Origin of the sequence: Mesorhizobium tamadayense, from assembly GCF_003863365.1 — a bacterium.
In the GTDB taxonomy this organism is placed as follows: Bacteria; Pseudomonadota; Alphaproteobacteria; order Rhizobiales; family Rhizobiaceae; genus Mesorhizobium; species Mesorhizobium tamadayense.
The window spans coordinates 168,313-218,727 of the sequence record NZ_RQXT01000005.1 but is presented as its reverse complement, the minus strand read 5'-3'; the positions used below and the strand labels follow the sequence as shown (position 1 = coordinate 218,727).

The 50,415-nt window shown below is 64.6% G+C and carries 48 protein-coding genes (1 of these 48 only partly in view); 13 read left to right on the top strand and 35 right to left on the bottom strand.

The genetic code is table 11. The annotated features are described in order from the left end of the window. From EH240_RS06750 to EH240_RS06680, 15 genes are all read right to left on the bottom strand, one after another. On the bottom strand, positions 1–624 hold a 624-nt coding region (locus EH240_RS06750), incomplete at its 3' end, for a glutamate synthase-related protein (protein ID WP_245435848.1). Positions 625–630: 6 nt separating this feature from the next. Continuing rightward, positions 631–1,362, bottom strand: coding sequence for a GltB/FmdC/FwdC-like GXGXG domain-containing protein (locus tag EH240_RS06745; protein WP_425374774.1), 732 nt, complete (start codon positions 1,360–1,362; stop codon positions 631–633). 4 nt (positions 1,363–1,366) lie between these two features. Continuing rightward, positions 1,367–2,263 (bottom strand): class II glutamine amidotransferase, encoded by an 897-nt coding sequence (locus EH240_RS06740; protein ID WP_124996628.1) that lies wholly within the window; start codon positions 2,261–2,263, stop codon positions 1,367–1,369. An 84-nt stretch (positions 2,264–2,347) separates the two neighbouring features. Next, on the bottom strand, positions 2,348–2,680 hold the full coding sequence (locus EH240_RS06735; RefSeq protein WP_124996627.1) for a hypothetical protein: 333 nt from the start codon (positions 2,678–2,680) through the stop codon (positions 2,348–2,350). Next, the gene (locus EH240_RS06730; protein ID WP_124996626.1) at positions 2,677–3,366 is read right to left on the bottom strand and encodes a hypothetical protein; all 690 of its coding nucleotides are present in this window, start codon (positions 3,364–3,366) and stop codon (positions 2,677–2,679) included. Before EH240_RS06730 ends, EH240_RS06735 begins: the two co-directional genes overlap by 4 nt. Positions 3,367–3,411: 45 nt before the next feature. After that, positions 3,412–4,815, bottom strand: coding sequence for an APC family permease (locus EH240_RS06725; RefSeq protein ID WP_124996625.1), 1,404 nt, complete (start codon positions 4,813–4,815; stop codon positions 3,412–3,414). Between the two features lie 12 nt (positions 4,816–4,827). Beyond that, positions 4,828–4,989, bottom strand: coding sequence for a hypothetical protein (locus EH240_RS06720; RefSeq protein ID WP_124996624.1), 162 nt, complete (start codon positions 4,987–4,989; stop codon positions 4,828–4,830). A 16-nt stretch (positions 4,990–5,005) separates the two neighbouring features. Next, on the bottom strand, positions 5,006–5,383 hold the full coding sequence (locus EH240_RS06715) for a hypothetical protein (protein ID WP_124996623.1): 378 nt from the start codon (positions 5,381–5,383) through the stop codon (positions 5,006–5,008). Positions 5,384–5,394: 11 nt separating this feature from the next. Continuing rightward, the gene (locus tag EH240_RS06710) at positions 5,395–5,682 is read right to left on the bottom strand and encodes a hypothetical protein (protein ID WP_124996622.1); all 288 of its coding nucleotides are present in this window, start codon (positions 5,680–5,682) and stop codon (positions 5,395–5,397) included. A gap of 428 nt (positions 5,683–6,110) precedes the next feature. Next, positions 6,111–6,842, bottom strand: coding sequence for a helix-turn-helix domain-containing protein (locus tag EH240_RS06705; protein WP_124996621.1), 732 nt, complete (start codon positions 6,840–6,842; stop codon positions 6,111–6,113). 184 nt (positions 6,843–7,026) lie between these two features. After that, the gene (locus EH240_RS06700; RefSeq protein WP_124996620.1) at positions 7,027–7,812 is read right to left on the bottom strand and encodes a glucose 1-dehydrogenase; all 786 of its coding nucleotides are present in this window, start codon (positions 7,810–7,812) and stop codon (positions 7,027–7,029) included. Positions 7,813–7,821: 9 nt separating this feature from the next. After that, complete coding sequence (locus tag EH240_RS06695) at positions 7,822–8,586, bottom strand: SDR family oxidoreductase (RefSeq protein ID WP_124996619.1); 765 nt, start codon at positions 8,584–8,586, stop codon at positions 7,822–7,824. Positions 8,587–8,692: 106 nt separating this feature from the next. Beyond that, positions 8,693–10,201 carry a sugar ABC transporter ATP-binding protein gene (locus EH240_RS06690; RefSeq protein WP_124996618.1) on the bottom strand — a complete coding sequence of 503 codons (1,509 nt, stop codon included), beginning with the start codon at positions 10,199–10,201 and terminating at the stop codon, positions 8,693–8,695. Positions 10,202–10,234: 33 nt separating this feature from the next. After that, positions 10,235–11,173 (bottom strand): sugar ABC transporter substrate-binding protein, encoded by a 939-nt coding sequence (locus tag EH240_RS06685; protein ID WP_124996617.1) that lies wholly within the window; start codon positions 11,171–11,173, stop codon positions 10,235–10,237. A 114-nt stretch (positions 11,174–11,287) separates the two neighbouring features. Beyond that, the gene (locus EH240_RS06680; RefSeq protein WP_124996643.1) at positions 11,288–12,274 is read right to left on the bottom strand and encodes an ABC transporter permease; all 987 of its coding nucleotides are present in this window, start codon (positions 12,272–12,274) and stop codon (positions 11,288–11,290) included. 239 nt (positions 12,275–12,513) lie between these two features. Here EH240_RS06680 and EH240_RS06675 point away from each other — a divergent pair, with 239 nt between their 5' ends. Further along, complete coding sequence (locus EH240_RS06675; RefSeq protein WP_124996616.1) at positions 12,514–13,476, top strand: sugar-binding transcriptional regulator; 963 nt, start codon at positions 12,514–12,516, stop codon at positions 13,474–13,476. On the opposite strand, the gene EH240_RS06670 is transcribed toward EH240_RS06675, so the two are convergent. The 4 genes from EH240_RS06670 to EH240_RS06655 form a co-directional block, all read right to left on the bottom strand. Then, the gene (locus tag EH240_RS06670; RefSeq protein WP_124996615.1) at positions 13,466–14,968 is read right to left on the bottom strand and encodes a xylulokinase; all 1,503 of its coding nucleotides are present in this window, start codon (positions 14,966–14,968) and stop codon (positions 13,466–13,468) included. The genes EH240_RS06675 and EH240_RS06670 overlap by 11 nt on opposite strands. 19 nt (positions 14,969–14,987) lie before the next feature. Then, positions 14,988–16,310 (bottom strand): NAD(P)H-dependent oxidoreductase, encoded by a 1,323-nt coding sequence (locus EH240_RS06665; protein WP_124996614.1) that lies wholly within the window; start codon positions 16,308–16,310, stop codon positions 14,988–14,990. Positions 16,311–16,518: 208 nt separating this feature from the next. After that, positions 16,519–17,316, bottom strand: coding sequence for a DUF427 domain-containing protein (locus EH240_RS06660; protein ID WP_342634073.1), 798 nt, complete (start codon positions 17,314–17,316; stop codon positions 16,519–16,521). A 90-nt stretch (positions 17,317–17,406) separates the two neighbouring features. After that, positions 17,407–19,062: an ABC transporter substrate-binding protein gene (locus EH240_RS06655; RefSeq protein WP_124996612.1), complete on the bottom strand. Its 1,656-nt coding sequence runs from the start codon at positions 19,060–19,062 to the stop codon at positions 17,407–17,409. A 126-nt stretch (positions 19,063–19,188) separates the two neighbouring features. Here EH240_RS06655 and EH240_RS06650 point away from each other — a divergent pair, with 126 nt between their 5' ends. Continuing rightward, positions 19,189–20,097: a LysR family transcriptional regulator gene (locus tag EH240_RS06650; RefSeq protein ID WP_124996611.1), complete on the top strand. Its 909-nt coding sequence runs from the start codon at positions 19,189–19,191 to the stop codon at positions 20,095–20,097. Positions 20,098–20,103: 6 nt separating this feature from the next. Here EH240_RS06650 and EH240_RS06645 read toward each other — a convergent pair whose 3' ends face one another. From EH240_RS06645 to EH240_RS06600, 10 genes are all read right to left on the bottom strand, one after another. After that, the gene (locus EH240_RS06645) at positions 20,104–22,125 is read right to left on the bottom strand and encodes an ABC transporter ATP-binding protein (RefSeq protein ID WP_245435847.1); all 2,022 of its coding nucleotides are present in this window, start codon (positions 22,123–22,125) and stop codon (positions 20,104–20,106) included. Beyond that, positions 22,118–23,002, bottom strand: coding sequence for an ABC transporter permease (locus tag EH240_RS06640; protein ID WP_206075229.1), 885 nt, complete (start codon positions 23,000–23,002; stop codon positions 22,118–22,120). The genes EH240_RS06645 and EH240_RS06640 overlap by 8 nt, the downstream gene beginning before the upstream one ends. Further along, complete coding sequence (locus EH240_RS06635; RefSeq protein WP_124996609.1) at positions 22,999–23,952, bottom strand: ABC transporter permease; 954 nt, start codon at positions 23,950–23,952, stop codon at positions 22,999–23,001. Before EH240_RS06635 ends, EH240_RS06640 begins: the two co-directional genes overlap by 4 nt. A gap of 70 nt (positions 23,953–24,022) precedes the next feature. Further along, positions 24,023–25,687: an ABC transporter substrate-binding protein gene (locus EH240_RS06630; RefSeq protein ID WP_124996608.1), complete on the bottom strand. Its 1,665-nt coding sequence runs from the start codon at positions 25,685–25,687 to the stop codon at positions 24,023–24,025. Between the two features lie 325 nt (positions 25,688–26,012). Beyond that, the gene (locus tag EH240_RS06625) at positions 26,013–27,116 is read right to left on the bottom strand and encodes a mandelate racemase/muconate lactonizing enzyme family protein (protein ID WP_124996607.1); all 1,104 of its coding nucleotides are present in this window, start codon (positions 27,114–27,116) and stop codon (positions 26,013–26,015) included. 23 nt (positions 27,117–27,139) lie between these two features. Then, positions 27,140–27,835 (bottom strand): GntR family transcriptional regulator, encoded by a 696-nt coding sequence (locus EH240_RS06620; RefSeq protein ID WP_124996606.1) that lies wholly within the window; start codon positions 27,833–27,835, stop codon positions 27,140–27,142. A 428-nt stretch (positions 27,836–28,263) separates the two neighbouring features. After that, the gene (locus tag EH240_RS06615; protein WP_124996605.1) at positions 28,264–28,539 is read right to left on the bottom strand and encodes a hypothetical protein; all 276 of its coding nucleotides are present in this window, start codon (positions 28,537–28,539) and stop codon (positions 28,264–28,266) included. A gap of 358 nt (positions 28,540–28,897) precedes the next feature. Beyond that, positions 28,898–30,052 carry an efflux RND transporter periplasmic adaptor subunit gene (locus tag EH240_RS06610; protein WP_124996604.1) on the bottom strand — a complete coding sequence of 385 codons (1,155 nt, stop codon included), beginning with the start codon at positions 30,050–30,052 and terminating at the stop codon, positions 28,898–28,900. Positions 30,053–30,066: 14 nt separating this feature from the next. Next, complete coding sequence (locus tag EH240_RS06605) at positions 30,067–33,261, bottom strand: efflux RND transporter permease subunit (RefSeq protein ID WP_124996603.1); 3,195 nt, start codon at positions 33,259–33,261, stop codon at positions 30,067–30,069. Beyond that, positions 33,255–33,494: a hypothetical protein gene (locus tag EH240_RS06600; RefSeq protein ID WP_124996602.1), complete on the bottom strand. Its 240-nt coding sequence runs from the start codon at positions 33,492–33,494 to the stop codon at positions 33,255–33,257. The genes EH240_RS06605 and EH240_RS06600 overlap by 7 nt, the downstream gene beginning before the upstream one ends. Before the next feature lie 250 nt (positions 33,495–33,744). Between EH240_RS06600 and EH240_RS06595 the strand changes: the two genes are divergently transcribed. After that, entirely contained in the window at positions 33,745–34,326 is a 582-nt protein-coding gene (locus EH240_RS06595; protein ID WP_124996601.1) for a TetR/AcrR family transcriptional regulator, read from the top strand. Between the two features lie 400 nt (positions 34,327–34,726). Here the strand turns inward: EH240_RS06595 and EH240_RS06585 are convergent, their stop codons facing one another. The 5 genes from EH240_RS06585 to EH240_RS06565 all read right to left on the bottom strand — a co-directional run bounded on the left by EH240_RS06585 (position 34,727) and on the right by EH240_RS06565 (position 40,060). Beyond that, complete coding sequence (locus tag EH240_RS06585; protein WP_124996600.1) at positions 34,727–35,749, bottom strand: LacI family DNA-binding transcriptional regulator; 1,023 nt, start codon at positions 35,747–35,749, stop codon at positions 34,727–34,729. A 59-nt stretch (positions 35,750–35,808) separates the two neighbouring features. Then, positions 35,809–36,603: an ATP-binding cassette domain-containing protein gene (locus EH240_RS06580; protein WP_124996599.1), complete on the bottom strand. Its 795-nt coding sequence runs from the start codon at positions 36,601–36,603 to the stop codon at positions 35,809–35,811. A gap of 3 nt (positions 36,604–36,606) precedes the next feature. Continuing rightward, a complete protein-coding gene (locus EH240_RS06575) occupies positions 36,607–37,593 on the bottom strand; it encodes an ABC transporter permease (protein WP_124996598.1) in 987 nt (328 codons plus the stop codon). Between the two features lie 100 nt (positions 37,594–37,693). Beyond that, positions 37,694–38,626: a sugar ABC transporter substrate-binding protein gene (locus tag EH240_RS06570; protein ID WP_124996597.1), complete on the bottom strand. Its 933-nt coding sequence runs from the start codon at positions 38,624–38,626 to the stop codon at positions 37,694–37,696. A 276-nt stretch (positions 38,627–38,902) separates the two neighbouring features. Then, positions 38,903–40,060, bottom strand: a complete 1,158-nt coding sequence (locus EH240_RS06565; RefSeq protein WP_124996596.1) for a fumarylacetoacetate hydrolase family protein — start codon at positions 40,058–40,060, stop codon at positions 38,903–38,905. A 201-nt stretch (positions 40,061–40,261) separates the two neighbouring features. Between EH240_RS06565 and EH240_RS06560 the strand changes: the two genes are divergently transcribed. The 6 genes from EH240_RS06560 to EH240_RS06530 all read left to right on the top strand — a co-directional run bounded on the left by EH240_RS06560 (position 40,262) and on the right by EH240_RS06530 (position 46,327). After that, positions 40,262–41,545 carry an NAD(P)/FAD-dependent oxidoreductase gene (locus tag EH240_RS06560; RefSeq protein ID WP_124996595.1) on the top strand — a complete coding sequence of 428 codons (1,284 nt, stop codon included), beginning with the start codon at positions 40,262–40,264 and terminating at the stop codon, positions 41,543–41,545. Positions 41,546–41,659: 114 nt separating this feature from the next. Continuing rightward, complete coding sequence (locus EH240_RS06555; protein ID WP_124996594.1) at positions 41,660–42,547, top strand: ABC transporter permease; 888 nt, start codon at positions 41,660–41,662, stop codon at positions 42,545–42,547. Continuing rightward, positions 42,544–43,365, top strand: coding sequence for an ABC transporter permease (locus tag EH240_RS06550; protein WP_124996593.1), 822 nt, complete (start codon positions 42,544–42,546; stop codon positions 43,363–43,365). Before EH240_RS06555 ends, EH240_RS06550 begins: the two co-directional genes overlap by 4 nt. Before the next feature lie 29 nt (positions 43,366–43,394). Next, positions 43,395–44,465 (top strand): ABC transporter substrate-binding protein, encoded by a 1,071-nt coding sequence (locus EH240_RS06545; protein WP_124996592.1) that lies wholly within the window; start codon positions 43,395–43,397, stop codon positions 44,463–44,465. 178 nt (positions 44,466–44,643) lie between these two features. Then, entirely contained in the window at positions 44,644–45,252 is a 609-nt protein-coding gene (locus EH240_RS06535; RefSeq protein WP_124996590.1) for a cupin domain-containing protein, read from the top strand. Next, positions 45,242–46,327, top strand: a complete 1,086-nt coding sequence (locus tag EH240_RS06530) for an ABC transporter ATP-binding protein (protein ID WP_124996589.1) — start codon at positions 45,242–45,244, stop codon at positions 46,325–46,327. Before EH240_RS06535 ends, EH240_RS06530 begins: the two co-directional genes overlap by 11 nt. Before the next feature lie 13 nt (positions 46,328–46,340). Here the strand turns inward: EH240_RS06530 and EH240_RS06525 are convergent, their stop codons facing one another. Then, positions 46,341–47,042, bottom strand: a complete 702-nt coding sequence (locus tag EH240_RS06525) for a GntR family transcriptional regulator (protein WP_167483946.1) — start codon at positions 47,040–47,042, stop codon at positions 46,341–46,343. A 190-nt stretch (positions 47,043–47,232) separates the two neighbouring features. Here EH240_RS06525 and EH240_RS06520 point away from each other — a divergent pair, with 190 nt between their 5' ends. From EH240_RS06520 to EH240_RS06505, 4 genes are all read left to right on the top strand, one after another. After that, positions 47,233–48,273 (top strand): ABC transporter substrate-binding protein, encoded by a 1,041-nt coding sequence (locus EH240_RS06520; protein WP_124996587.1) that lies wholly within the window; start codon positions 47,233–47,235, stop codon positions 48,271–48,273. 126 nt (positions 48,274–48,399) lie between these two features. Next, positions 48,400–49,482 carry an ABC transporter ATP-binding protein gene (locus tag EH240_RS06515; RefSeq protein ID WP_124996641.1) on the top strand — a complete coding sequence of 361 codons (1,083 nt, stop codon included), beginning with the start codon at positions 48,400–48,402 and terminating at the stop codon, positions 49,480–49,482. Beyond that, complete coding sequence (locus EH240_RS06510) at positions 49,479–50,402, top strand: ABC transporter permease (protein ID WP_124996586.1); 924 nt, start codon at positions 49,479–49,481, stop codon at positions 50,400–50,402. Before EH240_RS06515 ends, EH240_RS06510 begins: the two co-directional genes overlap by 4 nt. Then, positions 50,399–50,415: the start of an ABC transporter permease gene (locus EH240_RS06505; RefSeq protein WP_124996585.1), read on the top strand. The gene runs 784 nt beyond the window's last position; the window shows 17 of its 801 coding nt (coding positions 1–17); its start codon is at positions 50,399–50,401; its stop codon lies beyond the right edge, outside the window. The genes EH240_RS06510 and EH240_RS06505 overlap by 4 nt, the downstream gene beginning before the upstream one ends.

The following is a 50,415-nucleotide window of genomic DNA, read 5'->3' as shown; positions in this document are numbered from 1 at the left end:
GGGACCGGTCCAGTCGGGATGGCGCGAGGCCGAGCGCTGGTCGATGCCCTTGGGCAGCGTGCGCATCTCGGCGACGCGGTCCGAGATCTTCTGGCCAAGCAGCATGCCGCCGCCGCCGGGCTTGGCGCCCTGGCCGACGACAACCTCGATGGCGTCGGCGCGGCGTAGGTCGCGCGGGTTCATGCCGTAGCGCGAGGGCAGGTACTGGTAGACCAGGGTCTTGGAATGGCCGCGCTCTTCCTCGGTCATGCCGCCGTCGCCGGTGGTGGTCGAGGTGCCGGAAAGCGAGGCGCCACGACCCAGCGCTTCCTTGGCCGGGCCGGAGAGCGACCCAAAGCTCATGCCGGCAATGGTGATCGGGATCTTCAGCTCGATCGGTTTCCGGGCGTGGCGCGCGCCAAGCACCACGCTGGTGTCGCAGCGCTCGCGATAGCCTTCCAGCGGATAGCGCGAGATCGAGGCGCCGAGGAAAAGCAGGTCGTCGAAATGCGGCAGCTTGCGCTTGGCGCCGGCGCCGCGGATGTCGTAGATGCCGGTCGCGGCGGCACGACGAATTTCGGAAAGCGTGTAGTCGTCGAAGATCGCGGACTTGCGCGGCGTCGTCGGCGGGTTGCGGTAGGTCATCTTGCCTCAATACGCATCGGCGTTGTCGATGTTGAAATTGTAGAGCGTGCGGGCCGAGCCGTAGCGCTTGAACTCCGACGGCTTGACGCCGGTGACGCCGGCGCGGTCGAGCAGGCCTTGCAGCAGTTCGATATGCTCGGGCCGCATCTCCTTGGCGATGCAGTCGGCGCCGAGGCTCTCGACCTTGCCGCGCACGAAGAGCCGCGCCTCGTAGATGGAGTCGCCCAGCGCATCGCCGGCATCGCCCAGCACGACCAGATTGCCGGACTGCGCCATGAAGGCCGACATGTGGCCGATATTGCCGTGCACGACGATGTCGATGCCCTTCATCGAGATGCCGCAGCGCGAGGAAGCGTTGCCTTCGATGACCAGCAGGCCGCCGCGGCCGGTGGCGCCGGCATACTGGCTGGCATCGCCTTTGACCACGATTTGGCCCGACATCATGTTCTCGCCGACGCCGGGGCCGGCCGAGCCATGCACGGTGATGGCGGCGCCATCATTCATGCCGGCGCAGTAATAGCCGACGCTGCCGCGCACATCGACGCTGATCGGCTGGTCGACGCCGACGGCGACCGAATGGCTGCCTTTCGGGTTGAGCACTTCCCAGGCGGTCTCGTTCGAGCCGGGGGTCAGCTGATGAAGCGCCTGGTTCAGCTCACGCAGGGACTGCTGGCCGAGATCGAAGACCCTTGCATGGCCTTGCTCGCGCTGCGCCTTCGGCATGGTTGTTGCGGGCATGAACTCAATGCTCCCAGAAATAGACGGTTGCGGGCTCCGGTTCCCAAACCCTCGCATTGTCTATGCCGGGCAGCTTGGTGAGCGCGCGATATTCCGAGCCGAAGGCGACATACTGGTCGGTCTCGGCCATCACGGCGGGCTTGCAGGCGATCGGATCGCGCACCACGCCGAAGCCGTTCTTGGTGCCGACGACGAAGGTGAAGAAGCCGTCGAGATCGGAGAGCGTGTCTTCGAGCGCCTCGCCGAGATTCTTGCCATGCGCCATCCTGTTGGAGAGATAGGCGGCCGCCACCTCGGTGTCGTTCTCGGTCTCGAAGGTCATGCCTTCGCGCACCAGCTCGCGCCGCACATTGTTGTGGTTGGAGAGCGAACCGTTGTGCACCAGGCACTGGTCGGCGCCGGTCGAGAAGGGATGCGCGCCCATCGTGGTGACCGCCGATTCCGTCGCCATGCGGGTATGACCGATACCGTGCGTGCCGGTCATCGAGCGCACGCCGAAGCGCTCGACGACGGCTTCCGGCAGGCCGACTTCCTTGTAGATCTCGACCGCTTCGCCGGCGCCCATGATGCGGATATCGGGCCGCAGCGATTGCAATGCCTCGCGTGCAGTGTCGACCTTCTCCGGCGTCGTCCTGATGACCGCGTGCGTCGATTTCACGGCGACGCTCACCGGCGCGCCCACCGCCTTGGCAAGGTCAACGTCGAGGCCGCGAAAATCGCGCTCGGGCTTCGGCGACTGCACGGTGATCTTGGCCTCGTTGCCGGTCGGCGCGCCATAGATGGCGATGCCGGCGCTGTCCGGACCGCGGTCGCTGAGCGAGACCAGCATCTCCGACAGCATCGCGCCGAGCTTCGGCTCCAGCGCCTTGTCCTTGAGGAAAAGTCCGACGATTCCGCACATGCCAGCCTCCGACGTTTATGGCTTCCTCAGATGTATCGAATGAGCCCGAGGAATTCAATTGGTATGAAAAAAATTTTCCTGTGATTATACATCAGCGTTTGCGCCGTTTCCGGCGCCGTCGCCATCCGGACGCGTCCTGTGAGCCCATGTCGCATGGCGGATGCGCGCTATCCTGTAGGCGTCGAGGATCGATAGCGCATAGATGAGGAAACCGCCGGCGTGGCGGCCGATGAAGCTGGCGTCCGGCGGCGCCACCTTGGTCGTCACCCAGCCGAGGATCACCATGAAGAACAGGAATTGCAGGCCGCGCGCCGGCAAGCCGAGCATGACATGTCCGCTGCCCGGCAGGACGACAGCGGAGGCCAGCACCAGGTAGGGGTTCGAAGGCCGGTCGGCGGGGGTGATGGTATCGCTCATGCGGCCTGCCTTTCGCGCTGGTTGATCGCCTGACGAAGCGAGGATGCGGCCGCGAGCAGTTCTTCGAGCAATGCCGGATCGAGCCTCGCGTCGCCGAACGCGGCTTGGCGGAACACGCCGTAACGCGCCCGGTCGGCCTGGGCGAGCAGCCACACGATGCGCACACCCTTCGGCGTGATCAGCAATTCCTTGGCACGCCCCTCGGCAAAGATCCCGGCATGCGCTGCGATCACGTCCTGCGGAAAGACCACGCCCTTGCGGTTTGTCCGCAGCACCGCATCGTCGGGGAACGCCGCCGTCTTCGGCAGCGTGTGCTCGAGATGGTCGAAATTGGAGAAGGTCGTCGGCGACCCGGGCCGCATCATCATGTCGAAAATGCCCGGCACCGCGACCGGCTCGGTGATCGACACGCTCAGCCAGCGTGTCGGCAGCTTTCGGGTCGCGAGCGTGTCGACGATGGTGCGCACCTGCGCGCGCTCGCCGTTCCACGAACCGGCCCAGGTATCGACTCCGGCCGTGCCGTCCGAGGCATCGATGGCGTCCGCGATGACCGCCCGGATAGCGGCCTCGTCGGCGGCGAACGCCGCCTTGGCCCGGTTGCGGCTGGCGCGCGCGAGCCAGGCAAGATGGAGGACGACCGCAAGCACGATCGCCCCGGTAAGCAAGACTGACGTCAACTCAGACATCTCGACACGCCAAGACCCGCCGCCTGGCGGCGGGTCTTTTTCCGTTCAATAGCCCTGCGGCTTCGGCCACGGCATCGTGAACTGATCGCCGCGGCGCACGAACTTGTAGCGGTAGAAGTGGAACCACAGCGAGATCAGGAAGTAGAAGGCGACCATCGCGATCAGCTGCGAGCCGAAGCCGAGGAAGATGGCGAAGAAGGTCACCACGCACAGGCAGAACAGAACGATCGCCGGCAGCGGGTGGAAGGGATGGGTGTAGCCGCGCCGGATCGAGCCCAGCGGCCACTTTTTGCGGAACATCATGATGTTGATGCTCATGAAGGTGTATTGCAGCACGCCCGACAGGATCGAGAAGGTGATCGCTTGGTTGAGGTCGGCGATGAAGGCGAAGGCGAGCGCGATCGGCAGCAGGAACAGGATCGAGCGGTAAGGCGTGCGGTACTTCGGATGCACCGCCGAGAACCAGCTCGGCAGGTAGCGGTCGCGGCCGAGCGAGAACCAGGCGCGTGCCGCATCGTTGATGCAGCCATTGGCGGAGGCCAGTGCCGCGAGAAGCGTCGCGATGAACAGCAGGTTCTCGAGCAGCGGGCTGCCGGTCAGCTTGCCGGCGTCCCACAGCGGATAATAGGTGATGCCGAGATATTCCCAGGGCATCAGCGAGGCGCAGACATACCAGGTCATGGCGGCGGCGATCAGAAGCGTGATCATGCCGGCCATCGTGCCGTAGGGCAGGGAGCGCGCCGGCGAGCGCACTTCCTCGGCCGCCTGCGTGGTGCCTTCGATGCCGAGATAATACCAGATGCCGAACTGGAAGGCGGCGATCACGCCGATCCAGCCATAGGGAAGCGCATTGCCGGGCGTCACCAGCTCGTTGAGCTTCAGCACCGCGCCTTGCGTCCACGGGCTCACCGAGAAGAACAGGATGATGATCGAGATATAGGCGACCGCGGTGATGACAAAGTTGACGTTGAGCGTCATCAGCACGCCGCGATAGTTGAGCCAAGCCAGCACCACGATGGTCGCGGCGATGAAGGAATTGTGCGTCAACCCTTCGACGCCGGCTTTGGCGACGATCGTGTCGCCGAGCAGAATGGCGTCGGAGACTTCCAGCATCGTGTAGGCGAAGACCAGGAACAGCGCCACGTTGAAGGCCATCAGCGGCCCGACGATGTGCTTTGCCTGCGCATATTGCCCGCCGGCGGCGGCGACGGTCGAGGTCACCTCGGAATCGATCATGGCGACCGATGTGTAGAGCAGGCCGACGATCCAGCAGACGATCAGCGCGGCGAGCGCGCCGCCCTTGTCGGCCGCGAAATTCCAGCCGGTGAACTCACCGACAAGCACGATGCCGACGCCGAGCGCCCAGACATGGGCGGGGCCGAGCACCCTGAGCAGCGAGACCCTGTCGCCGTGGATTACCGTTTGTCCCGTTTCAATCGCGACTGTCATTGTTGGCTCCACTCAGATCCGGTGCTTTTCGGAGACGGCTTCAAGCTCGCCTTCGCGCGAGGAGGTCAGCGTCTGCTCGGAATAGGTCGTATCGACCTTGAACCAGTCGTAGAGCATCCAGAGCGCGAGCAGGATCGAAATGCCCCAGCATGCGTAAGAGAGTGTCATCCACATGATCTTGTCCCCGCAATTACTTGTCGTCGAACTTCTCGTTGATCACCTCGCGATATTCGCGATCGGAGGCTCGGAACAGGAAGACGAAATAGCCGATCAGCACCACCGCCATGATGATCAGCGTCGGCCAGTCGATGATGTAGTGGAAGCGATTCTGGATGATGTCGTGGGCGGTCTCGGGCGTGTAGCCGAGCTTCTCCCAAATCGCGGCCATGGTCGCGTTCTGGCCGAGCGCGTCCCAGGTCTTGGCGTCGAGCGCATCGATCGATTTCGCAGCACCGGCAAGGCCGAGCTTCAGCGGCAGCCACAGCGCCACGAAAATGGCGACCACGACGACGGCGATGTCGAAGACCTGACCGGCCTTGTTCTGCTCCGGCGGGATGTAGCGGGACATGGTTTCTCCCTTCAGGACTGGCGGTTGCGGAACGCGTCGGCGTTCTTGATGTCGAGGCCGTAGATGAATTCCTTGTCTTCCTTGTAGTGATTGAGCATCGCCAGGATAGCGGCGGTGTTGAAGATCAGCACCGCGGCAGCCGCGATCACCACCACGACCTTGATCCCGCTATCGGGGATGTAGGCCCAGGTCATCACGAGGACGAAGAGGATCGTCGCCCAGAGGCAGGCGATCAGGAGCACGGATCCGCGCACGTCGGAGCGGTACAGCGCTTCGATGCGCTGATGCAGGTCGGACATCGGTTTTTTTCCCCTTTCTCGACGTCCGGCTCCGAAGCGGCCAGGCGTCCACTCTTTCAACAGAGTGAAATTTTTTTCATAAGTTCTGCCCGAACCGTGGAATTGTCAAGCCGGTTTTACGCTCGGCAAACCGTTTGGTCGGCCGTCCGAGGTTTGCCTGTGGATAAAACTACTTGCCTGCAGGAAATTGTCGCGGACGGCTTGGCGCCGGTGTGGGCGGGCAGAAAGAACGCCGACGGAAAAGGCAGCGCGATGTCGGGCCACCGACCCATGCTGGATAGGAGGATGGCAGCCGCGCATGTCCGGCGCGTGAGCGACTAAGGCAGGTGGCAGGTCGCGTTAAAAAGGATTCACGCGACCTGCTTTAGGTGTTTGATTTTAGGCATGTCTTTGTCCCGAAACCGCTGCACAATTTCGGGAGACATGCTTTAGCTCGTGCTGTTTTGCGGATAGCAGATGATCGAGAGATAGCGCATCGGTAGCTGTGTCAGCTCTTCCGGCCCGTGCGGCGCGTCCGCATCGAAGAACAGGCTGTCTCCCGGCTTCATCGGGTAGAGATGGCTGCCGTGCCGGTACACGACCTCGCCCTCGAGCATGTAGAGGAACTCCATGCCCGCGTGCTGGAAGGTCGGAAACACGTCCGAATCCTCGGTCAGCGTGATCAGATAGGGCTCGACGACGACGCCGCTTGTGTTTGCGCCAATATGGCCGAGCAGATTGTACTGGTGGCCGGCGCGAGTGCCGCGCCGCTCGACGTCGACGCCTTCGCCGGCCTTGACGAAGACGGCGGCGCGTTCCTCCTCGAAGCGGCGGAAGAAGGCGGTGACCGGAACACCGAGCGCCCGCGACAGCGCCTGCAGCGTGGTCAGCGACGGCGAGGTGATGCCGTTCTCGATCTTAGACAGCATGCCGAGCGAAATGTCGGTGGCGGCCGCGAGATCGGCAACGGTGATGCCGAGCTTCTTGCGGAAGGCGCGCACCTCATGGCCGATCGCCACCTCCAGCACTTTCTCGCGTGTGTCGCGGATTGCATGCGGGTCCTGCGTGAGCGGCGGGCGGATGGTTCGGACGGTTCTCCCGTCCGCCGAGACGCTCTTCGGCAATGCCTTTTCTTTGGCGATCGCGCCGGAAGGCTTGGTGTCGCTAGTCTTCTTCGCCATGGCGCCCCTCAACTTTCCGCCGATTTATTTCACTCATGGTGAACATAATTGTGGCGATACAAGAGCGCAATGATGGCGGCAAGCCTCTTATGTCGCAGGCCCGGCGACGAAATCGGCCGGCGCAGCCCTGATGCCGGTCGCAGGCGAGGTTGGCGCCGCCTTCGCCTCAACGCGTAGTGCCCCCTCACGACATGATCAGCCCGCCATCAACGTTGATGGTTTGTCCGGTGATGTAGGCGGCGTCGTCGCTGGCGAGGAAGCCGACCAGGCCTGAGACATCCTCGCCGCTGCCGGCGCGGCCCATGGGGATATTCTTCACCCATTCCGCCATCAGCTCGCCCGGCTTGTAGTCGCCGAGCAGCTTGCCCCAGGCAGTGTCATTATAGGCCCACATGTCGGTGTCGATGATGCCGGGGCAGATGGCGTTGACGGTGATTTTTTCCTTGGCCACTTCCTTGGCGAGGCTCTGGGTGATGCCGACCACGCCGAACTTCGAGGCGGCGTAATGCGGCGTGTAGATGAAACCCTGCCGCGCCTGGCCTGACGCCGTGTTGATGAGCCGGCCGCCTTCGCCATGCTTGCGCATGCGTCCGATCGCTTCCTGGCAGCACAGGAACACGCCCTTGGTGTTTACCGCCATCACCTTGTCCCATTCGGCTTCCGTCAGCGCCTCGATCTTGGCGATGGTGATGACGCCGGCGTTCTGGACGGAGATGTCGACGCGGCCGAATTCCTTCTCGGCGAGATCGTAGAGTGCCGCGACCTCGTCCTTCTTCGTAACATCCATGCGCATCGAGGCGACCTTCGCGCCCGCAGCCTTGAGGTTGGCCGCAACCTCGTCGACGCGCGGGTCGATGGCGCTGACCACGACCGCGGCACCTTCCGCCGCGAAGCGTTTTGCCATGGCTGCACCGATGCCGCCGCTGGCGCCCGTGACGACCGCCGTCTTTCCTTCAAAACGCTTCTGCACTTTTTTCTCCTACCAGCAGACGAAGCCGCCATCGACGATGAGGTCGATGCCGGTGACGAAACTCGCGGCCCGGCTCGCCAGGAACACGGTCGGTCCGACCATCTCCTCGGGCGTTGCCATGCGGCCCATCGGCGTGTCGCGCTCGAAGATTTTGACCTGCTCGGCGACCTCGGGCCGCTTGTTCATCGGCGTCAGCGTGTAGCCTGGGCTTACCACATTGACGCGCAGGCCGCGATCGGCCCACTCCATGGCGAGGCTCTTCGACATGTGGATCACCGCCGCCTTCGACGAATTGTAGTGCGCCTGGGTCAGGCCCCGGTTGACGATCGAGCCGGACATCGAGGCGATGTTGACGATCGAACCTTTGCGGCGCGGCAGCATGACGCGCGCCTCGGCCTGGCAGGACAGGAACACGCCGCCGACATTGACGTCGTAGAGCTTCTGCCATTTTTCCATCGGCAGCGTCTCGGCGGGTTCTGCCCCGGCGACGCCGGCATTGTTGACGGCAATCGTCAGCGCGCCGAGTTCCCTTTCGATACGTTCGACCGCCGCTGCGAGGTCGCTTTCGGAAGTCACGGTGCCCATCAGCACCAGCGCCTTGCGGCCGAGCGCCTCGATCCTGCCGGCCGTCTCCTCCAGCCCGCCCTTCGAGCTGTGGCCGAAGCAGGCGACGTCGGCGCCGGCCTCCGCGAGCCCTATGGCGATCGCTTGCCCGATGCCGCTGCCAGCGCCCGTCACAAGCGCCACGTCGCCATGAAGATCAAATAGTTTCATCTCTCTCCCTCTCTCTGAAAGAAGGGGCGCCAGTCCTGCTGGCGCCCCGCGCGGTCCGGTGCTTGGGAGGGTATCACCTGCTGCGCTTTGTTCCCATGTGTCGTCCTCAGCTTGTCGCCAGTTCCATCACTGCGATGTTGCTTGCCTCATCGCGATCGAGAATGCCGCGCTGGCGGCCGCGGCTTAGCACCAGCACGCGATGCGAAAGCCCCAGCACTTCCTCGAGGTCCGAGCTCACCACCACCACCGCCATGCCCGAGCGGGCGAGGTCGGCGATGACGTCGTAGATCGCCGCGCGGGCGCCGACGTCGATGCCTCGCGTCGGCTCGTCGAGGATGAACACCTTGGGGGGCCGCGACACCCATTTGGCGATTATCACCTTCTGCTGGTTGCCGCCGGAAAGTTTTGAGACCGCCTGGCTAGGCCGACCCTTGACGCCGAGCCTCGATATGCCGGCTTCGGCGAACCTCTGCACCGCTTTGGGGAACACCCAGCCCTTCGGCGCGACATGGTCGAAATTGCCGATCGCCAGGTTCTCGCCGATCGTCTGCTCCAACACCACGCCCTGCTCCTTGCGGTCCTCCGGGACCAGCACGACGCCGGCCCTGATCGCCGCCGCCGGGCCGCTGAGATGCACCGGCTGGCCTGCGACGCGCACCGCGCCGGATGAGATCGGGTCGGCGCCGGCGATCGCCCTGACCAGCTCCGTGCGGCCGGCACCGATCAGCCCGGCGATGCCGAGGATCTCGCCCGATCTCACCGCGAAGGAAACGTTGTTGAAGCTGCGCTCCGGCGAGGACAGGTTCTCGACTTCGAGCACGGTCTCCCTGCCTGGCGGCGACAGCTTCGGGAACATGCGCTCGACGCTGCGGCCGACCATCTGCTCGACCACGGTGCGCACCGGAATGTCGGCGCGCTCGTGCCGGGCGACAATGCGGCCGTCGCGCATTACCACCACGCGGTCGGCGATCTGCGCGATCTCGTCGAGGCGATGGCTGATATAGATGAAGGACATGCCTTCGGCCTTGAGCTTGCGGATCTGCCTAAAAAGCAGCTCCGTTTCCTCGCCGCCGAGCGCCGCCGTCGGCTCGTCGAGGATCAAAAGCTCCGCATTCAGCGTCAGAGCCTTGGCGATCTCGACCTGCTGCTGGGCGGCGACGCGCAACGTGCGCACCTTGCGCTCGGGCGAGACATCGAGGCCGAGGCGCTTCAACTGCGCCGAGGCCTTCGCGTTCATGGCCGCGCGGTCGATGCGGCCGCCGCGCATCGGCAGGCGCCCGACATAGACATTCTCCGCCACCGAAAGGTCCGGCAGCAGCTTCAATTCCTGGTGGATCATGCCGACGCCGGCCTCGATGGCCGCCGCGGGGTTGGCGGGGGAATAGGGCCTCCCCCGCCAGGTGATTGAGCCGGCATCGGGCTTGATCGACCCGGCTATGATGTTCGAGACGGTCGACTTGCCGGCGCCGTTCTCGCCGAGCAGCGCCACGACTTCGCCCGGCCGAACCTCGAAGCTCGCATCGGCCAGGACCTGCACCGGTCCATAGCTCTTGCAGAGGCCGTTGACGAAGAGCCCGTCATGCGGGCTTTCGCTAGGGCGGAGGTCAGGGGACATCGTGGCGCTCTTTGAGTCTCGGCTATTCCGCTCTTACGGATGCTTTTCGATGAACTGCGCGACATTGTCCTTGGTGGTCAGCGTCGCGTCCTGCAGCTGCTCGGCCGGCAGGCTCTCGCCGGCCACCAGCTTGATCGCCGCATCGACCGCGAGCCGGCCCATGCCTTGCGTCTGCTGGGTCGCGGTCACGTCGAACACGCCGTCCTTCAGCGCCTTGAGCGCCGCCACGTCGCCGTCAAAGCCGGCGACCCAGACCTTGTGGCCGGGATTGGCGACCTTGACCGCCTGGGCGGCACCCAGCGCCAGCGCGTCGGCCTGGCCGAAGATGATCGACACGTCCGGATGCGATTGCAAGAGGTCCTGCGTCAGCTTGAAGCCTTCGTCCTGGTGCCAGCCTTCGCTCCACAGCTCGCCGACCACCTTGACGTCCGGATAGGCCTTCAGCGCTTCGCCACAGCCCTTCGAGCGGTCGACTTCCGGCGTCGTGCCCTTCTGGCCGTGGATGATGATCATCTCGCCCTTGCCGCCGGCCTGCTTGGCGATGTAGTCGCACACCGCCTTGGCGGAAGCGACGCTGTTGGTGGCGATGAAGGTGTCGCCGGGCGCGCCGTCGGCGTTGCGGTCGACATTGACCACCGGAATGCTGGCGGCCTTGGCGGTCTTGGTCGGTACGGTGGCGGCGGTGGCGCCGGCCGGGATGTAGATCAGCGCGTCGATGTTCTGCGTGATCAGGTCCTGCACCTGGCTGACCTGCGTCGCCGAATCGCCCTTGGCGTCGACGGTGACCACCGCGATGCCCTTCTCCTTGGCATAGGCTTCGACGGACTGCTTGATCTGGTTGAAGAAGTCCGCCTGCAGATTGGCGACGGCCAGCCCGAGCTTCTTGGCGTCCTTGGCCGAGGCTGCATCCGACAGGCCGAGCAGCGGGACGATGGCCGCGGCTGCGAGCAGCAGTGAACGTTTGGTCAGCATGTGTTTCCTCCGTTGGTGTTCAATCTGTCCCGCCTGCGCATCGCGGCGCCCCGGCCGAACATTCCCAGTCTCGGATCGACCGATCCGTTTTCGCCCGGACATCCGGGCGAATTCTCATTGTCTGCGGCGCCGCCAGGTGTCGGTGGCGACCGCAAGCGCGATCACAACGCCGATCACCACCTGCTGGACGAAGGGCGAGACGCCGAGCAGGTTGAGCCCGTTGCGCAGCACGCCGATGATGAGCACGCCGATCGCCGTGCCGCCGATCGAACCGATACCGCCCGAAAGGCTGGCGCCGCCGATCACCACCGCCGCGATCGTGTCGAGCTCGTAGCCGAGGCCGGAGCTCGGCTGCACCGAATCGAGGCGCGCGGCGAGCACGATGCCGGCGAGGCCTGCGAGCACGCCGCAGGTCGCATAGACCCAGTTGGTCAGCGGCTTCACCGGAATGCCGGAGAGCCGGGCGACCTCGGCGCTGCCGCCGATCGCGTAGAGGCTGCGCCCGGTGGCGCGGTAGTTGAGGAAGACGGCGAAGACGATCGCCAGCACGATCATCAGCCCGACGGTGACCGACAGGAAGCCGAGATGGCGGATGATCGACAGGTTGGTGAACCAGTCGGGGAAACCGACGATCTGCGAGCCGTCGGTGATCATGTTGGCAAGGCCGCGCGCCACCGACATCATGGCCAGCGTCGCGATGAAGGGCGGCAGCTTCGTCACCGTCACCAGCAGGCCCGAAACGAGGCCGCAGAGGCCGGCGACGACGAGCGCCGCCGCGATGCCGGCAGGCATGCCGAGATTGAGATAGTCGGGGTGCGCTACGAAGCCCATTACCATGGAAGCCAGCGCCAGCACCGAGCCGACCGAAAGGTCGATGCCGCCGATCAGGATGACCAGCGTCATGCCGATCGCCATGATGCCGAGCACGGTCACCTGGTCGAGCACGTTCAGGATATTGCGAAAGGTCAGGAAGGTGTCGGTGGTCAGCGTCAGCGCCAGGCACAAGAGCGCCAGGCCGATCAGCGGTCCCATCGTTCCGGCAAACAGCGCCGAAAGCTTCGCGCCGGAAGCGGCCTGCGCCGCGCCGGTGCCAGCCTTCAACTCGCTCGTCTCGTTGCTCACGGCCACTTCGTCTCCTCCGTCAGCGAGCCGGCGATGACCCTGCCGGCTGCTCTTGTTCACCAGGTATCCTCCCTGTGAACAATTTATCTTTGATATGCAATTTTGTTCAGCTAAAACGTTCATCAGAAAATTGTCAAGTGCCGCGACGCATTGGGCGGCGGTTTGCGCGAACCGTCGGTTTGCCATAGGGAAGTTCAGCGCATTCGGGAGGCATAAGGATGGCGGTGATCGACAACGAGAAGGCCTCACGCTTTCCGGATGCCGAGCTCAAGGCCCGCGCGGCCTGGCACTACTATGTCGAAGGCCTGACGCAGGAGCGAATCTCCGAGATCCTCGGTGTCGGCCGCATCAAGGTGCACCGGATTCTGTCCGCCGCGCGCGAGGAGGGCGTCGTCCAGTTCCGCATCCGAGACAGCGTCGTCGAATGCGTGCAGCTGGAGGACAGCCTGAAAAAGCGCTTCGGTCTCAGCCAGGCCGTGGTCGTGCCGTCAGCCGCCGACAGGAGCAACGCCCCGCTGATGATCGGCCATGCCGCGGCCGCCTATCTCGCAGACAACGTCAATCCAGGCGACGTCATTGCGCTCGGCTGGGGCCGCACGCTGAAATTCGCCATCAACGAATTGCCGCGCCGGCCGATCGCCAGGACCACGGTGGTCTCGATGCTTGGCGGCCTCACTCACGCGCAGCCGCTCAACCCGACCGAGAGCGCCTGGGAATTCGCCGAGAAGATCGGCGCCGAATGCTATCTGCTGCCCGTGCCCGTCTACGCCGACAGGCCGGAGCAGCGCGACGCCTTCATGAGCCAGCGCAGCGTCCAGGACGTCGTCTTCCGGGCACGGCGCGCCAGCATCGCCGTGCTCAGCGTCGGTTCCTTCTCAAACGACAGCCCGATCGCCAATTACGGCTTCATCAAGCCGAGCGAGCTGGAGGAATTGCAGGCGGCGGGCGCGGTCGGCGACATCCTCTGCCATTTCATCGACGCCGAAGGCCGCATCGTGGACCATGAGGTCAACCGCCGCGTCTGCGCCTATCCGCTGCAGGATCTCTCCGACATCCCGACCACTATCCTGGTTTCGGGCGGGCAGGAGAAGATCGCCGTCATGCGCGCCGCCCTCGCCAATACGAAGGTTTCCGTGCTGATCACCGACGAGGATGGCGCCGAGGGGCTGCTTAGCCGGTAGGGTCTGGACCTTCTGCGCCCAGCCGCGCGTGGATGTCTCGCGTCGCGTGATAGAGGTCGCGGTAGATTTCTTTGCGGGCGCGATAGGTCGGGACCAGCGCCTCGACGGGGTCGACCTGTCTTGACGGCGGCGCGGCCATTGCCTTTGCCGCGTCCTCCGGCGAGGCGAACCAGCCGACCGCCGAGGCCGCCAGCATGGCGGCGCCGAGCGCAGCCGCCTCGTTGACCGGCGAGACCAAGAGCGGTCGCTCGAGCACGCTCGCCATGATCTCCATCAAGAGCGTCGAATTGGTGCCGCCGCCGGCGGCGATCATCGCGCCGGCCTTGCCGGTCTGCTCCTCCATCGCATCGGTGGCGATCGCCTGCTCGAAAGCGATGCCTTCAAGCACCGCGCGGAACAGATGCTTCGGCTCGTGGTCGAGCGACAGGCCGACGATCGCGCCGCGCGCGGCGCCGTCCCAGTAAGGGCTCATGACACCGGCCCAATAGGGCATGACGAGCAGGCCGTCGCTGCCCGGGGCGACATCCTTCGCAGCCTTCTCCAGCACCTCGGCCGAAGCCGAGCCGGTGGTGCGCACGATCCAGTCGACCAGTTGCATGCCGGAGCGCAGCACCGTCTCCAGCATGAAGCCGGAGCCGGTCGGCGAGACCAGCGTGCGGAACGCATCCGATGTCGTGACCGTGCCGGAATAATTTCCGCTGACGACGCCCGAGCCCAGCGACAGATAGCTCTTGCCGGGACCGCAGACGCCCATGCCGAGGCCCATCGCCTGACCGTCGCCGGCGCCGGCCACGACCGGCGTGCCGGCCTTCAGGCCGGTCGCCGATGCGATGCTTTCGCAAAGCGTGCCGCAGATCGCGCCGGGCGCTGCCAACTCCGGCAGTTGCTCCGACTGCAAGCCCGCCGCCTCGACCAGCTTTGGGTGCCAGGTGCCATGGGCGATATCGAGCAGGCCGAGCGGATCGGCGCTCGCCGTGCTGGTGACAAGCCGGCCCGTGAGCCGGTGGACGAAGAAAGCATGCACGTCGACCAGCGCTGCCGAGTTGGCGAGCGCCTGCGGCTTATGCTCCTTCAGCCAGGCCAAGGCATAAAGCGCCGGCGTCGGATCCGGCGGCTTACCGCTCCAGTCGCGGATCGCCTCGCGGCCGAGCTCGGCCGAAAGCCGCGCCACCTGGCGGCGCGCACGCTCGTCCAGCCACAGGATAGCAGGGATGAGCGGCTCGCCGGCGGCGTCGATCAGCGTGAAGCTCTCGCGCTGGTGGGCGATGGAGATCGCCTTCACGCGCGACGCGCCGACCTTGTCGGCAACCTGCTTCAGCGCCGACAGCAGCGCTGTCCACCAATGCTCGGCGTCCTGCTCGAAATGGCCGGGCGCCGGATTGGAAAGCGGGTAGGTCTCGCGTGCCTGGAAAAGCTCCGTGCCGTCGCGCGCGAAAGCGATTGCCTTCACGGCCGTCGTCGAGGCGTCGATCCCGATTACGACATCGTCCATCAGGCGGGTATCCGGAAGGTCAGGCCGCGTTGGTTACGAACCGCCCGTCCGACTGGTCGAGACGACGGCGGATCTGGGTTATCACCATCGAATCGTCGGGTACACAATTTTCATAGGTGAGGAAATCGCCGGCCTTGACCGGCTTCACCACCTTGGCGCGCTCGGCGAGACCGAGCGGCAGGGCACCCTTGGCGCGCGCGCCCTCCCAGGTCATGGCGAAGCCGCGATAGTCATTCTCGCCGATCATGCCGAGCGACTGTCCAGTGCCGAGATTGGTCTTGGCGACCGCCACGGCTTCCGCCACCGGATGGTCGAGCGGCTCCATGTCGGCGCGCTTGTAGACGACGGCGCGCGCCGCCGACAGCGGCACTTCCAGGCTGGTCAGGTGATACGGGCGGAAGATCGTGAAATAGGGGCCCTTGCCGACCTTGAGGTCGATCATGCGCTCCAAGACGCGCGGATGCTTCGTCTCGATGATGCAGAACACGCCGGGCGCCACACCTTTGCCGATCGAATAATCGACCACGCCCTTGCGATGCAGCACGCCGCCATCCTCGCGCGGGCAAAGCACGCTGGCGAGCTCCTCGAGCGTCGCCGTCGGGCCGTGCATGCCGGGCACGTCGGGCACCAGGCCGGTGGCATTGGCGATCGCCACCATCTCGATCGCCGTCTTCGAGCCGTCGACGAACTCGACCAGCATGCGCGCGTTCATGTTGCGCTCGGCGGCCTCCTTCTCGTAGTCGGCCGGCACCGCGTCGAACTTCAGCGGATTGTTCTTGCCCTTGCCGGCGGCGACTATTGTGAAGCCGAGGCTTTTGGCGAAGCCGATGATCTCCAGCGTGCAGGCAGGCTCGTCGCCGGCCGCTCCGGTGTAGACGACTCCGGCCTTGCGCGCCTCTTCCTTCAGGAAGCGGCCGATGGTGATGTCGGCCTCGACATTGAGCATGACGATGTGCTTGCCGTTCTTCATCACTTCGAGCGCGAACAGCGTGCCGATGTTGGGATTGCCCGTGGCGTCGATGATGACGTCGATGCGGCCGGCCGCGGCCAGCGCATGCAGATCCTCGGTGACGGCGATCTTGCCGGCCTCGATGGCGCGGTCGATGGCGGCGGCGTTGGGCGCCTGCACGATGTCGGAACGGTCGTGGCCGGCAAGAAGCGCTGCGTCGATCGCCGCCTGCGGCCGCACTTCCGAAATAGCGCCGATGCGCATGCCCGGCATCAACGCGACCTGCACGACGATATCCGTCCCCATCTGCCCGGCGCCGGCGAGACCGATGGTGATCGGCCCCTTTTTCTCAGCGCGCTGCAGGAGTTCCGCTGCGAATTGCGGATGGGACATGTCGCTTCCTCCAGTTCCGGGCGCGCCGCCGCGCCAAGGCAATCATTTTGAACATTCCTATTTCTATTTGAAAAATATTTCAACCGGCATTTGGGCGGTTGTGGCGAGAACCTGTTGAATGCCGGCAGGACAGAGGGGCGCGAAGGAACGAGACGGCTGTTATCTCACACCGCCGCGCTGCTTGGTTTCCGGATGATGAGAGAGCCGCTCAGAAATACCCATCCGAAGCCGCCGTCGCTTCCTTCGGGAGCTCCACCCCGTCGACCAGGATCTTGTCGACCAGCTCGTGGTGGAAGCACACCAGGCCCTTGATGCGCTCGGCCTCGTGCACCGGCTCGAGATAATACCAGACGAGGTTCTCGTGCCGCTTCTTGGGCGTCGTCACATGGTAGTAGTTGGAGATGCCCTTGTAGGGACAGCGCGAGATGTAGCGGCTGGGCGAGAACATATCGAGCCTGGTGTCGGAGATCGGCAGGTAGTGGCGCACCGGATGGCCGGTCTCGAACAGGAACACGCCGCGCCGTGAATCCGCCACCTGCTCGCCGTCGAGGATCACCTGGACGCGCCGCGAGGACGGCAGGCAGTCGACGCGGCGGAACGGATCGCGGGCATGGACGAAGATCTCTTCGTCCTCCTCCCACCAATGCGTCATCTTCGGCCAGTAGAAGGATATGTAGTCCGCTATCGGCGGACAGCCCTTGACCGGATCGAGATAGCGCCAGGCGCCATCCTCAACCAGCGTGATGCCGGTGTTCAGCGAATAATGCGTGGCTGTGCCCTTGAACGGATCTTCCGTCGTCGTCTTGCTCGGCAGCAGGAACTCCTCGCGCACGTCGCTCATCGGAAAGTAATAGACCGGCAGGTGATCGCTCTCATAGAACACCAGCGCCTTGGTGGTGTCGGCGACGATCATCGGCCCGACCTGCACCCGCAGCCGCTTGGGCGACGGCATGGTGAAAGCCACGTAGCCCGGCTCGAACTCGTACTGTACGATTGCGTCGAGCAGGGGGAAATGCGGCCCGCGGCCGCGCAGATGAGGCTTGCGAATGGTAGTCTCCCGTCTTCTTGTCTTTGCGGCCGTGCGGTTGGACACGGATCAGCCTATCGATACCCGGTCGAGCAGCAGCCCGGCGGCGATCGGCGACAGGCCGCTGACGGTCTTGCGCACCGGCACCAAAAGATCCGGGAAATAGCTGAAGATCACCGGAGTCTCGTCGAGCAGCAGTTTCTGGATGTCGGAAGCGGCCTTGCGCTGCGTGTCGAGGTCAAGCGCCTTCAGATAGCCGGCGACCAGCCCGTCATAGGTCGCGTTCTTGAAATGCGCCGCGTTCCACGGACCATCGCTGACCAGCGGGCTTTTCAGGAAAACGTTCGGCACGCTGCGATGCGCGTAGTCGGTGATGCCGAGCGGGCTGTCCAGCCAGTCCGACTGGCCGAAGACGGCCTTGCCGTAATATTTGTCCTGGTCCTCGATGTTGAGTGAGATGCGGGCGCCGATCTCCTTGGCGAAGTTCTGGAAGAGCTGCGCGTAGCCCGGGATGTCGGAGTAGCGCAGCGTCGTCAGCGTCATGTCGAAGCCGCCGGCGAGGCCGGCCGCCTCCATCAGCTGCTTGGCCTTGGCGATGTCCTGCGCGCGCTGCGGCAGCGACTTGTCGGTGGCAGGGAAGGCCGGCGCGAAGGGGCTGTCATTGCCGGTCGCCGCCATGCCGCGGCAGAGACCGTCGACCAGCTTGGAGCGGTCGATGCACAAGGCCAGCGCCTGGCGCACCCGCTTGTCGGTGAAGGGCGCCATGTCGCAGCGCATGTGGAGCTGTCGATGCGCGGTGGAGGCGACGCGCAGCACCGTGATGTCGGGATTGCCGAGCACCACCTGGCTGACGTCGAGCGGGATGGCGTCGAGCACGTCGACCTCGCCCGCTTGCAGCGCCAGGATGCGCGGCTGCACGTCGGCGTAGAACTTGAATTCGAGCCGGTCGGGCAGCGCCTTCTCGCCCCAATAGTCGGGGTTGCGCACGAAGCTCGCGCCGACCTTCGGCGTGTAGCTTTCGAGACGGAACGGGCCGGTTCCGTCGAAGGTCTCCTCGTAGTCGCCCTTGTAGCTCGCCGGCAGGATCACGGCGTTGTAATTGTCGATCGACACCGAGTAGGGAAAGCTGCCGTTCGGCGCGTCGAGGTGGAACTCGACCGTGTGGTCGTCGACCTTGCGCGTGCCGCCCTTCGACAGCAGGCCCTTGAACACCGACAGCGCGTTGGACGCGCCGTTCGGATCGGCGAGGCGGTCGAAAGTCGCCACCACGTCATCGGCCTTGAAGTCCTCGCCATTGTGGAATTTCACGCCCTTGCGCAGCTTGAAGGTCCAGACGCTGCCGTCCGCATTTGGCGACCAGTTTTCGGCCAGCACCGGCTTCAGCGTCAGGTCCGGTTGCGTCACGCACAGGAATTCGGCCGTCTGGAAGACAAGCTGATAGCTGCCGCTGTCGTAGAATGTGACCGGGTCGATGGCGCCGCCGGGCACGGCAATGCCCGCGCGCACCGTGCCGCCCGGCTTGCCTTCGGCGCGCGACTGCGGTGCGCCGAGCCCGACTGCCGAGGCGATGCCGCCGAGGAAGGGCAGCGATAGGCCGAGCACGCTGCCATGGCGCAGGAATTCGCGCCGGCCGATCCTCCCGGCCAGCAATTCATCGATAGCGGAATTTTCGATTGCGCTAAGATTTCTGCGAGCGGCGTCGATCGTCCTGAAATGCCTCGGCATGGCTGCATTCCTTGGCTGGCGTGGGGGCTCCAGCATCTAGTTCACTGTTGACCACGGTCGAAAAGCGATATTTTTTGATGAGAGTCATCGGAATCTTCGATTGCTGCTGAGCCGAAAGCGAAAGCCATGAATACCGAGAATCTTCGCAGTTTCCTCGAGGTCGCGGCGCATGGCAGCTTCACAATTGCCGCCCATCGGCTGAACCTTGCCCAGTCCACCGTCAGCGCGCGCATTCGCGGCCTGGAGGAACAATTGGGGCGCAAGCTGTTCGTTCGCGACAGCGACGGCGTCACGCTGACGCCGGCCGGTCGGCAGTTTCTGCCGCATGCCTCCACGATCACCCGGACCTGGGAGCAATCGCGGCAGGACATCGCCGTTCCCGATGGCTATGAGACGCTGCTCAGGCTCACCGCTCCCGCCTATCTCTGGGACAGCATCACCTCGCCCTGGATCAGCTGGATGCGGGCGAAGCGGCCGAACGTGGCGCTTCGCCTCGAAGGGAGTTTTCCCGATCTGGCGATCGAGCAGATGGCCGAAGGACTGCTCGACATCTGCATCCTCCATCTGCCCAAGCCGCATCCTGGCATCGTCTATGAGACCCTGGCCGTCGATCAGGTGGTCCTGGTCCAGCACGCGGCGCAGGTCGGGGCCTGGACGGAAAACTACATCCTGATGGACTGGGGGCTGGAGTTCCGCGTCGAGCACGATCGCGCCTTTGCCGGCAGGGTGAAACCGGCGATCTCGGCCGGGCTGGTGTTCATCGGGCTGCAGCACGTGCTGTCGCAACGGGCGGCCGCCTATCTGCCGCTGAGCGCCGTGAGCGCCCATATCGAGCGCGGCGAGCTGCGGCGCGTCGGGGACGCGCCGGCGTTCCAGCGCCCGATCTACCTTGCTTATCCGGAGAACCCGGCCTCTTCCGATGCCCTCGACATTGCGCTCACGGGCCTGCGCACGCTCGCCAGGAACCTGTCGAACGATCAAGCCTTCGCGGAGAGCGACCGCGCCTTCAGCATGGCGGGCGCGGCGGCATCCTGATCGCGATCACGCCGGCTGCATGGTCTTCGGCTTCTGCAGCCTCGCCAATTCCGCAAAAGGAATATGACAGCGGATCGTGTGTCCGGACTCGGCCTCGGCGAGCTCCGGTTCCTGCGTCTCGCAGATCGCGCCGATCTTGCGCGGGCAGCGCGTGTGGAAGACGCAGCCCTTCGGCGGATTGGCCGCGCTCGGGATTTCGCCGTCGAGGCGGATGCGGGAGGTCTCCGTGCGGTCGAGTTTTGGAACGGCCGACAACAACGCTTCCGTGTAGGGATGGTGCGGGCCGGAGAAGACCGCTTCCGACGGCCCGAACTCCATGATGCGTCCGAGGTAAAGCACCGCGATCTTGTCGGACAGATAACGCACCACCCCGAGGTCGTGCGAGATGAAGATGTAGCTGACATCCTGCTTCGACTGCAGGTCGGCGAGCAGGTTGAGGATCGCCGCCTGCACCGACACGTCGAGCGCCGAGGTCGGCTCGTCGCAGACGACGATGCGCGGATCGCCGGCGAAGGCGCGCGCGATCGCCACGCGCTGCTTCAGCCCGCCCGAGAGCTGGCGCGGCTTGACGCCGAGATGACGATCGGTGAGCCGCACCGAGCGGACAAGCTCATCGAGGCGTCTGTCCAGCGTCTTGCCGGTGAGCCCGCCCAGCCGTTTCAATGCGCGGCTGAGGATGTGCCGGATCGAATGCGAGCGATTGAGCGCCGAATCCGGATTCTGGAAGACGATCTGCACCGCCTTGACCTGGTCTTCCGAGCGGCTGGCGAGCCGCGGCGCCAATTGCTTGCCCTCGAGCTCGATGCTGCCGCCTTCGTCCGGCGGGACGAGGCCGAGCAAAAGCCTGGCGAAGGTGGTCTTGCCGCTGCCGGATTCGCCGACCAAGCCGAGCGTCTCGCCGGGCCGCAGGCTGACGGAAACGTCCTTCACGGCCCTCAGCGGGCGGCCGTGGCTGGCATAGGTCTTGTTCAGCCCTTCGACCTGCAGCACCGGTGGGGCCTGCTTTGGTGCGATGGCGGCAATCTCGGCGGGCGTCGCGCGCGGCAGCGACTGCGCCTTGTCGTGATAGTGGCAGCGCGACAGCCGGCCGCCCCCAAGCTCGTAGAGCGGCGGCGGCTCGCTGCGGCAGCGCTCCGTCGCCAGCGCGCAGCGGTCGGCGAAGGCGCAGCCAGCGATGTTGGTGCCGATGCCGGGCAGGAAGCCGGGGATGGTGTCGAGACGGCCCTGATCCTTGCGCTGGCCGCCGCGCGGCAGGCAGCGCAGCAGTGCCACCGTGTAAGGGTGGCGCGGATCGTTGAAGACGTCCTTGGTCGAGCCTTCCTCGACCAGCATGCCGGCGTAGAGCACGCCGACCCGGTCGCACATGTTGGAGACGACGGCCAGGTTGTGGCTGATGAACAGGATCGAGGCCGACAGCTCGCGCCGCAATTGGCCGATCAGGTCGAGCACTTCGGCTTCCACCGTCGCGTCGAGGCCGGTCGTCGGCTCGTCGAGGATCAGCATCGAGGGGTCGTTGGCCAAGGCCATGGCGATCGCCACGCGCTGCTGCATGCCGCCGGAAAGCTGGTGCGGGTAGCGCTGCATGACGCTTGCCGGATCCGAAATGCGCACAAGGTTCAGCATCGCGATCGCCTTGTCGCTAGCCGCTTGTCCCGAAACACCGGCCAGCTCGAAGATCTCGGTGAGCTGGCGGCCGATGCGCAGCGACGGGTTCAGCGCCTTGCCCGGGTCCTGATAGACCATGGAGACGCTTTCCGCGCGGGCGCGCCTGAGCGCCTCGGCGTCGAGCTTCATCACATCCTTGCCGTCGAGCGCGATCGAGCCGCCGGTGATCGAGCCGTTGCGTGGCAAATAGCGCACCACCGACAGCGCCACCGTGGACTTGCCGCAGCCGGACTCGCCGACCAGTCCGTAGGCCTCGCCCGGCTTTATCGTGAGGTTGACGTTGCGCAGCACCGCCCGGTTGCGGCCGCCAACGCGATAGGCGACCGACAGATCCTTGAGCTCGAGCGCGTTCTTGTCAGTCATTGAACGCTCCATGGACGCCGTCGGCCACCAGGTTGACGCCGATCACCAGCGAGGCGATCGACAAGGCATCGAACAGCACCGTCCACCAGAAGCCGCCACCGATCATGCCGTAATTGCTGGAGATCGAGAGGCCCCAGTCGGGCGAGGGCGGCTGGATGCCGAAGCCCATGAAGGACAGCGTTGCGACCGCGAAGATCGCATAGCCGAGCCGCACCGTCGTCTCGACCAGGATCGGCGGGACGACGTTGGGCAGGATCTCGACGAACATGGTGTGCAGCGCGCCTTCATGGCGCAGCTTGGCCGCCGCGACATAGTCGAGCTCGCGTTCGGCCAGCACTGCGGAGCGCACCGTGCGCGCGATGATCGGCGCGAAGCTCAAGCCGATGACGACGATGACGGTTATCTTCGAGGTGCCGAGCGCGACGATGGCGAGTAGCGCGATGATGACCACCGGGATCGCCATGAAGGCTTCCAGCACACGGCTGACGATGTCGTCGACGATGCCGCGGAAATAGCCGATCAGCAGGCCAAGCGCGGTGCCTGCAACGGTCGCCAGGATCGTGGCTAAAGGCGCGACCGTCAGGATGTCGCGCGAGCCGACGATGACGCGCGAGAAGACATCGCGGCCGATCTGGTCGGTGCCGAACCAATGCTCGGCCGACGGAGGCGCCAGCGCGTTGATGATGTCGTCGGCGAGCGCATCGTAAGGCACGAAATGCTCGCCTAACAGCGCGCAGATGACCCAGAACAGCACGATGCCGAAGCCGGTCAGAAAAGTGCCTGACCTGAGCAACGAATGCAGCACCTCGCCCCAGGGGCTGCGCCGCGTCTCGGCGTCGGGCGAGGGCATGCCGACAGGAGTATCTGCTGCGCTCATTGTTCTGCTCCCAGCCGGATGCGCGGATTGAGCACGGAATAAAGGAAGTCGGCGATCAATGTCGCCACTGCATAGACGATGCCGATGGTGAGGATGCCGGCCTCCAGCATCGGGAAATCCTTGCCGCGCGCGGCGGTGAAGATCAGTGAGCCGATGCCCTGGTAGCGGAACAGCGTCTCGATCACCACCAGGCCGCCGATCAGATAGCCGGTCTGCGTGGCGATGACGGTGATGGTCGGCAACAGCGCGTTGCGCAGCACGTGCCGCCAGACCACCGTGCGCCAGGGCAGGCCCTTGAGCACGGCGGTGCGCGTGTAGTCGGAATCGAGCGCCTCGATCATGCCGGAGCGCGCCATGCGCGCGATGTAGCCGAACAGTACCAAAAACAGCGGCAGCGACGGCAGGATGAGATAATAGAGCTGGGTGAAGAAGCCGGCGCCTTTCGGCCAGGTGGCCGCGATCGGCAGCCAGCGCAGCCAGACGCCGAAGATAAGGATCAGGATGATGCCGGTGACAAATTCCGGCAGCACTGTCACCGACAGGCCGCCGAGGCTGATGATGCGGTCGAGCGGCCGGTTGAGGTTGAGCGCGGCGATGACGCCGCCCAGGATGCCGATCGGCATCACCAGCACGAAGGCGACGAGCCCCAGCTTCATCGAATTGCCGAGCGCGTCGATGACGAAGGGCGCGACAGGCGCGCGGAAGATGTAGGACGTGCCCATGTCGCCATGGAGGAAATTCCAGATCCAGGTTCCGTATTGGACGAGCAGCGGACGGTCGACGCCAAGCGAATGGTTGAGCGCGTCGACGGCGCGCTGGTCGGCGAACGGTCCCAGTATGGCGCGCCCGACATTGCCGGGCAGCACCTGGCCGCCAAGGAACACCATGACGCTGAGCAGGAACAGCGTTACGAGCGACAGCGCCAGGCGCCGGACGAGGAAGGCGAGGATGGCGAATACTCCTATCGGAGCCGGCTCTCCGTGGAGAGCCGGTTGTCAGGGATAGACTTGCTCGCTCTCGTCAGGCCTTCGAGGCCTTTTCGAGGAACAGCTGCGACATGGCGGTGGGCTGCACGCCCGCCACGCCTTTCGCCGTCGCCGTCAGGTAGTCGTAGAAATAGCCGAAGATGATCGGCGTTTCCTCGAGCAGCAGCTTCTGGATCTTGCCGGCGGTGGCCTTTTGCGCCTCCAGGTCGAGGGCCGCGATATAGCTCGTCGCCAGCTGGTCATAGTCCTTGTTCTTGAAGTGCGCCGCATTCCAGGTGCCGTCGCTCTTCAGCGGTGCCGCGAGATAGACGTTGGGCACGCCGCGGTGGCCGTAGTCGGTGATGCCCATCACCGAATCCAGCCAGTTCGACTTGCCGAACACCGCATCGCCGTAATAGGCGCCCTGGTCGAGGATGTTGAGCTCGAGCTCGATGCCGATTTCCTTGACCCAGTTCTGGATGAGCTGCGCGTATTCGGGGATTTCCAGATAGCGCTCGGTGGTCAGCGTCACCTTGAAGCCCTTGCCGGCGCCGGCCGCTTCCATCAGCTGCTTGGCCTGCGCGATGTCCTGCTCGCGCTGCGGCACGCTGGTGTCGGTCGACGGATAGGCGTCCGCGAACGGGCTGTCGTTGCCTTCCTGGGCACGGCCCTTCATCAGCCCGGCGACCAGCTTCTTGCGGTCGATGCTGAGCGCGATCGCCCGGCGCACGCGCGGATCCTTGAACGGGTCAGAATCGCAACGCAGGTGCAACTGCTGGTGCGCCACCGACTTCAGGCTGATGATGTCGACGTTCGGATCGTTGAGCAGGCCGACGCCGGCCAGCACCGGCATCTGGTTGATGATGTCGATCTGGCCGCCCTGCAGCGCCAGGATCTGCGGCTGGATGTCGGTGAAGAAGGTGAACTCGGTGCGCTCGGGTAACGCCTTCTCGCCCCAATAGTCGTCATTGCGGACGAAAGAGGCGCCGACCTTAGCCGTGTATTTCTCCAGCTTGAACGGCCCGGTGCCGTCGAAGCTCTTTTCGTAGTCGCCCTTGTAGCTCGCCGGGATGATGACGGCGTTGTAGTTGTCCGACGAGACCATATAGGGGAAGTTGCCGTTCGGCGCGTCGAGGTGGAATTCGACCGTGTAGTCGTCGACCTTCTTGGTCGCCCCCTTCTGCAGGATGCCGGTGAACACCGACAGCGCGTTGGAGGAATTGGCGGGATCGGCGAGACGGTCGATGCTGGCCACCACGTCGTCGGCCTTCATCTCGCCGCTTGAGTGGAATTTCACGCCCTTGCGCAGCGTGAAGGTCCACACCGTACCATCGGCGTTCGGCTTCCAGCTTTCGGCGAGCGCCGGCTTCAGCACCAGGTCCGGGCCGTCGATGCAGAGGAATTCGGCGACCTGCTGCAGCACCAGAAGGCCGCCGGCGTCGGCGATGGTGACCGGGTCGATCGTGGCCGCCGGCACGCTGCTGCCGACGCGGATGGTGGCGCCGGGCGCGCCCTGGGCGCGGGCAAGCGAGGGCGCGGCGCCGAAGCCCGCTGCCATGCCGATGCGGCCGAGAAGCGGCAGCGACAGGCCGAGCAGGCTGCCGTGGCGAACGAAGTCGCGGCGGCTGACGCGGCCGTCGATAAGCCCGTCGATGAGGTGATTTTCGAGCGGCGTGCGGTTTCGCCGGATGAGATCGAGAATGCGATAGTTCTTGCTCATGGGTTTAAACCCTTTCCCCAGTTTTTGTGGTTGGCGAGTGCATTCCGGTTAACGACATTCCGTGGAGTTCTCCGGTCCCGGCCGTCGTCAAGAATTTCGGTCGAAAGACTGTAGCACGCAGTTTGGTCCGGTCCCATCCGCGCTTGAAAGCGGCAAGGTCAGATTTTCTTGATGCATGCCTTGTCCGGTCTTGCGGTCCGATCGAAATCGCGGCCGCTTCTTCTCTGCGTCTGTCGCCTCCTTTCCTTTGACGTCTTTTGGTTCAGCGGCAACCGACGATAGGTGCCGGGCTTTTCAGGATCGTGTGCGGTCGTTGATCTTCATCTCAGCCGATCTCGAAGAAAGGCTTGCCGAGCAGGCCAGGCTCAACATCGATGCCGAGGCCGGGCCCGTCCGGAATGCCTATGCGGCTGCCCCTCACCGGCGGCTTGTTGGAGGCGGTGCGCACCGTCACCCATTCGTGGAAGGCGATCGCATGCAGCCGGCGCTCTTCCGGCGTCGACAGCGACAGATGCGCCATGGCGGCCGTGTCGATCTCGGCGCCGCCGGTGTCCTCCACGGTGATCATGAAGCCGAGATCGGCGGCGACGTCACGGATCAGGCGGGTCTGCGTCACGCCGCCCAACCGCGAGATCTTCAGCGTCAGCCCGTCGGCCGCGCCGCGGCGATGGATTTCCAGCATCTCCTGCAGCGAGGTGACGGACTCGTCCAGCACCATCGGCTTGTCGAGCATGCGGCGCACCGACATGTTCTCCTCGATCGTCGTGCAAGGCTGCTCGAACGTGTAGTCGATGCGGCGCGTGGCGTCCGCGAACTGTCGCGCCTGATAGGGCGTCCAGCCGGCATTGGCGTCGCAGAAGATCACCGTGCCCTTCGGCACGGCGGCGGCGACAGCCGTCACCCGCTCGATGTCGTCGCGGACATTGCCGCCGACCTTGACCTGCAGCCGCTGGTAGCCTTCGGCGACGATCATCTTGGCAAGTGCGGCCATCTGGTCGACCTTGCCGTGGGTGACGACCCTGTAGAGCTCCGCCGTCTCGCTCTCGCGGCCGCCGAGCATCGTCACCAGCGGCACGTCGGCGGCGCGGGCGGCGAGATCCCAGCAGCCCATGTCGAGCGCCGACTTGATATAGGGATGGCCCTTGAACACCGTGTCCATCAGCCTGCCGATGCCGGCAAGGCCGCGCGGGTCGTGGCCGATGAGATGCGGTGCGATCTCCGGCACGCCCGCGCGCGTTCCCGCCGGGAAAGCGGCCGAGTAGAAATTGCCGAGCGGCGCCATCTCGCCCCAGCCGGTCACGCCTGTATCGGAGGTGATGGCGACGATCACCGCGTCGAAGCAGTCGGCGACCCGCCCCTTCGACATGCGGTAAGGGCCGTCCACGAAGGGCTGCACGACATGATAGGCCTTTATGCTCTTGATCTTCACGTTGTTGTCCGTAGTCGGTGAGGTCAGTCAGCACCTTTCGCCACGCGCTTTTCGAGACCGCGCGCGTAGGCAAGAAGCTCTTCAAAATCGTCGTCGATATGCTCGCGCGCGTGGCGTTGAGCGGCGCGCATGTCCGCGCCCTTGAGCAACGCCACATAGGTTTCGTGCAAATCCTCGGTCGGCACCGGTTCGTTGCGCGCCCGCTGATGCAGCGCGAAATACATCTGCAGGCGGCTCGTCAGCCGCTGCCAGGTCTCAAGCAGCACCGAATTGTCGGCCCATTCGTAGATCAACCCATGCAACTGCAGCGCCGTCTCGATCTGGCGCGTGGTGTCGAGCGCCCGGGTCGCCTGCTTCACTGCTTCGTGGCGGCGATCGAGCTCGTCGAAGAAGCGCTGGTCACGCTGCGGCCAGGTAAGCTCGATGGCGAAGTCGTCCAGCACCTTGTTCAACGAATAGGCATCGGCGATGTCCTTGGCCGTGACGTCGATGACGAAGGTGCCTGCATAGGGGATGCTGGTCAGGATGCCTTCCTGCACCAGCTCGCGCATCGCCTCGCGCAGCGGCGCGCGGCTCACCCGCATCTGCTCGGAAATCCTGAGCTCGTTGAGCTTCTGCCCCGGTTCCAACTGGCCGGTCAGGATCGCCCGTCTCAGCAGCGCCACGATCTCGGCCCTGCGCGTCGTGTCCGCGATCGGACCGAAATCCAGCTTCGCCATGCGTCCCACTCCGGATGAACCGAGTGCAAGACAAGCAGATTGTCGACAATCTAACAAGGGGCTATTTCTGACAGGATTGTCTTTTGAGCCTCGACGTTCCAGCACCGGTGCGTCGTCAGACGGCCCGGCCGTGGAAGCCGATCCGCTCCTCGTCGCCGAACGTCACAGGGGCTTCTCACAATAGGAAAACGCCGCGATCATTCGCTCGCGCTTGCGGACACGTTCAGCCTGCCGGGCTTCATGCGCAGGATCCGGCCTTGGCCTCCGGCGACGCCGGCATAAGTGGGATCGCCGTCCGATCCCGTCAGGGTTCCGACCGCCCTTGACAATTATGCAGTTGAACGCGAACGCCATATCGCCCCAGGCCACTGGAGCGTCGGCATATTGCTGGGCGGTTTTCATTCCGCCCCTATGGCCTGGAGCAAGTCTTAGAAGTTAGGCTCGACGTTATGCTGAGCGCAAATGAGCCGAGCCTTCATCGTCGTCACGTATGGATCGGTGCTGACCTGAAGTAGCCTTGATGCACCGTGGCTTTCCTTGGTCACGAGAGGAGATCCGCCCTGAATTAGGGCTTCCTTGGGAAACCGATAGAGATCGCCGCTGCCAATTTCGACATAGGCGCCCGCTTCGGTCAAATCTTCCCAATCCGTTTCGCGGAGTTTCGCGCGATGCGCGGATTCGATTGAGTTTTCCTGCTTAGCCATCTGTCTGTCTCCTGCGATGTGCCCAGCAGCCTTGCGTGGAGTCTACCCCCATTGATGGAAGAAGCAAATCAAAAAATGCAATCCGTAGGAAGGCATAGGGTCGAAACTTGTCAATCTGGTGGAAATGGTGTGACGCCATTTGTCGGATACACGAAGCGCGAAGACGCAGGAAATGTTGACCATTTTCGAGTCCTTCGCGACAAAGTAGTCGGGCAGACGGACCACATCCGGAACGACGCGAAACGGCTGCAAGCCGCCGCGTCGAACCGCTCGGCCTCTGGCCTGAGCCAGATACCAAAACGGCGCCCCCGACATGAGTCGAGGGCGCCGTGCTGGACCGGGCCTGATCGGGGGTTGATCAGCTGGCCGGTTTCGGTTGCGGCAAGGGAGAAACCGGCATTCCGGGTCCGATCTTCTGCAGATTGCCCGTGATCACCTGGTCGGTTTCGGAGATGCCAGACGTAACGGAAATCAGGTCGCCGTCGGTCGGCCCGAGCGAGACCAGCTTCTGGTCCACGGTATTGCCCTTGCCCAGCACATAGAGGTACTTGCCAAGCTGACTGGACCCCAGCGCCACCTGCGGCACCATCAGCGTGTTGGGCTGTTCCTTCACATGCAGCCGCACCCGGACATACTGGCCGGGAAGCAGCCTGAACTTGGCGTTGCCGATCGTGGCGCGGGCGGTGATGGTTCCCGTCGAATGGTCGATCGTGTTGTCGATGAAGGTGAGCTCACCTTTTTGGCTTGGCTGCGTCTCGCCGGGCAGCAGCACGTCGACCGCGATCGGTCCCGCCGCCCTGGCTTCTTCGATCTGGACGAGGTCGGTCTCGCTCGGATTGAAGGTGACGTAGATCGGGTCGAGCTGCACCAGCGTGTTGAGCACCGTGCCGGCGACGCTCACCAGCGTGCCGACGGACGCCTGATTGCGGCCGACCCGCCCGGAGAAAGGTGCCTTGATCTCGGCATAGCCGAGATTGAGCTCGGCCGTCCGCACCGCCGCCCGGTCGACCGCGAGCGCCGCCTCGGCCCCGCGCAGGGTGCTGGTGCGCTGGTCGAAGCTGTCCTTGGCGAGATAGCCGCTCTTGGCGAGTTCGCTGCCACGGCCGAGATTTGAGCGCGCGTAGTCGAGCGTCGCCGTGTCGCGCTCCACCTGCGCCTTCGCCTGGTCGAGTGCTGCCTGATAGTCCTCGGGCGCGATCCGGTAGAGCAGGTCGCCCTGCTTGACGTCGCTGCCGTCGGCCGCCGTCTGCTCCTGCAGATAGCCCGGCACCCGCGCCTGCAGGGTAATGCTGCGGATCGGCTCCACGCGCGCGGCGTAGTCGAGATAGATTGGCAGCGTCCTCTTGACGACGTTCACCACCGGCACCGGCATGACGAAAGCCTTGGGCGCAGGTGCTGCGCCCGCCGTGCTGGCGTTGAGGCTCAGATTGCCCATGTCGAGCAAATGCACACTTGCCACCGAGATCGCGCCCAGCGCGACGGCCGTTGCCAAAGCGATTTTCCATTTACGCATGTTGATCTCCAATCCTATTCGGCCGCATCGGCGAGCCGCACGGGCTCGGCGGTCAGTTCAATCTCTTGTTGGTGCGGGGCATACAGTTGCCCCGCGGCAGGTTCGTTCTCGCCGCCGCGCTCGCGCAGCTTCTCGATCACCGCGTAGAAGACGGGCACGAAGACCAGCGACAGGACAGTCGCCGCCACCATGCCGCCGAAGACGGTGGTGCCGATCGACTGCCGGCTGGCCGCACCTGCACCGGTCGCGAACATCAGCGGCAGCACGCCGAGGATGAAGGCGAAGGCCGTCATCAGGATCGGCCGCAGCCTGAGCCGCGCGGCTTCCATCGCCGCTTCGACGATGGTCAAGCCTTCCTCGCGCCGTCGCCTGGCGAACTCGACGATCAGGATGGCGTTCTTCGCCGCCAGGCCGATCAGCATGACGAAGCCGATCTGCGAGTAGACGTCGATCTGCATGCCGCGAAGCAACAGCACGACGAAGGCGCCGAACAAGGCCAGCGGCACCGCCAGCAGCACCATGAAGGGCATCGCCCAGCTTTCATACTGAGCCGCCAGGATCAGGAAGACGAAGACCATGGCGAGCCCGAACACGATCGAGGCGATCGATCCGGCCTTGAGCTCCTGATAGGTGATGCCGGTCCACTCATAGCCGAAGTCGCGCGGCAGCACGTTCGCCGCCGCCCGCTCCATCGCCGCAACCGCCTGTCCGGACGAGAAGCCCGGGGCGGCGCCGCCGTTGATCAGGGCCGAGGCATTGTTGTTGTAATGCGGCACGGTCTCGGGGCCGACGATCGGCACCAGCTTGCCCAGCGTGCTCAGCGGCACCATGCCGCCCGACGCGTTGCGCACATAGAGCCGTGAGATGTCGGTCGCATCGGCGCGCGCATCCTTGTCGGCCTGGATCGTCACCCGGAAGGTGCGGCCGAACAGGTTGAAGTCGTTGACGTAGAGCGAGCCAAGATAGATCTGCAGCGTGTTGAACACGTCGGGCAGGTTGAGGCCCAGAAGCTTCGCCTTGCTGCGGTCGAGGTCGTAGTTGAACTGCGGCGTCGAGGTCGAGAAGGACGAGAACAGCTGCTGCGGGTTGAGCTCCGGCTGCTTGCGCGCCTCGGCGATCAGCGCCTGCGTCACGTCGTTCAGCGCGGCGCTGCCGCGACCCGAGAGATCCTCCACCTGGAACTCGAAGCCGCCGGTGGTGCCGATGCCGGGGATCGAAGGCGGATCGAAGGAGAGCGCGAAGGCCTCCGGCATCTGTAGGAGCTTGCCGCGCACCTGCTCGACGAGTTTCGAGGCGCTCTGGTCAGGGCCGCGTTCGTCCCACGGCTTGAGGATCGCGAACTCCACCGCCGAGTTCGATTGCGCGGCGCTGGTCAGGAAGTTGAGGCCGCTGATCGAGCCGACGATGTCGACGCCGGGTGTGTTCTGCAGGATGTCGCGCGCCTTCTGCGCAACCGCGTCGGTGCGCTCGAGCGAGGCGCCGTCGGGCAGCTGGATGACGACGAAGAAATAGCCCTGGTCCTCGACCGGGAGGAAGGTCGAGGGCAGCTTCTGCCAGACGAAATAGGTGGCGACCAGGCCGGCCGCGAACAGGCCGAGCATGGCCCAGCGCAGCTTGATCAGGATGCGCACGCCATGGGCATAGGCGTGCGACAGCCAGTCGAAGCCGGCATTGAACCAGCGGAACAACACAAATTGCGTCTCGCCGCGATGGCGCAGGAACGCCGCGCTCAGCGCCGGGCTCAGCGTCAACGAGTTGAAGGCGGAGATGCCGACCGAGATCGCGACGGTCAGCGCGAACTGGTTGTAGAGCCGCCCCGAAACGCCGGGGATGAAGGCGACCGGGATGAACACCGCCATCAGCACCGCGGTGGTGGCGATGATCGGCCCCGTCACTTCGGCCATTGCCGCGCGCGTCGCGGCAAGCGGCTTGAGGCCGGCCTCCAGCTGTCGCTCGACATTCTCGACGACGACGATCGCATCGTCGACGACAAGGCCGATTGCCAGCACCATGCCGAGCAGCGACAGCATGTTGAGCGAGAAGCCCAGCATGTACATCACCGCCAGCGTCGCGACGAGCGACACCGGGATGGCGATGGTCGGAATGATCGTGGTGCGCCAGCTCTGCAGGAAGATGAACACCACCGCCACGACCAGCACCAGCGCCTCGCCAAGCGTGATCAGCACGTCATGCATCGAGGCCGACACGAAGCGCGTCGTGTCGTAATGCATGGCGTAGCTGACGCCCTTCGGGAAGCGCGCCGACAATTCCTGCATCTTGTCCTTGACCCGCTGCTGCAGGTCGAGGGCGTTGGAGCCGGGCATCTGGTAGACGGCGAGCACCACGGTCGGGTCCTTGCCGAAGAAGGCTGACGAGGAATATTGCAGCGCGCCGAGCTCGATGCGGGCGACGTCGCGCAGCCGCACCAGCGAGCCGTTGGCGGAATTGGCGCGCACGACGATGTCACCGAATTCCTTCGGGTCGCTGAGGCGGCCGACCGCGTTGACCTGCATTTCGAAGGAGGTGCCGGCCGGCGCCGGCGACTGGCCGATCTTGCCCGCCGCCACCTGCACGTTCTGTTCGGCAATGGCGTTCTGAACGTCGACGGCGGTGATGCCGAGATTGGCGAGCTTGTCCGGATCGAGCCAGACGCGCATCGAATAACGGCGCTCGCCGAAGATCTGCACGTCGCCGACGCCGGGCAGCCGCTTCAGCGGATCGACCACCTGCAGATAGGCGAGGTTGCTCAGCGCCACCGGATCGACCGAGCCGTCCGGCGAGGTGAGGTCGACGATCAGAACGAAATTGGGGTTCTGTTTCTTGATCGTCACGCCGCCCTGGTTGACGATGGCCGGCAGGGAGGATGCGGCCTGCGAGACGCGGTTCTGCACGTCGACGGCCGCTGTGCTGAGCGGATAGCCGACGTCGAAAGTGATGGTGATGGTCGAGGAGCCGTCATTCGAGCTCGTCGACGACATGTAGGTCATGCCTTGCACGCCGTTGATCTGCTGCTCGAGCGGCGTGGTGACCGTGTCGGCCACAACTTGCGCGCTGGCACCAGGATAATGGGCGCTGACCACGACCTGCGGGGGTGTGATGTCCGGAAACTGCGAGACCGGCAGCAGGAAATAGGCGATCGCGCCGGCGAGCACCATGATGATGGCGATCGCGGACGCGAAGATCGGGCGGTGGATGAAGAATTTTACCATGATGCGGATGCCTCGCCGAACGGCTTTGCGAAATGGCGCATGCGCCGGACCCGGCCGGAGCCGGCGTCCTCCAGGAAGGATGGCAGGCCTTCATCACCCGGCGCCTGTTGCGCCGCGCGCGAGCGCAACATCCGTTCGAAGGCTCCGGGATCGATCCCGTCAGCCTTCATCACCAGCCGGATCATCGGATCCCGGATGGCTTCGTCGATCGTCAGGTCTTTGCGCTTTTGCATAGGAGTAACTCCTTGCTTGCGGCCCGCATCGGATGATCACGGACCGTTTTTTTCTCTTTTCACCGGCCGAAGCCGCATGACAGGCAGGTTCTGGTCCTATCTCGCTCTGGCAGGGCCTATCGGTAGGGGCCTTGTCGTTGACGGCGAGCGACATAGGTGTTACCAGTAAGTAACATTCTGGAAGTTACAGACCGGTAACACCCTAGTCAAGAGGTGGCCGAGGGATTTTTGGAAACCAAAGGAGAGCATGATGACAGACGGCGTCGTGGAGCGTACTCGCCCCCGGGATCGGATCCTGGAGACGGCGCAGGACATGTTCCACAAGCACGGCATCAAGGGCGTGGGCGTCGACGCCATCACTGAAGCCGCCGGCACCAACAAGATGACGCTCTACCGTCACTTCGAATCCAAGGACGAATTGATCATCGAATGCCTGCGGGCCACTGCGGCGAAGGCCGCGCGGATATGGGACGAGTTCGAGGCTGCACATCCCGGCGACAAGCTCGCGCAACTGCATGCCTGGGTCCAGAAGGCCTCGGAAATGCTGAGCGCAGACTGCCGCGGCTGTGACATGGCCAATGCCGCCGTCGAGCTCAGCGAGACGGACCATCCGGCAAGGCGCGTGATCAAGGAATTGAAGGAAGCCCAGCGCGAGAAGCTCGTTGCGCTTTGCCGCGACGCCGGCGTCGGCCAGGCCGAATTGCTCGCCGACACGCTGTCGCTGCTGCTCGAAGGCGCGCGCGTCTCGATGCAGAGCGTCGGCGCCGAAGGCCCGAGCGCGCAGTTCGTGCGCATGGCCGAGGGCCTGATCGCCTCGTTCCGGGCGCGCTGATAGCGCGATCGAATTCGCGAGTCCCCCTCATCCGGCGGCTTCGCGGCCACCTTCTCCCCACCGGGGAGAGGTCGGATTGCCCCGATTTGCCCTTCGCAATTCGGGTGGCAATCCGGGTGAGGGGGATTCCGCGGTCGCCGCCTTCATGCAGGCAAAGAAAAGCCCGCTGCCGGGAGGAGGTGGCAGCGGGCTCGATTTCGAACACGGCGCGGGAGGAGGTGCGCCGCACTCATCGTCGGCATCACATCTGGGAGGAGGAGACGGCCGACACCTATACATGTACTAGTTGCTTAATGATTCGGCAACCTCGAAACTTGCATAGCTGGTGTGCAGATTTGTCGCACCGCCGGCTATTCCTCCTACAAATCCGGGTATAGCGGCGTCGCCCGAAGCGGCTAACTCACTGTACCGGAACGTTTTCCTTGAAGATCAGCCGCGGCTCGATGAATTTCTTCGTCAGGTACGGCGCCGATGAGGCGATCGAGCCGAGCAGTCGGATCACCGCTTGCTCGGCAATCAGCCGCGCATTCTGGTCGATGACGACGTCGGCGAGATCGTCGACGAGATAGCGGCGTGTTTCCTTCGTCAGGTCGTGGCAGATGAACACCGGTTTCTTGCGCGGCTTGGCTTCAAGCAGCGCCTTCGCCACGCCCGAGCGTCCCGCGCCGACGCAATAGATGCCGAGCAGTTCCGGTTCATTGTGCAAGGCCTTCATGGTCGCGCTGTAGCTGGCGTCGGGTTCGTCGTTGATCTCGACCGCGCTCGAAATGGTGAGATTGGGAAACTCTTCGGCGAGCACCGAACGGAAACCCATCTCGCGCTCCTCATGGCCGCGATAGGAGCGCGAGCCGACCACCATTGCCAGATGTCCGGTCCGACCGCCGAGGAAGCGGCCCATCAGCAGCGCAGCAGTGCGCCCCGCCACTCGGTTGTCGATACCGACATAGGCCGAGCGCGGTGCTGCCGGCACGTCGGAGACCAGCGTCACCAGCCGGATGCCAGCCTCGACCAGCTCGCGCAGGATGTTGCGCGTGCGCGGATGGTCGACGGCGATGACGCCGACGCCATTGGCTTTCAGCGACAGGTTCTCGACCGCGCCCTGCAGCGCGCCGGGCGAAATGCCGGCAAGGTTGTGGATGCGGCAGGAGGCGACCAGCGGCAGCCGCGCGGCATAATCTTCGATATGATGGGCGAGATCCGCCATGAAGGCGTTGCTGCCGATCGGCAGGAAAAACTCGAGATGCGCCGGCTTCGACGGCAGCACGACCTGGTCGAGCGTCGGCAGATAGCCGAGCTGCTTGGCCGCTTCCATGACCCGCTGCCGGTTGGCCGCGCTAGCGCCGGGCCGGTTGTTGAGCACCCGGTCGACCGTCGCGGTCGACAGGCCGCAGCTCCTGGCGATGTCCGCTACGGTGGCTTTCATGGGTCCAGTCATAGAATGGGATGCGAGCCCCTGTGAGGCCAAATCAACGTCAGGCCAAATCAGCCATGCGGCTGCGGGCCGTCGGCAATGGCGTCGCGGATCTCCTTGTCCGACATGCCGGTGATGATCCGCTCGACCTCGGCGACGGTTGTCTGCTTTGGGTCGATGTCGTCGGCCACCACCTTGCCGCGACGCATCACCACGATGCGGTCGACCACCTGGAACACGTGGTGGATGTTGTGGGCGATGAAGATGCAGGAGTGGCCGGAATCGCGGGCGCCGCGCACGAAGCTTAACACCCCTTGCGTCTCCGCGACGCCGAGATTGTTGGTCGGCTCGTCGAGGACGATGAGGTCGCTGTCGAAATGCATGGCGCGCGCGATCGCCACCGCCTGCCGCTCGCCGCCCGACAGCGAGCCGATCGGCGTCGTCGGCGGGATGTTTTTCGAGATACCGACCTGCTTGAGCAGGTCGCGCGCCACCGTGTTCATCGCCTCCTGGTCCATGCGGTTCAGGAAGCGCGGCGGCTTGATCGGCTCGCGCCCGAGGAACAGGTTGCGCGCTATCGACAGCTGCGTGACCAGCGCGGAGTCCTGATAGATCGTCTCGATGCCCTCGGCGATGGCGTCGCTGGTGCTGCGGAAGTTCACCTTCCTGCCGCGCACGAAGATGTCGCCGCTGGTCAGCGGCACCGCGCCCGACAGCACCTTGATCAGCGTCGACTTGCCGGCGCCGTTGTCGCCGAGCAGGCCGACGATCTCCCTTTCGTTGACATGGAAGTTGGCGTCCACCAGCGCCTGCACGCGCCCGTAGGACTTGCGGATGTTTACCATGCGGATCAGCGGTTCGGCCATCGGTCACGTCCCTGCCTGGTGCCGGCGTTCGAGCCATGAATGCAGCGCCATCATGCCGAGGATGATCGCGCCGATGAAGATGTTGTAGGCGAGTCCCGGCACGCCGATCAGCACAATGCCGTTGCGCATCACGCGCAGGATCAGGATGCCGAGTACGGTGCCGATGATGGTGCCGCGCCCGCCTGTCAGCGCCGTGCCGCCGATCACCACCATGGCGATGACCTCGAGCTCGTAGCCGGTGCCGCTGTTGGGGTTGGCGGCCGAGGTGCGCAGCGACGAGATGACGCCGGCGAGCGAGGCCATGATCGACGAAAGGACAAACAGGCCAATCTTGACGCCACTGACGTTGACGCCGCGCGCACGCGCCGCATTGGGGTTGCCTCCCGCCGCCTGGATCCAGTTGCCGGTTCGGCTCTGCGTCAGCACATAGCCCAGCGCGATCGCAGCACCTATGAACCAGAACAGTGAGGCGTAGATGCGGAACGGCCCGATATAGAAATCGCCGACCAGGATGTCCGCAAGCCAGCTGCCTTCGGCGCTCCAGGTCCGCTGCGGGAATCCGTTGGTGACAAACAGGGCGGTGCCGCGCACCACCAGAAGCATACCGAGCGTGACCAGGAAGGACGGGATCTTGAGCTGGGTTACGAACCAGCCGTTGACCAGCCCGATGAAGGCGGCGACCAGCAATGCGATGACGAAGCCGGCTTCCAAAGAAGTGACGCCGCTGTTGAACAGGGTCCACATCAAGACCGGCGAGAAACCGAACAGCGATCCGACCGAGAGGTCGAATTCGCCCGACGTCATCAACAGCGTCATCGCCAGCGCGATCAGGCCGAGCTCTACCGTGAAGGCCAGAATGTTGGAGATGTTCTGCGGCGACAGGAAATCGGGATTGATGCCCCAGAAGACGGCGAGCTCGATGACCAGCAGCACCAGCGGCCCGAACTCCGGCCTCGCGACAAAAAGTTGGATGAAGGATCGGTTTTCCATTGAGCCCGCGACGTAGTTGATTGGCTGAAGCCTGCGCGGCGGCAAGCTCGGGAAAGGAATGGCCGTGGCCGCAGAAGCGGCCACGGCCATGGGTCGCGGATTATTTGCCGGATAGGATCTTGTCGTAGACCCCGGCGGTGTCCTTCTCATAGAGCGCGCCGGTGATCACGTTGAAGCCCGGAGGAATGCCGCTGGCGGCCATGTTGGCGAGCGACAGCGCGACATAGCTGGTCGCCTGCGGGTCTTGCCACTGGCCCGCGTTGACGTAGCCGTTCAGCACTTCCTGCGTGGTGTCGAGCGAGTTGCCCCAGCCGACCACCGGGATTTCACCCGGCTTGACACCGACCTGGTCGAACACGCGCTTGATCGAACCGGTGACGAGGTCGCCGAGGCCGATGATCGCCTTCACCTTGCCCTTGTGCGCGGTGAGGTAGTCGACCATGCGGTTGATCACTTCGGCCTGATCGAGCGTCGCTTCAGTGACCTCATAGGTGATGCCGAGCGGCTCGAACACGCTCTTGATGCCTTCCTCTTCCTGCACCCCATAGGTGGCGCCGGGAACCTCGACCGGCATCCACACGAAATCGCCCTTCTTCACCAGACCCTTGTCGACCAGATATTGCGCCCAGTGCTTGCCGAAGGTGACGTTGTCGCCGCCGACATAAGCGTTGAAGTTGGCCTTCGGGTCCGGCGTGTTGAAGTTGATGATCGGGATGTTGGCCGCGCGCGCCTCCTTGACGATCTCGACAAGGCTGCCCGGATCGGGGCTGGTGGTCACGATGCCGTCGGCCTTGGCCGAGATGGCGGCGCGAACGGCCTCCTGCTGGGACGCCACATCGCCATTGTGGAAGGACGTGTTCACGCTGTTGCCGGTGTCCGTCGCCCATTGCTTGGCGCCGGCCAGGAAGTAGGTCCAGACCGGATCGGCCGGGCCTCCGTGTGAAATCCAGTAGAATGTCTTGGCCTCGGCCATCGCCGGAATGGCGATTGCCGCGATCAAGCCAAGCACGAGCAGTCTCAGCCTCGAAAGCATTCGATTTCCTCCCATGTTGAAATCCACCTCCACATCAAGCGCGATGCAACCCTCAAGGACAGCATCTCCTTTCAGCGCCGACCGGAACGTCTAGAGCATTCCCTTTTTCGGCCGCTGACAAGCCTCCGTCGCCAATGGATGTTGGCACAGGCGCGCACGCCATCAGCAATCCCATCAGATTGCATCAGTTGCGGTGATATTCTGCGGGCAAACTCCGCCGTTGCGCTCATCAGCCTGCGGCAATGAGCGCAAGCCTATTGCCGCTATGATCCGCTGCTAGATGAGGCCGGCCCGGGCGAGATCGCGCATGAGGTGGCTGGCGCCATAGGTCCAGTGCGGGCAATCGGGCGACAGGCGAACCCGATTGACCAGCGCGCCGAGCTTCTCCGACGAGATGGTGACGATGTCGCCGACCTTGTGGGTAAAACCCTTGCCCTTCTCGCCGCGGTCCTTCGACGGCACGAACATGGTGCCGAGATAGAGCGCCAGCCCGTCCGGATACTGGTGATGCGGGCCCATCGCGGCCTTGACCAGCTCTTCCGGCGAGCGGCTGATCTCGGCCATCGAGCTTGCGCCTTCCAGCGAGAACCCGTCCTCGCCCTCGACGCTGAGCCGCACCGTGGCGCGCTTCACGTCGGCGATGGAGAACGTGTCGTCGAACAGCCGGATGAACGGCCCGAGCGAGGCGGAAGCATTGTTGTCCTTGGCTTTGCCGAGCAGCAGCGCCGAGCGCCCCTCGACATCGCGCAGATTGACGTCGTTGCCGAGCGTGGCGCCGACGATCCGACCCGAACTGTCGGCGATCATGGCGATCTCCGGCTCCGGATTGTTCCAGGTGGAGACGGGATGCAGGCCGACATCGGCGCCGAAGCCGACGGAGGCCATCGGCTGGCATTTGGTGAAGATTTCGGCGTCCGGGCCGATGCCCACCTCCAGATATTGCGACCAGGCGCCGCGCGAAATCAGCTTGGCCTTGATCTCCATCGCTTCTGGCGAGCCGGGCTTGAGCTTCGACAGGTCATGGCCGATCAGCCCGGCAATGTCGGCGCGGATGGCGTCGGCCTTTTCCGCCGAGCCGCGCGCCTGCTCTTCGATGACGCGTTCCAGCAGGCTGACGACGAAGGTGACGCCGGAAGCCTTCACCGCCTGCAGGTCGACGGGCGAGAGCAGGATCGGCTTCTTGGCGTCGCGCCTGGCCTCGAAACTGTTGGCGGCGATCTCGTCGAGCGCGGCGATCGCCTTGCCCTCGGCTGAGCGCACATAGTCGGCCGGATCCCTCAGCTCGCAGAGATCGCGAACCGTGGGCGCCGCGCTCGAGGTGATTTCGATGACCTGGCCATCGCGCACCGTGACCACCAGCGGATGGGACGCTTCGCTGGTCCTGGCGCGGCCGACGAAAATGCCGTCGGCGGGCAGGCGGGTCGGGTCGGTCATGATGTCGTTTCCTCTCGTTTTTTCGCGCGGCACTTTCCCCGCATTTTGCCCAAACGTCTATCCCGTTGATGACATCTGTCGTGGGGCCAGGGCAGATGCCGTCTTTCACGGCCGTCGCCGTCTGGCCCAGTGAAACGCTCTTTCAAGTTCGTGAAATCACCAATAGGATTTTCACAAAGCGTCGAACGCCGTAGGTGATCCTTGCCCGCAGTCTTTTCCGATCCCGTCTGGCGGAAGCCCAACACCGCAGCGGCCTTCCAATCCGAACTCTCAGCCGGCGGCACGCTCGACGCGGTGATCGTCGGCGGCGGTATCATGGGGCTGTCGACCGCCTTGCATGCGGCACGCGCCGGTCTTTCGGTCCAGGTGCTGGATGCCGGCGCGATCGGGCAGGGCGCTTCCGGCCTCAATGGCGGCCAGGTCATCCCCGGGCTCAAATACGATCCGGAATGGCTGGTCAGGCATTTCGGCAAGGAGCGCGGCGAAGCCTTGGTCGACTTCGCCGCCTCGACTGCGGACGCCGTGTTCGACCTCATCCGCGACGAGAAACTCGAGGTGCCGTTCACGCGCAACGGCTGGATCCAGGCAGCGCACACCGAGACTGCCTTGAAGGCTGCCGCCAACCGCGACCGGCAATGGCGGACGCGCGGCGCCGACGTCGAGCTACTCGGCCGGACCGAGATCGCGGCGATGACCGGCGCGAGAGGTTATCTCGGTGGCTGGCTCGATCGGCGCGCCGGCGTCATCGATCCGCTTTCCTACACGGCGGAGCTGGCGCGCATCGCGGCGTCCGCCGGCGCGAAGATCGCCGAACGGCAGAAAGTTGTGAAACTCGGCAGGGAAGTCGGCCTGTGGCGGGTTTCGACGCAAGGCGGAGCCGAACTGCGCGCGAAGTCGGTCGTGCTCGCCACCAATGCCTACACGGACGGCCTGCTGCCCGGTCTCGCGCAGACGATCGTGCCGCTGCATTCTTTCCAGATCGCCACCGTGCCGCTGCCGGCTGAGCTTGCTTCCATGATCCTGCCCGGCGGCCAGGCGGTTTCTGACTCGCGCCGCATCCTCATCTACTACCGCAAGAGCGCCGACAGCCGGCTGGTGCTCGGCGGCCGCGGCCGCATGGCGCTGCCGTCCAGCGCCGCCGACTGGGCGCATCTCGAACGCGCGCTCCTTCGCCTCTATCCGGTGCTTGAAGGCATTACGATCGAGAAGCGCTGGTTCGGCCGCGTCGCGATGACGCCTGACCACCTGCCGCATTTGCATGAGCCGGAAAAAGGGCTGCTTGCCGTGGCCGGCTGCCAGGGCAGGGGCGTCGGCCTGATGAGCGCGCTCGGCAAGCGTGTGGCAAATTACCTGGCGAGCAGCGATGCCAGGCAATTGCCTTTCCCACTGACGCCGATCCGGCCGATCCCGTTCCACGCCTTCCGCCAGATCGGCGTTGCCGCCACCATCACCTGGTACCGGATGCTCGACGCATTCGAGCGCTGAGGTCGCCGCCGGCGCTGCAGCGCACAACCGATTCAACTTGACAGTTTCACGGATATGAAAAATCATTAGACGATTTCAAAAAATCCGATGGGCAGCCCCCACATAGGCAGTCAGATGTCGACCATCGTTGCAGCGCGGCCATTGCCGGAATCTCGCATCTCGCCGGTCTTCCGCTTCGCCATGCTACTGCCGGGCGGGCTGGTCACCTTCTTCCTGATCCTGTTCGCGTTGGGCCTCGTGCTGTTCCTCGCCTTCAGAGGCAATGACGGCTCGCTGCTCGGCGCCGGCTTGACGGTAGAAAACTTCGTCACCGTTGCCACCGATCCGCTCTACTGGACAGTGACGCTGCGCTCATTGGTCATCGCCGGCCTGGTGACGCTGGCGACCGTGGTCACGGCCTATCCGGTTGCCTATTACCTCGCCTTCCATGCCGGGCGGCGCCGCAACCTGCTGCTCTTCCTGGTCACGCTGCCGTTCTGGACCAGCTATCTACTGCGCGTCTTCGCCTGGAAGATCGTGCTTGCCTATAACGGTGTGCTGAATTCGGCTTTCATCGAAAGCGGCCTCTGGTCGGAGCCGACGCTTGCCTTCCTCAACACGCCGACGGCGGTGGTAGTCACGCTCGCCCACGCCTACGCGCCCTTCGCCATCCTGCCGATCTATGTGGCACTGGACACCATCCCGAAATCGCTGCTCGAAGCCGCCTCCGATCTCGGCGCCAGGCCGTTCACCGCGTTCCGCCGCGTTGTGCTGCCCAATTCCATGCCGGGCGTGCTGGCGGCCGCCCTCGTCGTCTTCGTGCCGACGGTCGGCGACTACGTGACGCCGGCCATGGTCGGCGGCCCGGCCAGCACCATGATCGGCTCGCTCATTCAGTCACAATTCGGCAAAGCCAACGACTGGCCGTTCGGCGCCGCGCTCTCGGTCTGCGTCATGCTTGTCATCCTGTGCGTGGTTCTTCTGGCGCGCGGCGCCGACCGCAGATTTGGCAGCCGCACATGAGCGCGACGCGTTCCGGAACCAACGCAGGCGGCCGCTGGCTCGGCCTCTATGTGCTTGCCTATCTCGTCTTCCTTTATCTGCCGATCCTATTGATCCCGCTGTTTTCCTTCAACGATTCCATCCAGGCGGCGTTTCCGCTGCAGGGTTTCACGCTTGAATGGTATGCGACGCTCTACGGCAATCCCGCGCTCTCCGGCGCTTTGGGCAACAGTCTTGTCATCGGTGTCGTCGCTGCATCCGGCGCCACGCTCTGCGGCATCACCGTCTCCTATATGGACCTCTACGGCCGCTCGCCGCTGGCGGCCACGATCAGCGCCGTCGCCCGCCTGCCGATCCTGATCCCCGGCGTCATCGTCGGCATATCGCTCTTGATCCTGGTCAACCTCGTCGGCCTCGGCCCGTCGCGCGTCGCCATCGTGCTCGGCCACATCCTGGTGGCGCTGCCGGCGACGGTGGTGGTGATGCGCAGCCGCTTCGCCGCCATTCCAAAAACCATCCGCGAGGCGGCGCTCGACCTCGGCGCCTCCGATTGGATGACGTTTAGGCGCGTCATGCTGCCGCTCAGCCTGCCGGCGGTGCTGTCGGCCTTCATGCTCGCCTTCCTCACCTCCTTCGACGAGTTCATCGTCGTCTTCTTCCTCGCCGGCACCGAGCCGACGCTGCCGCTCTACATCTGGAGCCAGCTGCGCTTCCCACGCTCGCTGCCGACCGTGATGGCGCTCGGCACCGTGATCCTCACCCTGTCCTTCGTCATCGCCGCCCTCGCCGAGATACTGCGCCATCGCGGTCTCGGCGCCGCGCGCCGCAATCCAGCCTGAACCACAACAAAGAAAAGAGGAGAACGAAAATGGCATTCCACCTGAAATCGATCGCCGGACACAAGGCCCGGGCCGGCCTTGCCGCACTGGCGCTTGCGCTGTCGTCGACCGTGGCGCTGGCCGCCGACAAGCTGCAATATTTCACCTGGTCGGGCTACGAGCTGCCCGACTTCAACAAGAGCTTCCTCACCGCCCATCCGGACGGCGTCGAGGCGACGATCTTCGGCGACGACGACGACGCCTTCACCAAGGTCAAGGCCGGCTTCCGCCCGGACATCGCGCATCCCTGCTACGACAAGCTGGCGCGCTGGAACAAGGAAGGCCTGCTGCAGCCGATCGACACCAAGCGCATCAAGAACTGGGATTCGATCTTTCCGGTGTTCAAGAACCTGCCCGACCTGCAGGCCGGCGACGGCAAGGTCTGGATGGTGCCGTGGGATTGGGGCAACACCTCGATCCTCTACCGCACCGACCTGGTGAAGAACCCCGAGGCGAGCTGGAACCTTCTTTGGGACAAGCAATATGCCGGCCGCATGGCGACCATCGACGCCGTGCACGACACGCCGATCGTCGCGGCGCTGCTGGCGGGCGTAAATCCCTTCGACATGACCCCGGACCAGATGGACAAGGTGGCCGAAAAGCTGCGTGAGCAGCGGCCGCTGCTGTCGAGCTACACCACCGACATGACCTCGGTCGAACAGGCGCTGGCGAGCGGCCAACTGGTCGCCGCCATGACCTGGAACGCGTCGGCCACCTCGCTCAAGAAGCAGGGCGTGCCGGTCGAGTTCATGAAGCCGAAGGAAGGCATGCTGACCTGGGCCTGCGGCTTCGTCATGCTGAAGGACGCCAAGAACGTCGATCTCGCCTATGACTTCATCAACAGCCGGCTCGATGCCGACTCCGGCAAATATCTGATCCAGTCCTACGGCTATGGCAGCTCGCTCGGCACCGCCTTCGCCGGCGTGTCGAAGGAGGAGCTGGACAAGCTGCAATTGCCGTCGGATCCGGAGGTGATGCTGAAGAGCACGATCTTCACCGGCCCGATGAAGCAGAATGACGACGTCGCCAAGATGTTCGAGAAGGTGAAGGCCGGCGGGTGAGCTGAGGCTCCCCCTTCTCCCCCTTGTGGAGAAGGTGTCGCCGAAGGCGACGGATGAGGGGTGCTCCAGCTTGGCAACGACGGCGTTCGGGCCAACACCCCTCATCCGTCTCGGCGCTTCGCGCCGATCCTCCTTCTCCCACAAGGGGAGAAGGAGAAAGCAAAACGAGGACCGACGCATGGACATACTGGACGAAGCGGCCGAAAGGTCGAAGGACGATGCCGACGTGCGGGTCGGTCGCCGCGTGCGGGCGCTGAGACTCGAGCGCAAGCTGTCGCTGGCCGAGCTTGCCGCCAAGGCCGGCATCTCCATCGGCGCTCTCAGCCAGATCGAGCGCGGCATGTCCTCGCTGCGCGTCAAGGTGATCTGGCCGCTGGCCGCGGCGCTCGACATCGAGCCCTCGGCGCTGATTGCCGACGGCAATGAAGCGGTCAACGACCTCTATTGCGTGCGGGCCGACAAGCGGCGACAGATCCCCGTGAAATCCGAAGGCATCGCCAAGGCGCTGCTCTCGCCCCCCGCCGCCACGCTCACCGGCATGCTGGTGACCGTCGAGGCCGGCGGCGGCACGGCGGAAGCCTACGCCCATGCCGGCCATGAGTTCGGCTTCGTGCTGACGGGCGAAGTCGAGCTGGTGGTGGATGCCACGACCTATGTGCTCAAGGCCGGCGACAGCTTTGCCTTCAAGAGCACGCTGCTGCATGCCTTCCGCAATCCCGGCGCCGAGCGCTGCCAGATCCTGTGGGTCAACACCACCAAGCCGTCCGAGGTGCGCGATGGCGCCTGATGCGCTCGTTCGGTTGGACAAAGTCTCCAAGATCTTTCCGGGCGGCATTGTTGGCCTCGACGCCGTCGATCTCGACATCGCGCCCGGCGAATTCCTCACGCTGCTCGGTCCGTCCGGTTGCGGCAAGACGACGAGCCTGCGCGTCATCGCCGGTTTTGAGAATCCGTCGAGCGGCAGGGTGCTGCTTGAAGGCCGCGACATCACTGGCCTGAGGCCCTTCGACCGTCCGGTCAACACCGTCTTCCAGGATTATGCGCTGTTCCCGCATATGGACGTCGCCGAGAACGTCGGCTTTGGCCTGTCGTTGCGAAAGCTGTCCGGCACCGAGCAGGCCAAGCGCGTCGGCGAGGCGCTTGAGATGGTCGGGCTCGCCGACAAGCTCGGCGCCCGCGTCCTGGAACTCTCCGGCGGCCAGCGCCAACGCGTCGCGCTCGCCCGCGCCATCGTTTGCGAGCCGCGCGTGCTGTTGCTCGACGAGCCGCTGTCGGCACTCGACGCGCATCTGCGCGAGCAGATGCAGGTCGAGCTGAAGCGGCTGCAATCAAGCCTCGGCACCACCTTCGTCATGGTCACTCACGACCAGACCGAGGCGCTGTCGATCTCCGACCGCATCGTCGTCATGAACAAGGGCCGCATCGAGCAGATCGCGCCGCCGGCCATACTCTACGATCGGCCCGCCACCAAATTCGTTGCCAGCTTCATCGGCACGATGAACCTGTTGCAGTCGCGCTTTGTCGGCCGCGCCGGCGAGCGCCTGCGCTTCGCCGCCGGCAAGCTGCCGTTGGAGGCGGTCTCCGAAACCGGCGAAACACCGGCCGCGGGCGAAACACGCACCATCGGCGTGCGTCCGGAGGATCTGCTCGTTGTCACCGAGGCCGCCGAGGGTACCGCGCCGGCGCGGGTGAGCGGCATCGTCTTCCACGGCCGCACGCTGCGCCTTCATGCCGAGCTCGGGCAGGGGACCTCGATCGTCATCGATGCCCCGCGCCGCGCCGACGGCTTTCAATTCAGCGTCGGCGACGTGGCGCATATCAGCCTGCGGCGCGGCGCCAACTGCCCTGTGCTCGCGAGCTGATGCGACAGAGCACTCACGACGCCTTGGCGAAAAACCCCTGGTAGTCGGATTTGGCCTGCAGAAGGCGAAGGATGTTCTCGCGCGATCCGCGCACATGCGCGCGGGCGCGCTCGCCGGCTAAAGCGACATCGCCGGCGCAGATCGCGTCGACGATCCCGGCATGCTCCTCGCGGGTGAGCTTCCACTCGTCAAGCCACAGAAGCTCCGTCCACACATATTGCTGGCACTTGTCGAGTATGCCGCAGAGCATGCCGTGCAGCATCTCGTTGCCGCTGATTTCGGCGATCACCCGATGCAGGTCGATGCCGACCTGCAACTCCTCGAATTTCTCCCTGGTGCTGCGGTCGGGGATTGCCGCCAGCCGCTCGCATTCGGCGAGCATCTCGCGCAGCCGAACCTTGTCGGCGGCGGTCGCGTTGGCCGCCGCCAGTTCGGTCGCGCGCCCGTCGAGCAGCTCGCGGATATCGAAGGCCTCGCGGAACATAGTCAGGTTGAACTCGGCGACCACATAGCCCTGGCGCGGACGCCCGATCACCAGACCGTCGCGCTCCAGCCGGTTGAAGGCTTCGCGAACCGGCGTGCGGCTCACTTTAAGGCGCTCGGCCATGTCGGCCTCCGTGACGCGGGAGCCGGGCGGGATCTGCCCGGTGATGATCATCGCCTTCAGCTTCTCGAACACCGAGTCGCGCAGCGTGTTTTTCCGTTCCTTGCTCAAGCGTCCCGCCTCCAACGGTGCCGTTCATGGATTCGCAGTCTAACTGACGCCTCCATTTCCCGCCGCGAAAAAACGTCTGCCCGGTCACGACCCATGTTGACATCGGCTTCCGGCGGATTACACTCAAAATTGTATACAAATTCGCATACCAAATCAAACGATAACGGGAACACCGGTTGGAGAAGCGAAAATGACGAAGGGATTTTGCATTCACGGCCCGGCCATTGCCGGCCTGCTGGCCTCGGTCGCTGTTCCGGCATCGGCCGCGGACACCATCACTGTCGCCTCATGGGGCGGCACCTATCAGGAGGCGCAGACCAAGGCCTTCTTCGATCCGACAGCCAAGGAGCTCGGCATCACCATCAAGCAGGACACCACCAACGGCCTCGACGACGTGCGCCTGCAGGTCACCGGCAATGCCGTCAAATGGGACATCACCGAGCTTGGCGCCGACGAATGCGCGCGGGGTTCCAAAGAAGGCCTGTTCGAGAAGCTCGACTACAACGTCATCGACAAGAGCGGCATCAACCCCAAGCTCGTTCATGACGACTGGGTGGGCATCTCCTATACCTCCGTCGTGCTGATCTACCGTACGGATGTTTTCGGCGACAAAGGTCCCAAGAGCTGGGCCGATTTCTGGGATGTCGAGAAGTTTCCGGGCCGCCGCGCGCTCTCCGGCAGCCAGGCGACGGAGACGCTGAGCGTCGCCGCGCTCGCCAAGGGCACTCCGATCGACAAGGTCTATCCGGTAGACATCGACGGCGCGCTGCAATCCGTCGACAAGGTTCGCGGTCACATCGACGCCTGGTGGACCTCCGGCGCGCAGGCCATGCAGCTCGTCAAGGACGGCGAGGTCGATATGGCCAGCATCTGGAACGGCCGCGCCGGCACTTTGAGGAAGGAAGGCGCGCCGGTGAGCTTCTCCTTCGACCAGGGCGTGCTGACCGCCGACTGCATGGTCATCCCGAAAGGCTCGAAGAACAAGGACCTCGCCATGAAGGCGCTGGCCAAGTTCGTCAGCCCTGATCTTCAGGCCAACCTGCCGCTCTATGTCGACAACGGCCCGGCCAACGAGAAGGCCTTCGAGACCGGCAAGATCCCGCAGGAGCGGATCAAGGACATCAATTCTGCGCCGGAGAACGTCAAGAAGCAGGTGCTGCAGGATCCCGAGTTCTGGCGCGACAACCTCGTCGAGGCGACCGAGAAGTTCAACAACCTGATCCAGCAGTAGGTTAAGCAATTCCAGGAAAAGCGCGCAGCGGTTTTCCGTCCGGAATTGCGTGACAACAGACTGTCGGAGCGGCGCGCCGAACGTCGCTCCGCTCCCGACAACGATCCGGAGTTGAAGGAGATGCTCTTGTCTCTTGCGCCGTCCGCGCTTCCCATCGGCATCCATGGCATCGAGAAGCGCTTCGGCGCTGTCTCCATCCTCAGCGATCTCTCGCTCGATGTCGCCGCGGGAGAGTTCCTGACGCTGCTCGGCCCGTCGGGGTCGGGCAAGACGACGCTGCTGATGATCCTCGCGGGCTTCGTGCGGGCCAATGCCGGCAGCGTCAAGGTCGGCGGCGAAGAGATCATCACCATGCCGCCGCACAAGCGCAACATCGGCATGGTGTTCCAGAACTATGCGCTCTTTCCCCACATGAACGTCTTCCACAACGTCGCCTTTCCGCTGAAGCAGCGGCGCGTTTCGGCGGCCGATACCAGAGAGCGTGTGGCGAAGGCGCTCGACCTCGTGCGCCTGCAGGGGTTGGGCGAACGCCGCGTCGACCAGCTTTCCGGCGGCCAGCGCCAGCGTGTGGCGCTCGCCCGCGCCATCGTCTTCGAGCCGCGTATCGTGCTGATGGACGAGCCGTTGTCGGCGCTCGACAAAGGCTTGCGCGAGCACATGCAGATCGAATTGCGCACCCTGCACCGCCGGCTCGGCATGACGACGGTTTACGTCACGCATGACCAGCGCGAGGCGATCACGATGTCCGACCGCATCGCGGTCATGAACGCCGGCCGCATCGAGCAGATCGACCAGCCGGAGGCTCTCTACGCCAGGCCGAAGACGAAGTTCGTCGCCGGCTTCATCGGCGAATCCAACTTCATCCCGGTCGAATGCCGCAATGGCAGCGTCTGGTATGAGGACAGGAAACTTCGCATGAACGATCCGGCGCCGTCCGCCGGCCGGCATCTGATGGTGGTGCGGCCGGAAACACTGCGGCTGGTCACCGACGCGGAACAGGCAGGCGCCCTCAACATGCTGCCGGCAATCGTCGGCGACGTCATCTACCAAGGCGACAGTTTCATCTGCTACGCAACACTCCAAGACGGCCGCCAGGTGACGCTGCGCGATTATTGCCGTTCCGACGTGCTGGCGAAGCTGCCGGCGCCGGGCGAGCCGATCACGCTCGGCATCGACGCGCAGGATATCGTGCTGGTGGCGGATCAATGAGCATAGGGTCCGTCAGCCTCGACCGTGCCGGCAGGCCGGACGCTGTCCTGAACGCCGATGCGCTGCGCGCCGATGCCAGGCGCCAGGCGTTGGGGCTGCTTGCGTTGTTGTCGCCCGGGCTGTTCCTGGTCTTTGCCGTCATCATCGTGCCGATCGGCTGGCTGTTCTGGCTTTCGCTCTTCGACCAGACCGGTCAACTCAGCCTCGCCAACTACGCGCGTTTCTTCGAGCAGGCGTCCTACATCAGGACCTTCGCCACCACCTTCAAGGTGGCCTTCGCCGTCACCGGTGCCAGCGTGCTCTTCGGCTATCCGCTGGCCTATATGCTGTCGCAGCTGCCGCGACGCGCGGCCTCGATCTGCCTGATCTTCGTCATCCTGCCGTTCTGGACCTCGGTGCTGGTGCGCACCTACGCCTGGCTGGTCATCCTGCAGCGCAGGGGCCTGGTCAACAGCTGGCTGATCGACCTCGGCGTCATCGGCCAGCCGCTGCCGCTCGCCAACAATTTCGCCGGCGTCGTCATAGGCATGACCCACATCATGCTGCCGTTCCTGGTGCTGCCGCTCTACGCCTCGATGAAGACCATCGACGTCGACTGCCTGCGCGCCGGCATGAATCTCGGCGCCAGCCCCGCCGCCACCTTCCGGCAGATCTTCTTCCCGCTGTCGCAGCCCGGCCTTGCCTCCGGCGTGGTCATCGTCTTCGTGCTTTGCCTCGGCTTCTTCGTCACGCCGGCGCTGATGGGCGGCGGCAAGGTCATCATGTGGGCGATGCGCATCGAGCAGGCCACCAGCCTTTATTCCAACTGGGGCGCGGGCGCGGCTCTCGGCGTCGTGCTGCTTGCCGTCACGCTGGCGCTGCTCGGTCTCTTCCAGTGGCTGCTCGGCGCGCGCGCCACCGGCGTCTGGAGTTCGCGATGAGCACGGAAAGCAG

Coding starts and splice junctions, on each gene's coding strand:
- EH240_RS06545 (WP_124996592.1), top strand. CDS start 43,395: ATGGCATTCCACCTGAAATCGATCGCCGGACACAAGGCCCGGGCCGGC.
- EH240_RS06670 (WP_124996615.1), bottom strand. CDS start 14,968: ATGGACGATGTCGTAATCGGGATCGACGCCTCGACGACGGCCGTGAAG.
- EH240_RS06630 (WP_124996608.1), bottom strand. CDS start 25,687: ATGAGCAAGAACTATCGCATTCTCGATCTCATCCGGCGAAACCGCACG.
- EH240_RS06530 (WP_124996589.1), top strand. CDS start 45,242: ATGGCGCCTGATGCGCTCGTTCGGTTGGACAAAGTCTCCAAGATCTTT.
- EH240_RS06690 (WP_124996618.1), bottom strand. CDS start 10,201: ATGTCCCCTGACCTCCGCCCTAGCGAAAGCCCGCATGACGGGCTCTTC.
- EH240_RS06510 (WP_124996586.1), top strand. CDS start 49,479: ATGAGCATAGGGTCCGTCAGCCTCGACCGTGCCGGCAGGCCGGACGCT.
- EH240_RS06650 (WP_124996611.1), top strand. CDS start 19,189: ATGAATACCGAGAATCTTCGCAGTTTCCTCGAGGTCGCGGCGCATGGC.
- EH240_RS06705 (WP_124996621.1), bottom strand. CDS start 6,842: ATGGCGAAGAAGACTAGCGACACCAAGCCTTCCGGCGCGATCGCCAAA.
- EH240_RS06720 (WP_124996624.1), bottom strand. CDS start 4,989: ATGTGGATGACACTCTCTTACGCATGCTGGGGCATTTCGATCCTGCTC.
- EH240_RS06645 (WP_245435847.1), bottom strand. CDS start 22,125: ATGACTGACAAGAACGCGCTCGAGCTCAAGGATCTGTCGGTCGCCTAT.
- EH240_RS06580 (WP_124996599.1), bottom strand. CDS start 36,603: ATGGCCGAACCGCTGATCCGCATGGTAAACATCCGCAAGTCCTACGGG.
- EH240_RS06730 (WP_124996626.1), bottom strand. CDS start 3,366: ATGTCTGAGTTGACGTCAGTCTTGCTTACCGGGGCGATCGTGCTTGCG.
- EH240_RS06655 (WP_124996612.1), bottom strand. CDS start 19,062: ATGCCGAGGCATTTCAGGACGATCGACGCCGCTCGCAGAAATCTTAGC.
- EH240_RS06575 (WP_124996598.1), bottom strand. CDS start 37,593: ATGGAAAACCGATCCTTCATCCAACTTTTTGTCGCGAGGCCGGAGTTC.
- EH240_RS06565 (WP_124996596.1), bottom strand. CDS start 40,060: ATGACCGACCCGACCCGCCTGCCCGCCGACGGCATTTTCGTCGGCCGC.
- EH240_RS06740 (WP_124996628.1), bottom strand. CDS start 2,263: ATGTGCGGAATCGTCGGACTTTTCCTCAAGGACAAGGCGCTGGAGCCG.
- EH240_RS06710 (WP_124996622.1), bottom strand. CDS start 5,682: ATGTCCGACCTGCATCAGCGCATCGAAGCGCTGTACCGCTCCGACGTG.
- EH240_RS06605 (WP_124996603.1), bottom strand. CDS start 33,261: ATGGTAAAATTCTTCATCCACCGCCCGATCTTCGCGTCCGCGATCGCC.
- EH240_RS06685 (WP_124996617.1), bottom strand. CDS start 11,173: ATGCTGACCAAACGTTCACTGCTGCTCGCAGCCGCGGCCATCGTCCCG.
- EH240_RS06615 (WP_124996605.1), bottom strand. CDS start 28,539: ATGGCTAAGCAGGAAAACTCAATCGAATCCGCGCATCGCGCGAAACTC.
- EH240_RS06665 (WP_124996614.1), bottom strand. CDS start 16,310: ATGTCCCATCCGCAATTCGCAGCGGAACTCCTGCAGCGCGCTGAGAAA.
- EH240_RS06735 (WP_124996627.1), bottom strand. CDS start 2,680: ATGAGCGATACCATCACCCCCGCCGACCGGCCTTCGAACCCCTACCTG.
- EH240_RS06640 (WP_206075229.1), bottom strand. CDS start 23,002: ATGAGCGCAGCAGATACTCCTGTCGGCATGCCCTCGCCCGACGCCGAG.
- EH240_RS06550 (WP_124996593.1), top strand. CDS start 42,544: ATGAGCGCGACGCGTTCCGGAACCAACGCAGGCGGCCGCTGGCTCGGC.
- EH240_RS06745 (WP_425374774.1), bottom strand. CDS start 1,362: ATGCCCGCAACAACCATGCCGAAGGCGCAGCGCGAGCAAGGCCATGCA.
- EH240_RS06695 (WP_124996619.1), bottom strand. CDS start 8,586: ATGAAACTATTTGATCTTCATGGCGACGTGGCGCTTGTGACGGGCGCT.
- EH240_RS06555 (WP_124996594.1), top strand. CDS start 41,660: ATGTCGACCATCGTTGCAGCGCGGCCATTGCCGGAATCTCGCATCTCG.
- EH240_RS06595 (WP_124996601.1), top strand. CDS start 33,745: ATGACAGACGGCGTCGTGGAGCGTACTCGCCCCCGGGATCGGATCCTG.
- EH240_RS06570 (WP_124996597.1), bottom strand. CDS start 38,626: ATGCTTTCGAGGCTGAGACTGCTCGTGCTTGGCTTGATCGCGGCAATC.
- EH240_RS06620 (WP_124996606.1), bottom strand. CDS start 27,835: ATGGCGAAGCTGGATTTCGGTCCGATCGCGGACACGACGCGCAGGGCC.
- EH240_RS06520 (WP_124996587.1), top strand. CDS start 47,233: ATGACGAAGGGATTTTGCATTCACGGCCCGGCCATTGCCGGCCTGCTG.
- EH240_RS06675 (WP_124996616.1), top strand. CDS start 12,514: ATGGCGGTGATCGACAACGAGAAGGCCTCACGCTTTCCGGATGCCGAG.
- EH240_RS06585 (WP_124996600.1), bottom strand. CDS start 35,749: ATGAAAGCCACCGTAGCGGACATCGCCAGGAGCTGCGGCCTGTCGACC.
- EH240_RS06610 (WP_124996604.1), bottom strand. CDS start 30,052: ATGCGTAAATGGAAAATCGCTTTGGCAACGGCCGTCGCGCTGGGCGCG.
- EH240_RS06535 (WP_124996590.1), top strand. CDS start 44,644: ATGGACATACTGGACGAAGCGGCCGAAAGGTCGAAGGACGATGCCGAC.
- EH240_RS06600 (WP_124996602.1), bottom strand. CDS start 33,494: ATGCAAAAGCGCAAAGACCTGACGATCGACGAAGCCATCCGGGATCCG.
- EH240_RS06715 (WP_124996623.1), bottom strand. CDS start 5,383: ATGTCCCGCTACATCCCGCCGGAGCAGAACAAGGCCGGTCAGGTCTTC.
- EH240_RS06725 (WP_124996625.1), bottom strand. CDS start 4,815: ATGACAGTCGCGATTGAAACGGGACAAACGGTAATCCACGGCGACAGG.